This window comes from Paenibacillus pabuli NBRC 13638, from assembly GCF_001514495.1.
GTDB lineage: Bacteria > Bacillota > Bacilli > Paenibacillales > Paenibacillaceae > Paenibacillus > Paenibacillus pabuli.
In genome coordinates this window covers 173,014-215,135 of the sequence record NZ_BCNM01000014.1, presented here as the reverse complement: position 1 = coordinate 215,135, position 42,122 = coordinate 173,014, and the positions used below count along the sequence as shown (strand labels likewise).

The following is a 42,122-nucleotide window of genomic DNA, read 5'->3' as shown; positions in this document are numbered from 1 at the left end:
GATTACTTTTACAATGCTAAATCCGTAGCCATTATGTACCAAAGATGAAAGATAATAAATTCATGAAGCCCTATTCCTTAATTGGAAGGGGCTTATTTTCGTATAGAGAGGAGGAAAGGTCTTGGCAAAGATGACACATACACTCCAAGTTGAAATGGATTTGAATAAACCAGTTGAAGAGTTGACCCAAGTAATCTCTGCGGTTCTTAGCTCGCACCCACTTAATCAAAAAGAAATCCTGACAGCTTTAGATTTGGAGATCGGGAATGCATTGGCAGCAATTGAGATTCAAGTACAAAAAGAAACTACTGAAACAAGTGAATAGCTCAGGATAATTTTCCTTAGCAGAAATGAGGAGAACACATTGGATAAATGGAAAGCATTCTTTGCTTCATTAGGGGCGGTGATAGTGCCTGTGTTTGAATACTTATACGGTAGAGATGAGGCTGTAATTGGTTTTATGACGGCTGTTTTATTTTTTGTAGTTCTGGATTGGATGTCAGGGATTAGTGCAGCCAAGCAAGATAATTCATACGGAAGTCGTTATGGACTGGAAGGGATCTGGCGTACATTTTTTATACTGTTGCTCCCTGCTGGAGGTCATTTATTAGATGTGGTGTTTAAAATGCCTGGTCTGATCTTTGGAGCCTTATCACTTGGTACACTCTATCACGTCATTCAAAGTATGGTAGCTAACTCCATTAGAGCAGGATGGGGGCAGTGGGTTCCGTTGCCGGTCTTTAACTGGCTTATCAATTGGGTTAAGTCAGAGTTGGATAAAAAGATGGAACGGGCCGAGTCTCGCAAAGGAGCTGATCAGCCGTGATCACCAAGGGGAATTTTTTATTGATGGAGCCATCCGAATTTAAAGTGTGGCTCGACAAGCAGAACATCACCAGAAAAATAGACAAGCTTCAGGTACACCATACAGCATCACCTAACTACTCTACACGTCAGATGATCAACGGAATAGCTAAACAAGATGTATGGAAGTGTCTTGAAGGCATGAGGTCGTACCATTTATCACAGGGATGGTCTGGTACAGGGCAGAACATAACTGTACTTGAAGATGGACGTATCGCCATCAGTTTAGATCGGGATCTCAATAAAACGCCTGCTGGAATCAAGGGAGCAAATACAGGAGCTTTGTGTATAGAAATTATCGGAAACTTTGATCAAGGTGGAGACACGATGACAGCAATTCAGAAACAAACTGTAGTCCACCTATACGCCTGTCTCGCGCTCAAGCTAAACATACCTATGATACTTCACATATCGTGTATCACGCTTGGTATACGTCATCTGGAGCATGGTTAGGTGACTATGAACGAGGCGAGTCCAGCAAGACATGTCCAGGAACCAAATTCTTTGGTGACGGGAATACAAAATCTGCTGCTGAGCGTGGATTTATTCCGGCTATCAAAACAGAACTCAAGCGAATTAAGAAAGGGGATGGAGATCCAATGACATCAGAAGAAAAGAAACAAATGGAGGAACTGAAGGCTACTGTTGAATCTCAGGCCAAGTGGATCGCGGCTCAGAAGGCCAAGGAGAACATGAAATGTCCTAAGTGGGCAGAAGAAGCTTACGAGCATTACAAGGACTATATTTCAGGAGATATAGGGAGTTATGACTTCTGGCGAAATTTAGTCGTTTCCTATCGGAAAGATTTAGGTATTAAAGTCTAATGCGATGAAGTTTTCTAGAAGTAATTTAACTTATTTCAACTAAAAAACATTCGAAATATCTACCCATTTTCTTCTTTATAGCGCCGCTGATAATTTATCTATAAGCCAAAATGTAAATATGGCGACTTTGGCGGAGAGTCGTCATATTTTTGCGTTCATTTATATACATATTATTTTGGAGGGGATAAGATGAGTGAACTTGAAAAGCTATTAGTACCTTATGCAGTACCAAACATAACCATAGTCAGTAAATTGAATGGAGAAGAATTTTTGCTATATGCAGTAGACTCAGATGGTGAAAGTGTTCTTATAAGCAATATAAAAAGAAATGCTTCTAAAGATTGGTTCAAAACCTGTGAACTTGTCACAAAAAAAATGCTTCTCGAAAAATATAGACTTCGTAAATAATTTAGTGTGTGTGATATAATAACTGAAGGAAAGGGGAGGATTTAGTGAAGATTGATTCAATTGAAATTGAAAATATTAATGGGATCAAGAAGTTGAATATAGATATGAATAGCCATATAAATATCATATGCGGTATGAACGGAGTAGGGAAAAGTACTATACTGGATGTTATTACGCAGGTGTTCAGTTGGAATGTAATTTCAAAGTTAAAGCGGAATGTTAGAGCAGATAGAGGATTCGCTAGCGTTATTGTTGATGGACATAAAGGTTTTTTTGATACAAATTCCTTTTCGCCTAATGATAATCAAAGGATTAAAACTGATGTTGTAGGAGAAGCTTTAAAATTTATATACATAAAAGAACACAGAATGATTGATCATCAGTCTTTGGGTGGAATTACACCAGATGAGTTGAGAGAGGAAAGATATCATAAAAATGAAATCATTAATGGGGTCAGGCCACATACTATAAAAACATGGCTGGCAAATAGGGTTCTATTTGAGCCGCAAGGAAGGTTTAGTGAAGCAGAATTATTTAATCTTGATATTGCCAAGCGAACATTCTCTATTATTGATAAGAGTGTTGAGTTCTCTTTTATAGAACACACTTCGCTCGACATTATGGTTAATACTTCAAGAGGAGAAATTTATTTTGAATACCTTTCGACAGGATATAAGTCTCTACTCTTTATATTACTTGGGATTATTAAAGAGATCGAGTTTAACTTTAATCCCAAAATAAAAGTCACTGAATTTGATGGAATTATATTAATAGACGAAGCTGATGCCCACATACATCCTTACTGGCAAGCTCCACTAATAGAGGCGTTAAGAACTATCTTCTCAAGTGCTCAAATAATTATTACAACTCACAGTCCTCATATGATACAAGCAGCAGAAAGTGATGAATTAATTGCATTAGGCCTAAACGAGGATGAGGAAGTTGTAAGACTCGAAACAATTAAATCAGAATACGGATTTAAGGGATGGACTGTAGAGGAAATACTCGAAGATGTAATGGGGCTTAGTGAGACCAGGTCTAATGATTATATCAGTGTTAGAAAAGATTTCGAAGATGCATTAGAAGACGAGGATCATGAAAAGGCAGCTCAATCATACGAAATTTTGAATAAGATGCTCCACCCTCGAAGCCCAATGAGAAAGATACTTGAAATCCAATTAGGATCATTGGGTGAATAGGAATGATAAAAATAACAAGAACAACGCCTCCACATCAATTAAGCCCAGAAATAGTGAAGCAGCTAACTGAAGATTATTTAAGCACTAAAAGAAACGTTTGGAATGTTGGATATATAAAAAATGCACTGTTAGATATGTCTAACAGTAAATGCATCTTTTGTGAATGCAAACTAGGTGAAGAAAGTAAATATATTGAAGTCGAACATTTTCATCCGAAGTCTCTGTACCCCGGAGAAGTTATGTTGTGGACAAACTTATTACCTATTTGTAAAAGATGCAACGGTTTAAAGAGGGATCATGATACCAAGTTAAACCCAATTATTAACCCCACAGTTGATGATCCTAAAAATTATCTGTTTATTAAAGACTATCGATACAGAGCGATTGATGATTTAGGTAAGAGGACAATAAAAGTTCTTCAACTTAATGATTCTGATCGTCTCGTATTGCCAAGATTCAAGATTGGAGATGCTATAGCTGCAGCAATTGAGTCTTTGGTTAAAGTCAAGGATAAAATAGATGCGGACACGAAAATTGAAGATGAAAATGAGCTGATAAGTAAGCTTAGAAACTTGCTTGTTTCTTGCCAGCCTGATTCAGAATATAGCACAGTATGTTCCTATTCACTGCTAACAGATGATAATTATTTTGAAGTTAAAGATTATCTAGTAAGTGAAGGTCTTTGGGACTCCGATTTAGAGCGACTTGAGACAGTAAGTTTTAAGCACTCTTTAATTAGAGATAAAGAACACTCAAAATAAAATATTTTTTTGTTTTATGGTATTTGAGTATTTTTTGCATAAAGAACTTAAAACAAATAAGACTCTCCCAACATATCTTCGGGAGAGTCTTATTTGTTTTATCGTGGTAATTCGCCTGAACCTATATATTTATTTTTTGTACTGCTCCAAGTATAAGTAGCTATGGCTAATTTCCAGCCACCTTCAGGATAGAAATTTTTCCAGTATTGACTTATGACCCCTTTGTTTGAAATCTTCACACCTTGATCGCCCATAATAGAGAGTTTTCTCTGTAAGGTTCCATCTTTATATTTGTAAGCATCAAGTTGTGTGTTAGAAGGGAAATAATTATAAGTTACTGCTACGTGCTTTTCTTTTTTAGATACTTGGTAAATATGTATCGCTGGGAAGTCCAATTCATCGTCGCTAATAACATTTTTACTGATAAGTACTATGACACTTTTAGAGTTGATTAGATAAAAGTTTCCTGAGTCAGTTATCAGTAAGTGTTCCTTCTTGTTGTCTCCATTTAAGTCTACTGACTTGCTAACTGTTACGCGTTCTCTAGGGTATTTTTTCTCTAATAATGCCTTAGGGTTTACTGAAGCTGAATTCACTGTAGGTGCAACTAAACAAAATAAAATTGATAACGTACATAATAAAGAAGTAACTTTACGCAATGCAATTCCTCCTGATATAGTAATAATTAACAACATGAATAGTCTATCAGGACTAGGTATATTTTGCTATGAAAAATGCATGGTATGAAGCGATGAATTATTTTAAAAGATTAAAATGAAAAAGACTCCCTGCATGAAGCTGGAGAGCCTTTTTTTTGAATTTAGACTATAATATTGATTAGTTGTATTTTGTAAATTGAATATTATAAGGTTGGTTGTAGTTGTTAATGCCGTTATCCATGATTCTAAAGTAAACCTTCTCCCCAGGTTTAGCACTCATACCAATTGCCTCGGCGTATCCAGGCCCATTCCAGTTATCCGTTTTAATGAACTCTATTCCACCGCTTGCATTCATTTTATAAACAATCATAACAATATCGAAATTAGGTGGAGGGGTAGCAATAACGCCAAATGTGATTACAGAAGATCCATTTGTATTGTCTACAAGATAATAATCATTATCACTCATGCTGTCTAAATACTGTGTAGCGCTGAATCCAGAAGTTGGACTAATACTTGTATACATTACTTCCGCGGTTTCAGGAGTATCTGCCCAACCCGTTGCTGCAAAAGCAGAACTTGACCCGAAAGCCATCAAACATGCCGTTGCCATAACAGAAATAGAGAATTTTCTTAATCTTTTCATATTCAAACCTCCCAAATATACTAGAACCAATAAAGTAAGATTCTGTTTTAAGTTGTTATTTGAAATTAAAGATATTGAAGAGCTCTCACATAATTAGGTTGGCCAACCATGGATAAATATACCATATTAAATCGACATTTGTAAATGATAATATTGTAAAATGTTGGCTGTATGAATATTATTTTGGAATGTACTGTTTGTAGAAATGTTGGAAATGAGTTATTTGTGCAGGAAAAACATACCTTTAGTCGAATTGATAGATTGGTGATGAGATGAATTATACATATAAGATTATCCACAGATTTAGACTTCCTCGTAGCGGCATTAACCCAGGTCCTTCTGGCATGTTCTGGGGGAGATCGTGAGCACATCATTGACTATGGCGGCCCGGTAGAGAAGTATAGCCCAGTATCCATTGAGGTCATGGGGAAGAGATACTTTCGTGGTACATTTGATTTTAGGGTACAAAAATAGGAGCCTTAGTTAATGGCTCCTTTGTAGCTGAAAACTAGATAACTGATCTTTTAATAAGTCTAACAAATAAAATAAAAGTCGATTCCTCCAGCAAGAGATACAACTCCAGCAAAAAAGTTGGCAAATATAGAGGTAGAGAAGAATTGATTTGTCCGAAAGTTTGACCACAATAAGGACAAAAAACAGCTTCTTTAGATATTTTATGACCACATGAACGACAAGATTCCAAGCTAGGGTTATTACCTTTAATTACGGCGAATATATTTCCGAACATTCTACCAAAGAAACGAGTAGCCATATAAACATTGTTAGAATGGAAACAGATTGTAATGTTGTTCCAACTATAATACCTATTTTCTCTTCCAGGTATCCCCTCCAACTTTTAATCAATCCAGAATAGTCTTGTTTATCTATTTACTGTTTAAAACTAAAGGTTTCAAATGTCTCAAGAAATTCTGACAAGGCGTAAAATCCAAACCCGATACAAACAAACCCTGCAATAAAGCAACCAATGATAAAATTGGCAAATCCACTGGATTGTCCGTAATGTTCTCCACAATTGAGGCAAATAATGGCAGCTAGAAATTGAAGATCTCACTGACATTATGAATCATTACTAACCTCCAACTATGTCAATCGGCAAATGATTCTTTGTTTGCATTTATGCCAAAAACACCTATAATTAACAAAGGGTGTGATTCAGACCCTTTTTACTCTAATGTCAACAGATGGGGAAAATTTATATTATGAATTCTCTGGAATTACTAATTATTTATGTATTGACAGTAATCTGCCAATACACCGCTCAGGAGCAATTAGTATTACGTTGGTTCAAACATCAGGGGATTCAAATCACCGGGTGGAAGTAATTACCAATTAGCGACAAAAGACGATACAAAAAAATCTTCTGTAATCCAGGTTTCTGGAAACCTAACTGATAAAATACTAAAATTAATTTTACAAATGTTCCGAAAGGAACTGCAAGCAATCCAGTGTTCCTACTTATAACGAATGTTACTCAAACCTCAGGTAGTTTATTTAAAATTAGAGGTAACGGGATGACAAGCTAAAATATTCTATTCATAGAAAGGAAGATGATTATGCGGAAAAAAATTTTAACTTCGATATTGGCTGCAACGGTGATCGGTGCAACTGCAATTGCTGGGACATCTTTGATTCAAGCATCTGGAGATAATGTTACTGATTCAAAATACACTTCCAACGACACTCTTCCAGCTAATTTAAAGTATGATTCTGACCACCCTGATGAAATTTATGTAAAGGACCATGGTGTCTTTGTAAAAGTTGATTCAAATAAAATTGATTACAACAAAAAAGAAGTTGTTTATGACGTACAAAAAGTTACTGATAACACCAGTGTAATTGTTGCGTATGATGAAACTTATCTAAAAAAAAGTGACTGGAAATAACTGCAACATTAACGTTTATTTCGGAAGCGTAAGGAGAAGAGATCTCCTTACGCTTTTTTATGTTTTTATCCCCATTGAAAAACTAACATATATTCCATATAATATAAAAAAAGGAAACGTACGTTCTATTTATTAGAGGGATAAACATGCCAGTGAAATACTTAGTTGTTTGGTCGAGATTATTTATGAGGATCAAAGCGGCAAGATCACAAAGCGACGTATCCAGGTCAAGAGTATTCGGTCTGGATGATTAATGCTGATGATCTATTGTTGGGGCAGCCACGGACATTTCACGAATCTGGTTTACTGGCATGCCGTCCTATAAGAACGACTATAGGGGGACTAAAAATGTTGACGGATTTTCAACACAAGGTACTGAGGATCTTGTACAACTCCAAAGGAGGGCCCTGGAAACAACCAGCCCTTGTTCGTGAAGTTTAGCATTGATCTTTCAGGTACATATGTTTTTCGAAATTTTTGGAACACACCTATAATGGCTGTGGTGATATATCTTCGAGTAACTCTTCTTGGGGCTTTATAGTAAAATGTACTTCTATGGAATTGCAGGACGTCACACATTGCTGATTACCGAGTAATTATCTTGGTTATTCTGGATGACAGCTACTTTCGTTCCCTGATCAGCGCGGCTTACCTAAAATATCGTCTTCCATTTTGAGGCGTTTTAATTCTTGGTGTAGTGCGATAAGCTCGTTTTCTTCGAGTCCATAAATCCACTCTGAATGATGAAACATTGTATAAAATATTGTATTAAGGGGAGTTTAGAGAGAAAAAGGTGGTAGAGAAATGTACCGTTTATTCATTATCGTACCCTGTTTTCTTATGTTGCTTGGAACAACTTGTAGTGCCAGAGGATCAGAAATTTCCGGATCTTCTCTTATAAATGATCTTCAAAAAGGTGGGTACATACTATATATCCGTCATGGAGACGCAACTGTAGGGGAAGATCAACAAGATTTTAGTCTGACAGATTGCACTACACAGAGGAATCTAAGTGCTACGGGAAAGGAACAGGCTGAGAAGTATGGCAATGCTATTCGAAAACTAAATATTCCTATTAATAAACCCGTAGAAGCAAGCCCTTTATGTAGAACCCTCCAGACGGCTCAGACTTCTTTTGGTTCACAAAATGTAAAAGTAAATAATTTCTGGTTAAACATATATAAACTCAGTCAAAACCCGAGCACTGAAACTATAGACAGTACACTTAAAGCATTTACAAATGAAGTTGAACAGGCGCTTCCAATTCATTTTAACAGGCTAATTGTAGCTCACTCTTTTCCTCCCGGGGTGGGACTAGGAGAACTATCGAGTATGGAGACAGTTATTATTAAACCGCTGGGAGATCAAAAAGGGTATAAGGTTATTGGAAAACAGACATTAGAAGAAGTTTTACAGCAAGCCGGAATGTAAATTATTTAAAATTTTCTATGCACGGTGTATAGCTTTAATGATGGATTTAACCAAGAAGAGCAGCTTTAGGTTTCTAAAGCTGCTCTTCTTTAATTTCTCACTGAATTTATCGTATTTCTTCATCGTGCCAAATTATAAATTATCAAATTGTTGTATTTATTTTTGTTCATCAAGAATGATCCCCCCAGAGGGTATCCTTGTAGATGTTCCTTGATAAAGTTAATAGCCTCAACGGTCGAGGTGAAACATACAGGTGCAAAAGTGTATCCGATCCAATGCTTCCTATGTAAAAGACCTTAATGAAAAAATGAATTTTACAATTCGGCAGAAGACACTATTTAGAACATATGAACAATATAGTGAAGTTGAGAAGAGTACAGGTGTTGATCATACATAAGATTATTAATCCCGAATGCAGTTCTTGTTTTTTGATGGAATAAGCGGTCAGGAAGTACAGAAACTCTTCAAACTATGTAATCAATTCAGAATAGTGCAGTAAACTGATGTTGATTTCTGTATTTTTTCCTAATTACCGTTAGGGTGTCCCTTCAGATGAAGAAGGCCGGGTAGCGACTCTGATCACGAATACTACCTTACCTGATGCACTTTTTTGATGGCTAGATACTAACAGTAATTACTGGGGTGCTAAGGTGATTTGAGATATGCCGTCAGTCAGATCAATGTTCTTGTATGAAGAAGAATTGGGTCTCGCTCATTTTGCGGGATCGGATATAGAAAATATAGTAGTAAAATATTTACATTTCGATTGATGTAATTAAAGTGAGAATAAAGATTTAAAAGGAGAAATAGGATTAATGGTGTTAATAACGGTGATCAGGCCAGTTTGCTCAGACGCTTTTAGATTCGCTCGACTTGATTTTGTCATCCTTCCGGAAAGAATGAGCTAAAACATAACGTAACAGATGGTGGAGATGGTATAAATAGTGACCATGCCGATTGGGTAAACGCCCGTCTTGTCAAATAATGTTGTAAGGTTAAAGCGCACACCTCTTCCAGCAATATACAAAACAAGCCGGATTCCGTACAGAATTCCGAGCTTGTTTTTTTGCTTAGTGTTCGTTTTATGCATTTTGTTGGCGGCTCCCTTCTGGTAGTTTATTTTCCTATTCCGATTGAAAGAGATAAAATTTCCCACCGAAAGCCCTGTAAAATTTTAATATTGTAAATGAGGACATTTTGGAATGAGAAGTTTGTTGGTTTATATGTTGATAGTTTCATATAGATGCGTTATAATACATTTATGTTTTTAGTAATTAAATTTTGAACAATTAATTGGAGATGTTAATGTGGAATTAGAAAAGAAACTCGTTGCACAACAGCGCACATTCTTTAATACAGGTCAAACCAAATCAATGGAGTACCGTATTCGTGCCCTCCAGCAATTAAGACAGGGAATTGAGAAATATCAGCAACGTATTCTCGACGCACTTCATGCGGATCTGAATAAATCCGAAGCAGAGGCTTATGGATCTGAGATTCGTATTGTGTTGGGCGAGCTGGACTTTTCTTTGGATCACATAGAGAAATGGGCTGCACCAAGACTAGTGCCAACGAACTCTGCTATACCTGATGGCGTAAGCACAATTTATCCTGAACCTTACGGTGTTGCTCTTATAATCGCACCTTGGAATTATCCATTCCAACTGGCCTTTGGTCCGCTGATTGGAGCCATAGCTGCGGGTAACTGTGCGATTATCAAGCCGTCTGAATTAACGCCAGCTGTATCGCGACTGACTTATAATCTGGTTCATGAGATATTTCCTGAGGAGTACATCGCTGTTATGGAAGGGGAAGTTGAGACAAGTACAGCGCTATTAAAGGAAAAGTTTGATTATATTTTCTTTACAGGCAGTACAGGTGTGGGCCGTATTGTTATGAAGGCAGCAGCAGAGCATCTGACCCCGGTTACATTGGAATTAGGTGGGAAGAGTCCGGTTATTGTTAATAAAGATGCAGATCTGAATCTGGCAGCTCAGCGCATTGTGCGCGGTAAATTCCTGAATGCTGGGCAAACCTGTGTTGCTCCGGACTACCTGCTTGTGCACGAGAATGTACATGACAAATTGCTGGAATTAATCCGTGCAGAGATTGGGGACAAATATGGTGCTGATGTGTTGCAGAACAATGATTTTCCGCATATTGTCAATGCTCGCAACTTTGATCGTTTATCCGCGTTACTCCAAGATGGCAAAACATTGATCGGTGGGCGCTCTGAACGCGATCATCTGCTCATTGAACCAACGGTACTGGGTGAAGTGGATTGGAAGTCACCTGTGATGCAAGAAGAGATCTTTGGTCCAATTCTTCCTGTGTTTAAATATGGTGATCTTAACCCGATGCTAGATGAGATTGTTCGTCGTCCAAAACCACTGGCATTATATCTCTTCACTGAGGATGAGGATCTCCAAAATCAGGTTCTGAACCAAGTATCTTTCGGTGGTGTTTGTATTAATGATACGTTGTCTCATATGACATCACATTATCTTCCGTTTGGCGGAGTAGGAGAAAGTGGAATGGGTTCTTACCACGGTCAGCAGAGTTTCGATGTGTTCTCGCATCATAAGAGCGTGCTCAAACGCAGCAAATAAATAATAATACGCAGACAAAGAGGTTGTCCTGATGAACAGGGCAACCTCTTTGTGTGGTTCATAATGATACGAACCAACTTTAATCCTATTAATGAATATCACGGAAAAGGCCAATGACTTTACCCAGAATACTGACGTGTTTCAAACGCAAAGGCTCAAAGGTCGCATTCTCTGGTTGAAGACGAATATGATCTTTCTCCTTGTAGAACGTCTTCACCGTAGCTTCATCGTCTTCAGTCATGGCTACAACGATATCACCATTATCCGCAGTTTGCTGCTGACGTACGATAACATAGTCTCCGTTAACAATACCTGCTTCAACCATACTGTCTCCCACGACCGAAAGCATAAATACTTTTTGCTCGCCTACATAATGCGTAGGAAGGGGGAAGTAATCTTCAATGTTCTCTGTTGCTGTAATTGGAACCCCTGCAGTAACTTTACCAACGACTGGAATGCGAGCGACACTGTGAGCAAACTGATGTGAATGCTCTGACTCTTCCTGACTTAGAAGTTCAATGGCTCTTGGCTTGGTCGGGTCCCGTCTTATCAGGCCTTTCTTCTCCAAACGATCCAGATGTCCATGTACTGTAGAGCTGGAAGCCAATCCAACAGCTTCACCAATTTCTCGTACGGAAGGAGGATACCCCTTCAACCGGACTTCATTGCGTATAAACTCCAGAATAGCCTGTTGCCTGCTGGATATCTTCGACATACCGTATCAACCCCATTTTAGTAACGTTTGGGAAAATTATAACATAGAACCTCCGTTCGTACAAACATAAGTTCTAAGTATTAGGGCATAAAATCAATGTTTTTTTGCATATGAACATAAAATTATTCTGTTTATCCAATCAAATACTGCAAATGAAAGCTTTCATACTATAGAAGAAAGAAATTAGGGGATTAGATACAAATAAAAAAAGAGCGAACAATTGTTCTAAAAAGGTGTTGAACAAAACAAATGTTCGTGTTATATTGATTTCAACAGATAGGAACAAACGTTTGGAGGTTAATGATGATGAGATATTCAACTTATCAAAGCATTTACGAACCGGTTAATACAGAATTGGTTAAAACAAACATAGGGAACTTCAAGAAGGTTTTTGCAAAAGGCAAAACTCCAACCTGGATGCTAAAATTAGTCATTGTATCTTTAATCATATTTGTTGGATGCAGCACAGTATTAACTGTATTTGCAGGCAATGAGAATGATCTGTTACCTGGAGGGAAGATGGCTGTTTCGCAAGGCGACACGCTTTGGAGCATATCATTGGATCACAAACCGGAAAGTATGGATACACGTATATATATAGAAGCAATTAAGAAAGTAAATCAACTTCAGTCGACTTCAATACAGGTAGGGCAAGTCTTAGTACTGCCTCAATTCACGGAATAAACTGCATATCTATACGCATAAATGCGTGTCAACTTGACAAGCCGTCCTTATCATGTCAAAGTTAATATGACTTTGTATTTTTGGAGGGGACAAGCTTGGATATAGATAGTCTGGTAGCACGTATTAATGAATTGGCCCGTAAGCAAAAATCCACTGGATTGACAGAGGAAGAACTCGCTGAACGTGCTAAACTTAGAGAAATCTATTTGAATAACATTCGCAGCAATTTCAGACAGCAACTGGATTCGATTGAAATTGTAGACGATGAGAATGATCAAGGCCACCAAGGCAAACTCAAACACTAAGGAAACCTAATGATATCATTATGATATTTAGGTTTCTTCCTGTTATTTAGAGATTGCAAATTATAGGGGGAAATATTGGTTTGCAAACATGTAAGCCGATACAAAGAACATCTAAGGGGGATTCTCATGTCGCGTTCGTTCGAGAGAACGGTTCGGAAAAATTCAAAGCAGTTGAATCAGCAGCGTAAAAAGAACGGTCAGCCGATTTCCGGTACACCAGGTGAGGATGTATTTAAAGGACGCAGCCTTCTGTTTCCTATTTTTCTGATCGGACTAGCATTCCTGTATCTCTTTATGAGTACATTTCTTGTAAAAGCTCCGATGACAACATGGGACTGGGTGACCATGCTGCTGTATGTATTTTTAGCAGTCATCTTCATGCTTCGTCGACCTTATGTCAAGATAGGAAGTAACCGAATCTTGACGACAAAAGGAAACCGTGAGCGTTCAATTGGAGTCGATGATATTGTGAAATTCAGAATTGAGCCCGGCACGGTTGTTATTGAGCATAATGCACGAGGTAAGAGATGGGTATTTACCAAACTACTCAATCGTTATGATACCGATGCAATCACTGAACGTCTTCTGAAATTCGCCAAAGCACATCAGATCACTGTGGAAACATACGAGAAAAAGTAATTATTGCATAAAGGGGAAGATGACCGAAATGGCGTTAAAAGCGATTTTGTTCGACCTAGATGATACTTTGCTGTGGGATGAGCGCAGTGTTCGTGAGGCATTTCATGAAACTTGCCTGATCGCTGCGCAAGAGACAGGGGTTAAACCTGAAGACCTTGAAGAAGCAGTTCGTAATGAGGCACGTAATCTGTATGAATCCTATGAAACTTTTTCGTTCACCAAAATGATTGGAATCAATCCGTTTGAAGGTCTTTGGGCTAACTTTACGGGTGGGGATCAGCCGGAGTTTCGCCAATTGGAGCAACTTGCACCTGCATATCGTAAAGAGTCATGGCGTCGTGGATTGTTAAAGCTTGGTATTGATCGTGAAGATTTGGCGGAACGACTGGCCTCACAATTCGGGGCAGAGCGGAGATCGAGACCCCATGTCTATGAAGAAACGATGGAGACGTTAAGTCATCTACAAGGAAAGTTCAAGCTTTTGCTTTTAACCAACGGTTGTCCTGCATTACAACAGGAGAAGCTCGATGGCGTCCCTGAATTAGCGCCCTTTTTTGATGAAATTATTATCTCGGGTACTTTTGGTAAAGGAAAACCAGACCCTTCGATCTTTGAGCATGCTTTGAGCAGGCTGGGAGTGAAACCGGAGGAAAGTGTGATGGTCGGAGATAAGCTGACGACGGATATCCGTGGAGCGTTGTCCGCCGGCATTAAGTCTGTATGGATTAACCGTGAGAATAAAGTGAATACCGAATCGTATGTGCCTGACCATGAAATCAAGCATTTATCCGAATTGGAACGCATCATTACTGAATTCTCAATTAGTGCGTCATAAATTATAATTTATGTGTATTTCTCGAACATTGTTGAGTTTCATGAGTGGTGTATGCCAATCATGGAATCAACAATGTTTTTTTGTTGGGTACACCCAAGAACGATGCCTTATTAACGTAATATAAATTTTTTAGTAAAAGTTATTGAAATTATAGAAGAGCTGATTTAGAATATAACTAACATACTAGTATGACTAGTATTTGGAAGTGTGTAGCGAATTTCTTTTGACTTACTCGAATGAAGTGGAAGCCGAAGTTATTCGCTATTGTTTTTATATGTGTTGTAAGCGCTTTACATAATGAAAGGGAACCCTATAATTCTGGAAATGCAAAAGGTATTGGTTAGTACCAAAATGACGGTATGTATTTTAACCGATCTGAATCTCTGGTGATTGCATAATTGATATCGCTTACATTACTTGTTTTGTTTATTCCGTCGTGGGGGTGAAATTCATCAAGGCTGTCTTCTACAAAGGACAAAGATCAAAGAGAAGGAATTGAAATCGAAAACGCTTTTATTTTATCAAGCCAAGGAACGGAGAGTGAAATAATATATGGAGTCGGAAACCGCTAAGACCACGCTAACGATGACATCTGTACGTAAAGAAAGCAGGTTAAGAACTGTTACTGCTCTGCTTCGCAAAGATTGGCAGCTGTACTCCCTGTTAATTCTTCCAATTATCTATCTTATTATTTTTAAATACGGTCCAATGCTCGGTAACGTTATCGCTTTTAGACGATTTGTACCCGGAGGCAGTATTTTCGGAGAGACATGGGTTGGACTCAGGTATTTTCAGATGTTCATCCAGGACCCTACCTTTTGGAAGGTATTTGGAAATACGCTTATACTTGGTGGACTCGCGTTACTTTTTACTTTCCCCGTTCCGATCATTTTTGCATTGCTGCTGAATGAGGTGAAAAGTAAACGATTCAAAAAGTTTGTGCAGACCGCATCTTATCTTCCGCACTTCTTGTCCATCGTCATCGTTGCCGGAATGGTTCTGCAATTAACAGCAGTGAATGGATCGATTAATGGATTGGTTTCATTTTTTACCGGAGACAGTATCCCTTTCATGCAGCGCGCAGAATGGTTTAGAACCATTTATATTACATCTGAGGTCTGGCAGGGTATGGGTTGGGGAGCAATTCTATACTTGGCTGCGTTGACGACCATTGATGATTCATTATATGAAGCCGCACGAATCGATGGTGCGAATCGTTGGAAGCAAACGATCCATGTTACTATACCGGGCATTTTGCCTACCATTGTTACATTGCTGATCTTGAACATGGGTAATTTTCTTGCGGTTGGATTTGAGAAAATCTTGCTCCTTTACAATCCACTGATCTACGAAACATCTGACGTGATTTCGACTTATCTGTACCGGGTAGGTTTGCAATCCAGCAACTTCAGCTATGCAACCGCCATTGGTTTGTTTGAATCCATTATTGGACTGATCCTGGTATTCTCGGTTAATGCAATTTCACGCAGATTGACACAACGAAGCTTGTGGTAAAGGAGGAGCAATATGCTGGAATCAAAATCATACAAAGTATTTAAAGTATTCAATGCTATCTTTTTGCTGCTAGTGGTATTTATCACACTCTATCCATTTCTGAATGTTGTGGCCCAATCCTTTAGTAGCGAGGCTTATATCAATTCAGGCAAGGTAAGCATTATTCCCAGAGGCTTTAATGTAGAAACCTACAAGACGATCTCTCGTGACAGCATGTTCTGGACCAACTATAAAAATACAATTATTTATACTGTGGTAGGTACTTTGATTTCTATGTTCATGACAACTATTTTCGCTTATGCCTTATCCAAAAAAAGATTAATGGGACGCAAGTTTCTGACTATGTTCGCGGTGTTTACGATGTTTTTCAGTGGTGGTCTGATTCCAAACTATGTCCTGATTAACTCTCTGGGTTTCAATAATACGATGTGGGCGCTGGTCGTTCCTGGTGCAATCAGTATTTATAACATGCTAATAATGAAATCCTTCTTCGAAAACATGCCTGAAGAGCTTGAGGAAGCAGCAGCTATCGATGGTTTGAATACGTATGGTATTTTGTTACGGATCATTCTACCGCTAAGTAAAGCTGTGATGGCAACGATGGTTCTCTTTTACGCTGTGGGGCACTGGAATTCCTGGTTTCCAGCCTTCCTGTATCTCGACAAAAAGGAACTGTTCCCGGTTACGATCTACCTGCGCAATATGATTGCAGGTGCGACTGGTGGTGCTTCGGCTGGTGCTTCCGCGGACAATTTGACTCAGATCGCTGCGAATATCAAATCAGTCACGATGGTACTTACTATACTTCCAATTCTTACGATTTATCCATTTGTTCAACGGTACTTTGTAACCGGTATCATGTTGGGGTCTGTTAAGCAGTAATCCTAACCCGATATAGTTCAACATCTTGAAGGTAAGGCCAACTTTAACCACACGCAGGGGGAGAATTGAATGAAACTGAGACCACGTAAGCTGGTAGGCAAGATGGTATTGGCAACAATGATGAGTGTCGTTCTGGCAGCATGCAGCAGCGGCATGGGTGGAGGAGAGAAAGTTGAGCCTGAATCCAAAGGGGCAATGGAATCCTTCAATGTAGGAGACAAGTTCAAAGCAACAGAGCCGTTCAATCTTTCCATCCTATACAGTGACCAGCCTTCATATCCGTATAAAAAGGATTGGATGCTATTTCAAAAAATCACCGAAATGACTGGCGTAACGTTAGATCCTACGATTGTACCAATGAGTGACTATCCCCAGAAAAGATCTCTTCTGATCAGCTCTGGAGATGCTCCAATGGTTATTCCCAAAACCTATCCGGGAGAAGAATCAGCATTTGTATCTTCAGGAGCGGTTTTGCCAGTGAGCGATTATGTGGATTTGATGCCGAATTTCAAAGATAAGATAGAGAAGTGGGGCCTTCAGGACGAACTGGAGGGACTGCGACAAGAAGACGGGAAGTATTACGTGCTTCCAGGCTTGCATGAAGAAGTATGGCCTGATTATACCCTGATCGTTAGAACAGATGTTTTCGAAAAAAATAATATCGCTATTCCTAAGACATGGGATGAATTGTATGCTGCAGCCAAAAAACTGAAGGAAATTTATCCGGATTCCATCCCGTTCTCGGATCGGTTCGAGTTCAACAGTACATTGAATATTGCTGCAACCAGTTTTGGCACAAAAGCTGGATGGGGATTTGGTAATGGTTTAACATATAAAAAAGACCAGGATGAATTTGTTTACACATCGACTACGCCTGAATACAAGGAAATGCTAACTTACTTTAACAAACTGGTATCCGAAGGACTTCTGGATAAGGAAAGCTTCACTCAAGACGATGATCAGGCTACTCAAAAATTCGTTTCAGGTAAATCCTTTATGATTAACGGCAATTCGCAAACCCTTGTGATGCACCGTAATGACATGAACAAAACGTTGGGAGAAGGGAACTTCTCCATCGCCAAAATCACGGTCCCTGGAGGTCCAAAAGGCCAACTGATGTCTGGCTCCAGACTTGAAAACGGTGTCATGCTTTCCGGCAAAATTAAAGATAGCGAAAACTTCAAAGCAACATTGCAGTTTATTGACTGGTTATATTACAGTGATGAAGGTCAGGAATTTGCCAAATGGGGTGTTGAAGGAGAAACCTTCACCAAACAGGATGGTGTTCGCAAACTGGCGGAAGATGTGAATTATAACGGATTGAATCCGAAGGGCACAAAAGATTTGCGTATTGATTACGGTTTCTCGGGCGGTGTATTCGCTTATGGAGGCACGACCGATTTGTTGCATTCCATGTTTAGTGAGGAAGAACTGAAATTCCAGCAAGACATGAAAGATACAAAAGAAGTGGTTCCTGCTGAGCCACCAATTCCATACTCTGATATTGATCGTGAACAAGTAACGCTGCTCAGCACACCGCTTAAGGATTTTTCAGACCAAAATACGCTTAAATTTATTCTAGGAGAACGCAGTCTTACAGAGTTTGATGCATTTGTGAAGGAATTGGAGAGCCAAGGATTAACCCAATATATCCAGCTTGCCAATGATACGTACAAGAAGTACAAAGAAAACAAGCAGGAGTAGTTGTAAACTGAAATTTGCTCAATTGCCGTTTCACTGAGGGGATTTTAGTGAAGCGGCAAATTGTGCTAAGATGGATGAATACGGCTGAGAGAAAGAGGTTAAGGAATGTCACTTAATCAAAAGATTAGAGGTTCGACCCGGGCTTATTCATACAATCTGATAAAGGAACGAATTTTGCACCTTGAACTTGAGCCGGGCACAAAGATTTCCGAGAAGGAAATTGCGGATGAACTGCAAGTAAGCAGAACGCCAGTACGTGAAGCATTCATGAAGCTTGCCGAAGAAGAATTACTGGATATCATTCCTCAGAGTGGAACGATTGTCTCCCATATTAATTTGGAGCATGTTGAAGAAGGCCGGTTTATGAGAGAGAAGATGGAGAAGGAAATTGTCACTCTGGCTTGCGCCTCTTTTCCAGAAGAATTCATATTCAGACTCGAAACCAATATTGCCATGCAGGAAGTATGTATAGGGAAAAATAATTTCTATCGTCTTTTTGAATTGGATGAAGAGTTTCATCAGATATTGTTTCAGGGAACGGGTAAAATGAGGACGTGGAAAATGCTGCAGCAATTGAATATTCCCTTTAATCGGCTTCGTTTATTACGGTTGTCTGAAGATTCCGATGCCGAGGTGATTATTTCACAGCATAAAGAGATATATCGGCTCATCACGGAACGTGAGACTGACCAAGCTGTTCAGGTGATGGAAGCCCATCTTAGACTTGTTGTAGTAGAACAAGAGAAGATGAAAGCAAAATATCCGCATTATTTTATATAGAACATCAGATGTTGTATACTCCATATGCAGAAACCCCTGTTCGAAATGAACAGGGGTTTGTTGAATAAATAATTAGTTCACTGCATTAAGCTTGTTTAATAAAAGTAGGGTCCGGGTATGGATCAGCGATCCAGCCATCTTTCTCGATAAACAGACGAACGGCAATGATTTGTTTGTTCTCCATTAATGTGAAGAAGTGCGGTGTATTCTCAGGTACCGAAATAACGTCTCCAGGAGACAACTCTACATTAAAGTAACCTACATCATCTGTAGCTTTGATGACAAAAATTCCTTTGCCGGCTACAATTGCACGGATTTCATCCTCAGCATGAGTATGAATTTCTTCAAATTTGGCAAGCTTCTCTTCAATGTCTGGAGTTTGTTCAGACAGCGTAATGACATCCCATATTTGGTACCCGCGGCGTGCGGCCAAGTCTCTGATTTCATAGTCATATGTTTGGAGCACTTCATTTTTTTGTTCATCGGTGAGCCCAAAATTATTTTGGAGTTCTGTGTTTAATTTGGAGGCGTCCCACTTCTCATATAATACTTCATATTTGTTTAAGAAATTTCGAACATTTTCGTCTCCAGTGATACGTTCGTTCGTATTTCGGATTACAATTTCAGCCATGTTCTTCCCCTCTTTTCCACTTGGTTTAATTGCTATTATATCGGAATGTTCTGTTTTTGTCGATTCGCAAAATCGTCTCACATTTCTAAAAACCCGCCACGGGACAGACCAAAACCGATCTTTCACATTAAGTTAGTTTCTGTTAAACTAAGATTTAACGTTTTGCGGGGGTGAAGATATTGGATAAGCTTAGCCTACATGATGCATTAAAACAACGAATATTAATCCTCGACGGTGCAATGGGGACCATGATTCAACAGATTGATCTCACAGGCGCAGATTTTGGCGGAGAAGACCTGGACGGATGTAATGAAATGCTTGTACTTACGCGTCCAGAGCTGATCCAGCGCATTCATGAAGAATATCTGGAGGCCGGTGCAGATTTAATTGAGACGAATACGTTTGGTGCAACGTCTGTTGTACTTGCTGAATACGACATTCAAGATCGCGCGCGTGAAATCAATCTCGAAGCAGCCAGAATTGCAAAAGCAGCTGTGGATCGATTCTCAACGCCGGAGTCTCCGCGTTACGTTGTGGGTGCCATGGGACCTACAACCAAAACGCTGTCTGTAACAGGCGGAGTAACGTTTCAGGAGCTCATCGACAGTTATTTCGAGCAAGCGCTTGCTTTAATTGAGGGAGGCGTTGATGCGCTGCTGCTTGAAACCTCTCAAGATACTCTTAATGTAAAAGCAGGAAGCATTGGAATTCAACAAGCATTTGAGCAAAGTGGTATCAAGCTTCCTTTGATGATATCAGGAACAATCGAACCGATGGGTACAACCCTCGCTGGTCAGAATATTGAGTCCTTTTATATATCCCTAGAACACCTTAACCCAATTTCAGTGGGACTAAACTGCGCTACAGGTCCGGAGTTCATGCGCGACCATATTCGCTCGCTTTCCGGGATGGCTTCTGTTGCGGTAAGTTGTTATCCCAATGCAGGTCTTCCGGATGAGAACGGTAATTACCATGAATCCCCTGATTCGCTAGCTCAGAAGATTGGTGCTTTTGCCGAGCAGGGTTGGTTGAACATCGCGGGTGGCTGTTGTGGAACAACACCTGCACATATTCGGGCAATGCGGGATACCCTTGCCAAGTACCCTCCAAGAGAAATGAACGGAACTCATCCACCAGCATTGTCGGGAATTGATCCGGTATACGTTGAACAGGACAATCGCCCATATATGGTTGGGGAACGTACGAATGTGCTTGGATCAAGGAAATTCAAGCGTCTTATTGTTGAAGGGAAATATGAAGAAGCTTCGGAAATTGCTCGGGCTCAGGTGAAAAATGGGGCACATGTTGTCGACGTTTGCGTTCAGGACCCGGACCGTGAGGAAGCCGAAGACATGGAGAAGTTCCTTGAACTGGTTGTCAAAAAAGTAAAGGTGCCACTCATGATCGATACGACAGATGCAGCCGTCATCGACCTGGCACTGCAATACTCTCAAGGTAAAGCGATAATTAACTCCATTAACCTTGAGGACGGCGAGGAAAAGTTCGAGCTGGTCACTCCGTTGCTTCATAAATACGGCGGTGCCGTTGTTGTCGGAACGATTGATGAACGCGGTCAGGCCATTAGTCGTGAGGACAAGCTGGAGGTAGCCAAGCGATCTTACGATTTGCTGGTGAACAAATTTGGACTAAAAGCAGAAGACCTGATCTTTGATACCTTGGTGTTTCCGGTGGGTACGGGCGATGAACAATATATCGGTTCGGCCAAAGAAACGATTGAAGGTATTCGGGTTATAAAAGAAGCAATGCCCGAATGTCATACGATACTGGGGATTAGTAACATTTCATTTGGTTTGCCTGAAGCAGGGCGTGAAGTGCTGAACTCTGTATTTTTGTATGAGTGTACCAAAGCGGGTCTCGATTATGCCATCGTTAACACAGAGAAGCTGGAGCGCTATGCTTCCATTCCGGAGGAAGAGCGCAGACTCTCGGAAGAGCTGTTATACAATACGAATGACGAAACACTGGCTGCTTTCGTAGCGGCGTTCCGTAACAAAAAGGTTGAGAAAAAAGAAAAGATTTCGAACCTGTCGTTGGAAGAACGTCTCGCATCGTATGTTGTAGAAGGGAGCAAAGAAGGTTTGCTGCCCGATCTGGAGCAGGCACTCGCCAAATATACTGCCCTTGAAGTAATCAACGGTCCGCTGATGCGGGGGATGGAAGAAGTAGGGCGGCTGTTTAACAATAATGAGCTGATCGTAGCAGAAGTGCTTCAGAGCGCTGAAGTCATGAAGGCTTCGGTAGCTTATTTGGAGCAGTTCATGGAGAAAAACGAGACGTCAGTGAAAGGTAAGATCATCTTAGCGACAGTGAAGGGCGATGTACATGACATCGGCAAAAACCTGGTAGAGATCATCCTGTCCAATAACGGTTACCGGATCATAAATTTGGGTATAAAAGTACCACCAGAGCGTATTATCGAGGCGTACAGAGAAGAAAAAGTCGATGCGATCGGATTGTCAGGTCTATTGGTTAAATCGGCGCAGCAGATGATTCTTACAGCTCAGGATTTGCGAACAGCAGGTATTGATGTACCCATTATGGTTGGTGGTGCGGCATTGACACGTAAATTCACCAAAAACCGAATACGGCCTGAATATAATGGAATGGTTGTATATGCAAAAGATGCGATGGACGGCCTGGATTTGGCCAACAAGCTGATGAATCCAAGCACGCGTGAAATGATGCAGCTTGAGATGGATGCTGAGAAAGAGGCTGACGCCTCGGGTGCAGAAAATGTACAACCCCTTCCCGAGCTTACTCGGGTAGAGCGTTCGGATATCGCAATCGACAATCCGGTTCTCATTCCGCCAGATCTGGAGCGACATGTCATGCGGAACTATCCGCTGTCACACATCTTACCGTATGTGAACATGCAGATGCTGCTCGGGCATCATCTTGGTTTGCGCGGCTCGGTAGAGCAGCTGCTTGCTTCGGGTGATCAGAAAGCTACTGATCTGAAGGCAGTAGTGGATGATATTATGCAGGAGGCGGTACGTGACGGAATTATTCAGGCTCATGCAATGTATCGATTCTTCCCTGCTCAGTCCAGCGGTAATAGTGTCATCGTTTATGACCCTGAGGATACCAGCAATATCTTGCATACATTCACGTTCCCGCGCCAAAAAGTTGAACCATTCCTGTGCCTGTCTGATTTCCTGAAGCCGGTGGAATCCGGACAAATGGATTACGTTGGTTTCATGGTTGTAACAGCCGGACACGGTGTACGAGAATTATCAACGGCTTGGAAAGAGCAAGGCGATTATCTTCGTTCACATGCTCTGCAATCCGTAGCGCTTGAAGTAGCAGAGGGATTAGCCGAGCGTGTTCATCATATGATGAGAGATATCTGGGGCTTCCCTGATCCAGCCCAGATGACCATGAAGCAACGTCATGGAGCACGCTATCAGGGAATCAGGGTATCATTCGGATATCCGGCATGTCCCGATTTGGAAGATCAAGGGCCGCTGTTCAAGTTGTTACAGCCTGAGGATATTGGTGTGGAACTGACGGAAGGTTTCATGATGGAACCTGAAGCATCTGTATCGGCGATGGTATTCAGCCATCCGCAAGCGAAGTACTTTAACGTGGATAAGGCATAAAAGTAAAAGGTCAGGCAAAGCCCTCCGCATTGTCGGAGGCTTTTTGCTGGCAGCAGAAAGAGGTGCGATCCAGAGTGGAACTATATTTCCTGGGAACTAACGCTGGTGTGCCTACGCTTCAGCGGAATGTAACTTCCATAGGGCTGCGCATGTTGGATGAGCGCAGAGCATTGTGGTTGTTTGACTGCGGGGAAGGAACCCAGCATCAGATTTTAAGTTCTCCGCTTAAGTTGAGCAAATTGGAGAAAATATTTATAACCCATTTACATGGAGATCATGTATTTGGACTTCCAGGTCTGCTATCCAGCAGAGCCTATCAGGGTGGCACTACACCATTAACAGTGTATGGACCGCCAGGCACAGAACGAATGATCATGACTACGATGGAACTAAGCCAGTCACGTCTAAACTACGATCTAAGCATTATAGAACATACAGGCGGAGTGCTTTTTGAAGATGAGACTTTTATCGTGGAATCAGCGTTGCTGGAACACCGTATCGACAGTTATGGGTATCGAATTACCGAAAAGGATCGTCCAGGCAGTCTGGACCCTGCAAAACTGGCTGAGTATGGCTTGAAGCCTGGGCCGTTATTCGGTCGTTTGAAACGTGGAGAAACCATTACTCTAGACAACGGTGACTCGCTTCGCCCAGAAGATGTTTTGGGAGCGCCCAAGCGTGGAATGATCGTTACCATTTTGGGGGATACACGCCCATGTGGCAACGTACAGCCACTAGCTCATCAGGCAGATGTCCTTGTACACGAAGCTACGTTCCTGCATGATTTGGCTGATACGGCTCATGAATACTATCATAGTACTTCGAAGCAAGCGGCAGAGGCGGCGAGAGCAGCAGATGCAGGACAGCTGATCATGACCCATTTTAGCTCCCGCTATAAAGATGAGGATCAGCTGCAGCCACTTCTGAAAGAAGCGCAGTCGATATTTCCGAATACGAAGCTTGCGATTGAACACGAGCTTATTCCAGTGGTTCATCGTAAAAGTAAATCCTAGTTGTGGGTGTGCCCAGCTTCACAGCCAAACATGAGGTGGGAAGTGTCGGTAATTGCACGGGACTGAGGGGGGAAGTTACACCCGCGGTCCCTTTTGCAATTGGACGAGAAAGCGTGTAGGATGGGCAATATAAACAGGGAAATGATTCAAATTATTTTCCGGGAAAGCGCAGGAAATGACAAGCTTGTACAGAAGACGCGCGAGTCCAGGCCTCGGTGTTCGATTCATTTCGACGTGTTGCGTGCAGATGCGAGTAAGCCATTTTTTTGTACTGTATACATAGGTTGGCTTTGACGTTCGATGCTAATGGTTAAGGGCATGAAATGTTAATGGAATAAAGAAAGGAAGTGCTGTATATGATTAAGGCCTATCTGATCGATCTGGATGGTACACTCTATCATGGCAGACATCGTATCGAAGGTGCCGATGAGCTTATTCGGACATTAAATGAACAAGGCATGCCTTATTTGTTTGTGACTAATAATTCTTCGCGTACCCCCCAGGGTGTGGCAGATCACTTGAACGGGATGGGTATCCCGGCCGAAGCATCTCAAGTTTGTACATCTGCGGTGGCAGCTGCGGAATATGTAGCTGAAGAGGCTCCTGGTGCGAAAGTGGCCTGTATCGGAGAGGAAGGCCTGTTGCAAGCGCTAGAAGCAGCAGGGCTTGAACTTACGGATGATAAACCGGAGTACGTTATACAAGGAATTGATCGCGAATTTTCCTACAGTAAACTGACCAAGGCACTTCGTTGGATCAATGGCGGCTCCAAATTTATTATGACCAACCCTGACCTACAGCTTCCTTCTGATGATGGCCTTACGCCAGGAGCAGGGACGATTGGGGCAGCGATAGAAGCAGCCACTGGAATTCACCCTACCGTCATAGGCAAACCATCAAGTATTATTATGAAGTCTGCCATTAGTCGATTGAACTTAAAGTCTGGTGAAGTTGCTGTAATCGGAGACAATATGCGTACAGATATTGCAGCAGGAGCAGCAGCGGGTTGTGAGACCATTCTGGTCCTTACCGGAATAACGACACGCGAGAATATGGACAGCCACATCCAGGCAACCAAGGTTCGTCCTGATCATGTCTTTGAAGATTTGCATAAACTGATTGAGTGGCTGTCGCAGACGACAGGCCAAGCATCCAAGAAGGGGTAGATGAACGATGCCGGAATTGCCGGAAATGGAAAACTACCGGACCTTGCTGTCCGAGAACATACTGGATTTACCCATTACAGGTGTGGTGGTTAATCGCGAGAAATCGATTAATACCGAGCCGGATATGTTTATCCGTGAATTGACAGGTAATCGTATCATATTTGTAGAGCGCCGGGCCAAACATCTGATCTTTCATCTGGCTAATGGTAAGCGGCTTGTGCTTCATCTCATGCTGGGCGGAATGATTTTCTGGGGCACGGAAGCTGAACGGCCGGATCGTTCCACTCAAGTGGAGATTCAGTTTGGAGAATATACTTTATTCTTTATTGGGCTCCGTTTGGGCTATCTGCATCTGCTGACGTCGAAAGAAACAGAAGAGGCTATGTCGGACCTTGGTCCTGAACCTTTGGATCGGCGCATGAATACAGAACGGTTTGCTGCCCTCTTGAAAGGACGTCGGGGCACGCTCAAAACGACATTGGTCAACCAGCATATTATTGCAGGCATCGGAAATTGTTATTCGGATGAGATTGCATTTGCAGCAGGCTTGAGACCAAGCTCAAAGACACAAAATATTGCTGCTTCGCCTGAACTTACAGCACGTTTGTACCATTCTGTGCAATCCGTATTGCGAGAAGCTGCATCGGAAGGCGGTTATATGGAAATGCCGTTGATGCAGGGAGATACTAAGACGGGAAGTTATAATGAGCAGTGCCGGGTGTATGATCGTGAAGGGGAAACTTGCCCTCGCTGTGGGGGAACGATAGCACGCGTGGAAATTACGGGCAAGAAGGCTTTCTTCTGTCCGGATTGCCAGCATGAGGCCTAACAGCGGAATCGGGGCACATGTCAGCACCAGAGGTGGATTTCTTCAGGCAGCCAAGCGGGCATATGAGATGGGGGCTACCGCATTTCAATATTTTCCGAAGAACCCTCGGAGCCTTGGCTTGAAAGAACTGGACCTCAAAGATGCTGATCAGTGTCGGGATTGGTGTGAGAAGCAGGGACTTGCTTCGATTGCCCACTCACCCTATCCCACGAATCCGGCTTTGGGCAAAACCCGAGGAGAGGCGGGTTTTCATGCCACCATCGCATCGATACGAAATGATCTGCATATTGCAGACGCCTGCGGTTCAGTAGGGACTGTAGTTCACTTTGGACATCTCAAGAGCAATGAACCACTCGAAGGATACCAAAATCTCATATCCTGTCTGGATACCGCATTAGCGGAGTGGGATGGACAGGCAAAGGTTTTGCTTGAAAATCAGGCTGGAGATCATGGTCCCATGGGTACGACAATGGAAGAATTGATACAAATTCGCAAGCTAAGCCGGTATCCCGAGCATATTGCTTTTTGCTTTGACACGTGTCATGCTTTTGCTTCAGGCATGTGGACAACAGGCAATGAGGCATCGATGCTGGAGAAAGGCAGACTGCTCGGATACTGGGATGCTCTGGCGGCTGTTCACTTTAATGATTCGAAATATCCATCCGGTTCATGCAAGGACAGACATGCACGGATCGGACAGGGTTATATAGGAGAAGAAGCGATGCAGGAACTGTTATGTGCGCCTGAGTTTCAGCAAGCGGTAGTTGTGCTGGAGACTGAATCAGGGGAAGATGGAACACACCGCGGTGACATTAAGCTCATGCGTTCCTGGCTTTAAATGGGAGAGGAGCGATTGTAATGCATGTTTTTTTGGATGATTACCGGGCTTGTCCGAAAGGGTTTGTTTTAGCTACCAATGCAGAAGAATGCCTAATCCTGCTTAGGGAAGGTAACGTGGACATTTTATCCCTGGATTATGAACTGGGTCCGGATTCACCGAATGGCGGTGAAGTTGCTGCTTCCATCGTCAGGGAAGGTTTATTCCCGCGTCAGATCTATTTGCACACGTCCAGTATGTATGGCAAACGTCAGATGTACGAATTGTTATACAGCAATAAACCAGACTCTGTCACGGTTCATAATGGTCCAATGTCTGGGGAGGTTATGCTTCGTGTTGCTTCGGAAGAGGAAAGCAGATGAGGCCGATTACGACTAAAATGTTAATGCGTGGCGTATGGGAAGGCATGCCTCAGGCAGTATTTATCTATACCCCGCTCTGCGGAACTTGCGCAGCTGCACGTCGTATGCTGGAAATTGCCGAGCATTTGCTGCCTGAGGGGATTTTGACGGAGATGAATATTCATGATATCCCTGAACTGGTTCAGCAGTATCAGATTTCGAGCGTCCCTGCGGTTATGTTGTTTGATGGTGAACATGATGTGCCCAAAATGGTCTATCGTATGAACTCTGTCGAGCATCTGTTAGGGGAAATCCGAAAGGCGGTGCTAAAATGAGTATTATCTCGATGGAGCATGTATCTCTTAGACGGGAAGATAATCAGATTCTGGATGACGTTCATCTGAATATCAAGGAAGGCGAGCACTGGGCCATTCTCGGACGCAATGGGTCGGGCAAAACAACACTGCTTGAAATGATGAATGGATATATGTTTCCAAGTCAGGGGCGCATTGAAGTATTGGGCAACCTCTATGGACAATGCGATGTTCGGGAGGTTCGTAAAGACATTGGTTATATCAGTCAGACCTTGATTGAAAAACTGACGCTGCGAGATCCGGTATGGGAAGTGGTTGCAACAGGAGCTTATGCTTTTTTGCGTTTCTATCAAACGATCCCGGATGATGTGAAGGATAAAGCCATGAACCTGCTTGATGAGATGGGTTTTGCAAAGCTGGCTAACCATCCGCTCGGAACACTTTCTCAAGGGGAGCGCAAAAAAGTAATGCTTGCCCGTTCACTGATGGCAAATCCCAAATTGCTGATTCTGGACGAGCCTTGTGCCGGCCTTGATTTGTATGAACGCGAGAACATGCTGGCCGAAATTGATCGGCTGCGTAAGCGTAGTATCACTGTCGTATATGTCACTCATCACGTCGAAGAGATCGTACCGTTGTTTACACATGTGGCCTTGATCCGCGATGGACGTATTGCTGCGGCAGGTCCCAAACATGAAGTTTTAACACAAGAAACAATTAAGCATACGTACGATGTTCCAGTCGATATCCAATGGGATAATGGACGTCCCTGGATTCGCGTACGTTCTGGAGGGTAACACAATTTGAGTACACAGTCATCTTGGGGAGAAGGAGACTTCTCCCGTTTTATTTGCACGGCCAATCATGGTTTTGCACCCTACGCTCAGGAGGAATTGCGCCGTACGTTTGGTGCAGTCAAGAGCACGGTACTCGTACCTGGTGAAATACTGCTTGCCGGTCTTCCGATTGCCAAAGAAGAGGTATCGATTAAGCTTTTAGAGGTTAATCCTACGTTTTTACGGCATATTCAGCCTGTTCAATTTCAGGAAAACACCGAAGATTCAGCACAAGCGATGGAAAAGTTAATTTCATTTGTCCTAAACCATACCGAGTTAACAGGAACAAATGTTACATTACAAGTTCGTAAAACTGAAGGGGCCTTCTGGCAGGAAAATGCTGCTTCTTTAAAACAACTGTTGACCGAGAAGCTGAATGATCTTGGCTGTGAGTGGGTTGTTCGTGATGCGGAATATGTGATATCTGTCTTTGTTGCGAATGATATGTTATACGCGGGAGTATCCCGGCCTGAACAAAATTTGTCTGACTGGAGCGGCGGAGCTGTTCGTTTCCAGAAGGAGGAGGGACAGATCTCCCGAGCCAAATTCAAATTGCTTGAGGCGGAGCAAACATTTGGCATCGACTTTACTTCTTTCCACAAAGCATTGGATATTGGTGCTGCACCGGGCGGATGGACTTCTTTTCTGCTTGAGCGCGGGCTTGAGGTTACAGCGGTTGATCCGGCGAAGATGGATGCGTCCCTGCTGCAATCGCCCAAATTAACCTTTTTGAAAAAAAACGCAGGCGATGTACGCTTTCGCGAAGGTGAATTCGATCTGCTCGTATGTGATATGAGTTGGAGTCCGAAGCTGATGAGCCGCCTTGTGTCAGACCTGTTATACAGCCTTCAATCGGGAGGAACAGCAGTTGTTACGGTGAAGTTGCTGCATAAGAAGCCGCTCGCGTTGATTAAGGAAGTCATCGATACATTTGAGCGCTCAAGAATGCAAATTCAACGCTCCAAGCAGTTGTTCCACAACAGGGAAGAGATCACGCTGTATATGATTAAGTATTAAGTTATTAAAGGCATTAAACTTTATGCTTTACAACACCTTATTGCTTATACTATAATGATACCAATATTAACCATAACAAGTTGAGGGAAAGCATCCCGAAGGTGAACACGTCCGGTTATCCGGTCTGTTCCGCTTCGGTGGAGCTTTCCCTTTTTTGTTATGTAACCAAGGAGGAGTCCATATGAGACATCCGGCTAGGCTCGAGCACGGAAGCCTGCTGGGAGGAAGATATCGTATCGTGTCCATTCTGGGTTCGGGTGGAATGAGTCATGTATATGAAGCAGAGGATTTGAAGCTGCCAGGCAAAACCTGGGCGATCAAAGAAAGTGTGACGGCTATGCCATATGAAGGCAGTATGGAGTCAGAAGCTGCTCTCCTGACATCTCTGCGACATCCCAGATTGCCGCAAATTGTAGATTTTTTTGTTCCGGATGAGCACGGGTATACCTATCTTGTCATGGAATACATTGAGGGATTAACGCTAAGTGATTATTTCAAGCAATGTCGTGGAAAGATCCCGCTTGAACATATGATAGAGTTTGTACTTCAGCTGCTGGATGTATTGAGTTATTTGCATAGTCAGGACCCACCTGTCATCTATCGGGATTTGAAACCATCTAACATTATGATTACACCAGAACATGAAGTGAGACTGATTGATTTTGGAATAGCGAGGAGCTACAAAGCACAAAAAGTCGATGATACGGTTAAATTGGGAACGGCTGGTTTCGCTGCACCTGAACAATATGGCTCAGGACAGACGGATGCTCGTTCAGACCTTTACGGGCTCGGGGCATTGCTGCTCTATCTTATGACTTGTGGAGCTTATACGGAATGGATTCAAGGTGTGGAGAGCTCCATTCGCAGTGATGTCCCACGTACCTATGTCCCAGTTGTGCGAAGGTTGCTGCGCGTGAATCCGAATGAGCGTTTTCAATCTGCAGATGAAGTGCGCAAGGAACTGCTGCGCAGACCGGGTATAGCACCTGAGGGTTCAGAAACCACGTTGACCCTAAGCGGAGGAACCAGAGTGATCGCTCTGACGGGCGCCTCATCAGGTGTGGGAGTTACGCATACGGCTATAGCCATTAGTCACTACCTAGAACGGCAAAACTTCAAAGTGGCCGTAATCGAGATGTCTCCCCGGTCTCAATCGTTTGCTCGTATTCAACAAGTGGCTTATATGGGTAAACCTGTGCCAGCTGGCAGACAGTTTGCTGTGGATGGCGTGCATTATTGGAAACAATCAGGGCGAGCAGACATTCTGTCCTTACTTGGAGGCAGCTATCAGTTCATTGTAATGGATCTTGGCAGTGGTCAGGACCAGAGCCGGCTTGAAGAGTTTCTCAGAGCAGACCTCCCCATTGTGATAGGTTCAGGTGCGGAATGGAGACAGGCCGAGATCGGGGCTTTTGTTCGTTCACACAACCGGTATCCGCGAGAAAAATGGATCTACTGCCTGCCGCTTGCAGCTGCTGACGCGGTTCAGCGCATGCGCAAGACGTTGGACTCTTCCAATGTATATGGTCTGCCATTACATATCGATCCCTTTGATCGGGAACCACAGATGGATAAGGTTTTTGCTCATATTTTGACTCATATGATTGGGCAGCTTCCCAAGAAGCGTTCATTTTTTGCAAGAAAAAGAGTGCATGATTAGAAGAGTTTGCGAAAGGAGAGCCTCTTTTGTCTAAATTAAGAAAACAAAGCCGTCAACTGATTTATGCCGGGCTGACGGGAGCAGGAGCGATTGGCCTGCTGTTCGGGGCATATGTCATTTATAATGTCAAAACCATGAGTGATACGAGGTCTGAAGTGGAGGCTCGTTATTCATCAGCCTATGAACAAAAAGAGGCTGAATTGATGCAACAATGGAATTCGGGAGCACAGGGATGGGTGACTATACGGGATGTTGAAGCGGGGGAGCCTATATTGCCAGAGGACATCAAACTCATTGCGGTTCCGGATGCACAGGCGCCAAGGAATCTGTGGTCCAGCTCCAAACAGATGGATGGTCAGGTGGCGAAAATAGAATTAAAAAAAGGAACAGCGATCACAACAGAAATGGTGTATGAGGATACTCCGGCGCCGCCGGATTTAAGAAACCGTGAACTACAGGTTGTTTTGCTACCATCTTCACTCGTGAAGGGTGATATCATTGATATTCGCATTCAGTTTCCAACGGGGCAAGACTATATTCTCCTGTCCAAAAAGAAAGTCGAAAGATTAAATGCAGCTACACTATGGATTACGATGACGGAGGAGGAGATTCTTTCTCTTTCAAGTGCAATTGTAGATGCTTATTTACATAAAGCTTCAATCTATGCCTTGACCTATGTAGAACCACAGTTCCAGACCCCAGCGATTCCGACGTATCCTGCCAATAATGAAGTTCTAAAATTGCTGGAGAGTGATCCGAATCTTGTGCGACGGGCTGAAGTGGAGTTAGCACGACAGGTGCGAAGTTCACTGGAAAGCTCACTTGCTGCCTCTTTGTCAGCACCGTCCCAAGGTGTGGAGCAGGATGTTGCGCAGTCCTCCGTTTCATACAATAATCGTCCCGGAGCGAATAACTCTTCATCTACCGATGGAGTCATCTGGAATGACGGGTCAGGTACGGGGGGAACAACAGGGACGGGGAGCGATGATTCTTCAGTGTCAGCTTCAAGTACGGATGAGCAGAGAGGCTTGCTGACAGGCGGAGAGTAAAATGTAAAAAAATCAATCTATTATTCGTGTAACAACGCAAAAAAAAAATCGAAAGGAGCTTTGATGACTATGCAAACATGGATTTTTGCCGGGTTATGCGAGAAGAATGACCTGATGCTGTATCTTTGCAAAATACTAGCCACCTCCGGTAAACGTGTAATGCTGGTTGATGGAACATTACAACAGAAATACGGATATGGCGTCGGAGAAAGTCAACAATCTTTGCGGATTACTGAGTTTGAAGGCTTTGATATAGCCTGTCAGTTTGTAACCTCAACTGCTGTTGAAAGTCACCTTGAAGCGAGTGGTGAGCAATTGGAAGCATATGATTACGTTCTTTACGACATGGAAACATCACACTTTGCATCACGTGACCTGTGGCTCACGGCAGATATCCGTGTCTGGGTCAGTGACTATGAACGTTACAACCTGGAACGGGGCCAAGGCTGGCTAAGGCGATTGCTTGAAGAACAATCTCTGCCAGCAGAACTACCCTTTCAACGGATTTTGATTAATGCCGTTGATTGCAAATTGGAGGCGCGATATCTCTGGGCGTATCTGGAAGGCAGTCCATTTGTATGGACGGGGGAATCGTTGATGCTTCCATGGGATGAGTTGACTGCAGCAGTCAAGCTGGAAAACGAGCATCACCGTCGAATTCATCTGGCGCCATTATCAAGAAACTATAAAAAATCGCTGTGCAGATTGGTGGAACAGTTGACGGGCTGGGAAAATGTCCAGAGTCGTCGGGCCATTAAAGAAGCAGAAAGGATGAAGGCATGAGCACCATTTCGTTTTGGAGCCCTTTCGCAGGGACGGGCAGCACGTCAAGCGTATTAATCGCCGCGTATGCGATGGCACTTCACTATAGAACGAGAGTTCTGCTTGTAAATACAGGTCCGGTTGGGAGTAGTACAGAGGCTGCCCTGCCACTCCGTGAAATAGGAGTAACAGGGTCAGATTTTACTTTTGAAGAGGGAGGCTGGGATGCAATTGAACGACTCCATATCAGTGGGAGTCTGAATAAGCATAATTTGAGGGATTATACGAAGCCGCTTCTCAAAGATCGTCTAGACTTGTTGACCGGCAGAATTAACAGGATGGAGCGTTCCCCACAGGAGCATGTAGAGACTTTAAAAAGACTGTTGGACGTAGCGAATGAATATTATGATCTGGTTCTTCTGGACGCAGACCGGGCAGGCGCGAGTGCTCAAATGCTGTTGGATCAGGCTGATTATGTCGTTGTAAACCTGAATCAAAATATGAGGGATTTGGAGAGATTTTTTGAAGAAATCCGACCCGAGAGCATGAATAATCGGAACATGCATGTCGTATTGAACAAGTATGACCCCCATTCTCGCGCAAGCATTACCAACATTCGGCGGCGCTTTCGATATAAGGGATCGATATCGGTATTGCCATATACAACCGGATTCCTGGATGCGTTCAATCGTCGAGATGCGGCGGCGTACTTGCAATTGGAAGGCTTGAGTGACCATAAGGACATTCGTAAAGGGAGCTTTGCTGCAAGTATGGCTGAACTCGCTCGCTTCATTATGGACGGTGCTGGTATGCGTACCGTTCTGAAGAGGCTGGAAAGGGGCGCCTGAACCTCTCATGCTTTGGAATACCCTGTGGTTAATGTTAATTTTGCTGTTATGTCTTGCTTATGTCTGGTTCAAATATAGAGCTTCTAATCGTCAAAAGATTAACCGTTCCCCTGAACGAGACTCTTTCACGATTGAAGTATTGACAGAGAAAGTGAAACATTCACTCCATGAGCTCAGTCACAGCCAACTTGCTGATGCTGGACTGCATGAGGAAGAATATCGACGGAGAATCAATCAGCGCGCGGAAATGCGGAAGGCTCTTAAAGGCTGTGTATCCGGCAGCATCAGTGACAAAACATATGTCAAAAATCTGATAGGAGATCTGCTGACTCGCAGTATAGGCTTGAACAAGTCCAATATAGATGAAGTCATTTATTTTGAAGAAACCGAGTTGCTGACGATTCAGGATCAGTTTGAGATTGTATTTTATCTATACCGCCAGCAATTCGGTGTCGATGCTTTGTCGCGCATGATTGACACGTATGACCTTGGCAGATTGAGGCTGGATGAACGTGCTGATGACGGAGGGAGTTACTATATCTCGGAAGAGGACATCCGGTATGTGTTTGAGTGTGAATATAGACAACTGGGATTCAGAGAAAAAACGGATATTATCGTTCAACGTATCTACCAGCATTATAAAGGCTTTTCAGTAGTTGATGAAATAAGGGACCAACGTATTGATGGTGTTAGCGGTGGTGTTAGCGGCATGCTGGATGCTGTTCAGGATATGGGGCTGCGACAGCCGGCTTCGTGGAACGATCTGCTAGCGGACGGACTCGAAGATGCTCCCCTTGAAGAACGGCTTAGTGGGATGGAAAGTGTCTGGATTTTCTATAAGGGAAAATCTATTCATCTGTCTTTCCTGTCTTTTGGGAGTATCCGTGAACTGAAAAGAGTATGTCAAAATATTTATAAATACAACTATCCAGGGCAGCTTTCGGAGGCGAATGGGTACAAGGTGAATGAGATGAAGGACGGCTCACGTGTCGTTGTTGTGCGTCCTCCCTTTGCTGAATCATGGGCTTTCTTTGTCCGGAAATTTGATATTCCTAATGCTTCATTGGAACAGCTGATTACCGGAAATAATGCAGATCTGCCAATCACTTTGCTGCGATATCTGATGAAAGGTAGTCGGATAACAGCTGTAACAGGAGCACAAGGGTCTGGTAAAACGACGCTGCTTATGGCGATGGTGAAGCATATTTATGCCTCGTATACCCTGCGGGTACAGGAGATGGCTTTCGAATTACAGCTGCGGCGTATATACAGTCGGCGTAATATTCTAAGCTTCCGGGAGACCGAGCACATTTCAGGTCAGCAGGGGCTGGACCTACAGAAAAAGACGGATGGTACTGTGAATATTCTCGGTGAGGTCGCAAGTGACGAAGTAGCAGCTTGGATGATTCAGATGTCCCAGGTTGCCAGTCTGTTCACTCTGTTCACTCATCATGCCAAAACGTTTCGCGATCTGGTCTTCTCTCTCCGCAACTCATTGCTCAAAACAGGCATGTTCCAACATGAACATATTGCTGAGGAGCAGGTAGTTAGTGTCATTAATTTCGATGTACATATGAAGAAGGATGCGGAAGGACGAAGGTATATTGAACGGATCACGGAATGTCTGCCGCGAGCAAATAAAGGGGACAGCGTTGAAGAGCGGGCGGGTTTTACGTTTCGTAACGTGATCGAGTACAGGGATGGTGATTACGTCGCCATCGCTCCGATCTCCACCGGGAGTATCTCGGATATGCGGGATCAGATGACACTGCAGGACGCAGCGCTGTTCGAACAGTTCATCAAGCAACATTGGGGTGATACCTATGACCGTTAAGCTGATTCTTCTTTTGATGTTAGGGATATGCGCAGGTGGTCTGATGATTACGCTGCTTGTGCTGAATCTGTTACGTCATAGAGGAGGTGACACTGCAAATAGATCCATAGAGATGGATACGCTGAACAGAAATCGGACGCTGCGATGGGGAACGTTCCTGTTACAGTGCTATCGATGGGGTGCGAAAGTGCCGCTGCTTTCTGCTTATATTTTACAAGTGCAGAAGCGAGTCTCATTCCGGCATGTTGGCGACGAACCAGCTTTAAGGCGAATGACCATGAATGTGGTTGTGATTATCCTCGGAGGATACGGAAGCATCAGTGTGATCCTTTTCCTTATGCAGCCGGGTATCGCCTTTGTCATACTGTCTGTACTCTGTGCTGTAGTTCTGAACAGTCTTGTACTCGATATGTGTCTGAATCGTATGGAAAAGCGATTGTTGATGCAGATGCTGGATCTGTTTGCCGACGTGAGACATCGGTATCATCAGCATGGGATGGTTGAGGAAGCGTTGTATGAAGCAGCTGAAGCGGGCAAAGGAGAAGCTTCAGAGCAAGTACTACTGATTTATGAGGCATTGACTTCACCAGATCCTAACGAAGCTTTAGAAAGATACTATGAAATTGCTCCTAATCGTTTTCTTAAAGGTTTCGCAGGGATTTCATATATGGTGATGGAGTTTGGGGACAAAGACAGAGCACAGGGTTCAATCTACTTGAAAGGTCTCGGGAATCTGACACAGGAAATTCACCTGGAAATTTTACGGCGGGACAAACTGGATTATCTTTTAAAAGGATTGAACATTATTGCCCTAGCCCCTGTTCTCTTCACAGCACCTATTGAACGTTGGGCCAGAGGAAGTTTTCCCACAATGGATGAATTCTACCGAAGTAAGATCGGGTTTGTAACCAAAATATCGATCTACGTCATTATTATCCTTGCTTACATGCTCCTGCAAAGACTTCAGCAATATGATGAAACGCGGTATCGAACAGGGCGCAGACACTCCAGGCTCGATCAGTTTCTGTACAGGCAGACATTCCTTCGGAAAGTTGCGATGATGTTCGCGGCCAAACCTGGCAGCACCAACTACAGTCAAACGATAAGACTGATGCGTGAAAGTAGCTCGGAGCTAAAATACGAATGTCTGGCTTTACGAAGGTTGATGTTATTTGCAAGTTGTTTTGTCCTGACTATCGGCTGTATCTTGCTGCTGCATCAGGTAGAACGAAATCACATATTACATGATCCTGTGAGAGACGACCGAATGTTTGGCGCAATGGGAGATTCGGAATTGAAGCAGGCTACGGAAAAGACAAGTCTTGATCAAGCCGTACTGGAGAGCATCAAAATGAAGCGGGGAGCAACTTATGATGAAATATCCAATGCTTTGCAAGCCCTGAATCCCATACAGATGGATCATGATTCACAGACTGAGACCATCGCACGCATTATGCAGAAGCTGGAGGTGTACAACAAACAATATCTCCACTGGTGGGAGCTGATGATAGCAGTCATGACAGGTTTAGCAGGTTATCACATGCCGATCTGGCTCATGATGTTCCAGCGCAAAATGCGCAGTATGGACATTAGGCATGAAATCTATCAGTTTCAGACCGTTATATCGATCTTGCGGGAAATGGACCGTATGTCTGTCGAGGAGATCTTGGAATGGCTAAATCGATTTGCAGTTATATTCAAAAGACCCCTGCAGAAATGCCTGCTGCACTTTGAGCATGGGCCGGAGCATGCCCTCGAGCAACTAAAAGAAGATGCAGGTCTGCCTGAATTTCAGCGACTGGTTGATAAACTGCAACTCGCCCTTGGGAAAATTTCAATTCGGGAAGCTTTTGATGATTTAGACAGCATGATGGCCTTTTACTTCGAACAACGGAAGCAGGAATATACAAAGATGATTGATGTGAAAGCTTCATGGGGAAGGATGATCGGATTTACACCGATGTATGCCCTGATCTTTCTCTACCTGGTCATTCCGCTGGTTGGCATGAGTTTCTTGCAAATGAACATCTATTATGAACAGATTCAGAAACTGTAATTTCCACTTGTGTAATAGTCTGAAACATATTAAAAACTAATCATTTTAGGAGGATTTATCATGAACAATGCATCAAGCGCTCTAAAGGTGGCAGCAGGAATTTTTCTGACCATCGCCCTTATTACGATTGTGGTCCTGTTATTTATTTCGGCTCAGGAGGCAACCAAAACGGCGCAAAACAATTTTGCTGATATCCAAACCGAGTTGTCCCAGGCTGCTTTTACGGTGTATGACGGAACAACCATTAGTGGATCACAGGTAACCAACGCATTGCGTAAATATGCGGACAAGGATCAGTTTGGAATTCAGGTTATTACAGGTAAAAATAAGGGAGGTCAATGGTATGGTAATCAGTTGAATATCTCCCAGGATCTCAATAATGCAGATTATGGTTCTGTCATTTCTCCAGATGATAAAGTGGGTGTTATTAATCAAACCATGAGTGAAAAAGACAACCAATATGTCAATCCAAGTGGTAAATTCAAAGCGGTTATCGTAAAAGACAGATCCAATGTGGTAAGAGGGCTTATTTTCCAGCAATCCTGATAGGAGTTGGTTAATGATGTCCCAGAATACGCAGCAGTTCATGTTGTTCTGTACGGCGGTTGTCCTGTTTGTGACAGCCTGCCTGTACGGGCAGCAAAATGTCAAGGTTTTATCAGAGGCATTGAACCACATGATGCAGACCACTGCAAACATGGAAGGACGACTAAATACAACTTTGCACATAAGCCAGCCTGAACGTTACAGTGGCGCTGAAGTAATACATACGGTAAGACAGATGACAGGGACAACGATCAGCGTGGAGGTAGATGGGAAAGCCTATATCATTGATCCCCTTTTAAATAGAACAGTGACTATCCCTGTCCAACTTGCTGCATCGTACAGACCTGAGTTCATTAGAAATGAGACTGGCGAAGTGCTGAAGATTGCGTTTTGGAAGGAGGCCAGTATACCTTGATTAATGCCGCATCCAAGCTGCTTGCCGTTCTTCTGGCAGTCGTATTGCTGTATGTATATCCCGCAGCAGAGACAGCTGATCGGCAGGATGACATGGCTCGAATGACCGTTGTACAGAATGTTACACGTTTTGTTGATGCAGTCAGAACAAAGGGATACATTTCCCCTGGCATGTATGCAGAGTTCGAAGAACAGATGGCTAGGACTGGTAATTCATATGAAGTTTCCATGGAACATTTACATAAAAAGTATGTACCTCATTATTCTGATCCGCTGGATCACAGTACATTTTCTGGAACTTATGAGATCGTACAGGATGGCTATTATTCAGCTCAGATTAAAGCAAAGCTATTTCCATCGTCAGGTGTGCTGGCTTCTGATGATCCCGGGCGCAGATATACACTTGTGATGGGGGATTTCTTCACGGTGACCGTTAAAAATACAAATCGTACACCTGCCATGCTGATTCGTGAGTGGTTGAATGGGTCTGCCCAGGCAGCAGCCGTCTTTACCACATATGGAGGTATGGTTCTCAATGAAGATTACTGAACTTTCCATTGTGTTTGTGCTTATCTTTTTACCTATTTTCTGGGTTATATCTCACCATACCGATAGTGCCCGAGAGGCTCAATATTTAAGCGATCGATACAGGGCGGCACTTCAGACGGCAGTCATGGATGCAGGAGCGGTGATGCATCAAAATGAGAAACAAAACGATGAAGCGGGGTATGATTCAACCAAATTTGTAAAAGCGGACAAAGAGCTTGCATTACTTACGTTTACCCAAACAATGGCGCTAAATATGGGGATTCAGGATGATCCTGCCGCGACAAAGGCCATGTTTAATTACATACCTGCGATAGTTGTACTGGATTATGACGGTTATTATATTTTGGCAAACGAAACAGAATTGACGGGAAAGCTTGAAGAGTCATTCCGGCACGTTTGGAGCCCCAAGAAACCTTATACATATTCTGATTCAAATGGCAGCAGTATGAACTTCACGCTCGATGGGTATGTGTATGCCTATGATGCAGGCTTGGGCAAATGGGTGGAAGGCTTCCAGAAAGAATTGGCCTCCAGCACGCAAATCCCTCTGCTTCAGAATGCCGAGCTCTTTGAACAGGTCAGACGAACCCGGATCGTAACAAGTGTACAGGAAGATTTGGCAGAGGTTATCAACAGGCATAATGAGTTTGCAAGACGAAACGGCGTGTCCTACACCTTTACCATGCCTTTGATTTCTCAAGAAGATTGGTACAATTCAATTGATGATACGGGGCTTATGGCCTTTATTCAGGGGATACCTGTAGGGAACGAAAAGATTAATAATTATGCCATTGGAGGTGGTAGACTGGTCAAGAAAACAGCGATCATTGGCGGAGTTGATCCGGTAAGTGGAATCAAATATTATTATCCCTCCACATGTGACAATAGTTACAGGGCCGAAGAAGTGTTTACAGATGCGAAACAAGCGGCGAGGCAAGGTTATTTTGAGTATAACTGTTCCATAAATTAGGGCAGGTTGTTTGTAATATGAAAGCGAGGTTGCATGAGATGTTTACATTACTTTCAGAAAAGGCGACACCTGTGCTAAAATAGGGTTTCGGAACGATAGTAATGTCCAATAGATAGGAGCAACCTCATCTTATGAGTTTATTGTCAGTAGAGAATGTGAGTCACAATTTTGGAGATCGCACATTATTTAAAAATGTATCTTTTCGTTTACTCGCCGGAGAGCGTGTAGGCCTTGTTGGTGCAAATGGTGTGGGCAAGTCCACACTGATGAACATCCTTACCGGAAAATTGCTGAAGGACGAAGGGAAGGTTGAATGGACCCCCAAAGTTCGATATGGATATCTGGATCAGCATACCAAGCTCACGCCTGGAAAAACGATTCGTGACGTGTTGAAAGACGCGTTCCTGCCTTTGCTTGAGTTGGAAAAAGAAATGATGTCCATTACAGATCAGATGGCAGACGCCGACCCGGACAAGCTCGAATCGTTGCTGGAAGAAATGGGTGATATTCAGGAACAGTTGGAGCAAGGTGACTTTTATCTGATTGATGTGAAAGTGGAAGAGATGGCTAATGGACTCGGATTGTCGGCGATCGGTCTGGATCGTGACGTGGCCGCGCTTAGTGGTGGTCAACGTACGAAGGTATTGCTGGCCAAGCTTTTGCTGGAGAAGCCGACTGCACTTCTGCTGGATGAGCCCACGAACTATCTCGATGTGGAACACATTGAATGGTTGACGCGTTACCTGAAGGATTACCCGTATGCATTTATTCTGATTTCGCATGATACGGATTTTATGAATGAAGTCGTTAACGTTATTTATCATTTGGAATTTGCCAAATTGACGCGTTATGCAGCCAATTATAACAAATTTCTTGAAATGGCCGATATGAATAAAGCTCAGCATATTGATGCTTATGAGAAACAGCAGGAATTTATCAAGAAACAGGAAGATTTTATTCAGCGGAACAAGGCGCGTGCTTCCACCTCTGGTCGTGCCAAGAGCCGTGAGAAGCAGCTTGGCAAGATTGAACGGATTGACCGTCCTGATGAGGCTGCCAAACCTACCTTCAAATTCAAGGATGCTCGGGCGAGCAGCAAAACTGTCTTTGAGGGTATTGATTTTGAGATTGGATATTCGTATCCATTACTGCCCAAGATGACGATGACGATTGAGCGTGGCGAGAAAATTGCCATTGTCGGATGTAACGGTGTAGGTAAATCAACACTGCTGAAGACCATCCTAGGGAAAGTCCCGCCGATTAGTGGAAAGACATTTTTAGGTGATTATCTGGAAACAGCCTATTTCGAACAGGAAGTACGTGCCGGAAATATTACCCCAATTGAAGATGTATGGAATGAATTTTCCCATCTGACACAGAATGAAGTCCGGGGACATCTCGCACGTTGTGGACTGAAAAATGAGCATATCACCCGTCCCCTTAACGCGCTTAGTGGTGGAGAACA

General features: G+C 42.9%; 43 protein-coding genes and 1 pseudogene (1 of these 44 running past the window's edge). 39 read left to right on the top strand and 5 right to left on the bottom strand.

The genetic code is table 11. The features are described from left to right. The first annotated feature begins 130 nt into the window (after positions 1-130). The 7 genes from PPA03S_RS19845 (at position 131) to PPA03S_RS19820 (ending at position 4,056) form a co-directional block, all read left to right on the top strand. A complete protein-coding gene (locus tag PPA03S_RS19845; RefSeq protein ID WP_245683675.1) occupies positions 131-325 on the top strand; it encodes a hypothetical protein in 195 nt (64 codons plus the stop codon). A 39-nt stretch (positions 326-364) separates the two neighbouring features. Further along, positions 365-826: a phage holin family protein gene (locus PPA03S_RS19840; RefSeq protein ID WP_062325473.1), complete on the top strand. Its 462-nt coding sequence runs from the start codon at positions 365-367 to the stop codon at positions 824-826. Continuing rightward, positions 823-1,317, top strand: coding sequence for a peptidoglycan recognition protein family protein (locus PPA03S_RS34000; protein WP_245683673.1), 495 nt, complete (start codon positions 823-825; stop codon positions 1,315-1,317). The genes PPA03S_RS19840 and PPA03S_RS34000 overlap by 4 nt, the downstream gene beginning before the upstream one ends. 146 nt (positions 1,318-1,463) lie before the next feature. After that, on the top strand, positions 1,464-1,688 hold the full coding sequence (locus PPA03S_RS33995; protein WP_245683672.1) for a hypothetical protein: 225 nt from the start codon (positions 1,464-1,466) through the stop codon (positions 1,686-1,688). Positions 1,689-1,877: 189 nt separating this feature from the next. Further along, a complete protein-coding gene (locus PPA03S_RS19830; RefSeq protein WP_062325472.1) occupies positions 1,878-2,096 on the top strand; it encodes a hypothetical protein in 219 nt (72 codons plus the stop codon). Positions 2,097-2,140: 44 nt separating this feature from the next. Next, the gene (locus PPA03S_RS19825) at positions 2,141-3,295 is read left to right on the top strand and encodes an AAA family ATPase (protein WP_062325470.1); all 1,155 of its coding nucleotides are present in this window, start codon (positions 2,141-2,143) and stop codon (positions 3,293-3,295) included. Positions 3,296-3,297: 2 nt separating this feature from the next. Then, the gene (locus PPA03S_RS19820; RefSeq protein WP_062325467.1) at positions 3,298-4,056 is read left to right on the top strand and encodes an HNH endonuclease family protein; all 759 of its coding nucleotides are present in this window, start codon (positions 3,298-3,300) and stop codon (positions 4,054-4,056) included. A gap of 98 nt (positions 4,057-4,154) precedes the next feature. On the opposite strand, the gene PPA03S_RS19815 is transcribed toward PPA03S_RS19820, so the two are convergent. The 3 genes from PPA03S_RS19815 to PPA03S_RS34405 all read right to left on the bottom strand — a co-directional run bounded on the left by PPA03S_RS19815 (position 4,155) and on the right by PPA03S_RS34405 (position 6,109). After that, positions 4,155-4,715, bottom strand: a complete 561-nt coding sequence (locus PPA03S_RS19815) for a hypothetical protein (protein ID WP_062325465.1) — start codon at positions 4,713-4,715, stop codon at positions 4,155-4,157. Between the two features lie 178 nt (positions 4,716-4,893). Continuing rightward, the gene (locus PPA03S_RS19810; RefSeq protein WP_062325463.1) at positions 4,894-5,361 is read right to left on the bottom strand and encodes a hypothetical protein; all 468 of its coding nucleotides are present in this window, start codon (positions 5,359-5,361) and stop codon (positions 4,894-4,896) included. Between the two features lie 508 nt (positions 5,362-5,869). Next, positions 5,870-6,109: a zinc ribbon domain-containing protein gene (locus PPA03S_RS34405; protein WP_369691089.1), complete on the bottom strand. Its 240-nt coding sequence runs from the start codon at positions 6,107-6,109 to the stop codon at positions 5,870-5,872. 820 nt (positions 6,110-6,929) lie between these two features. Here PPA03S_RS34405 and PPA03S_RS19805 point away from each other — a divergent pair. The 4 genes and pseudogenes from PPA03S_RS19805 to PPA03S_RS19790 all read left to right on the top strand — a co-directional run bounded on the left by PPA03S_RS19805 (position 6,930) and on the right by PPA03S_RS19790 (position 11,305). After that, on the top strand, positions 6,930-7,265 hold the full coding sequence (locus tag PPA03S_RS19805; protein ID WP_217998953.1) for a hypothetical protein: 336 nt from the start codon (positions 6,930-6,932) through the stop codon (positions 7,263-7,265). A gap of 804 nt (positions 7,266-8,069) precedes the next feature. Continuing rightward, positions 8,070-8,696, top strand: coding sequence for a histidine phosphatase family protein (locus PPA03S_RS19800; protein WP_245683671.1), 627 nt, complete (start codon positions 8,070-8,072; stop codon positions 8,694-8,696). 928 nt (positions 8,697-9,624) lie between these two features. Then, positions 9,625-9,681, top strand: a pseudogene (locus PPA03S_RS34400) (hypothetical protein); the annotation flags it as partial. 322 nt (positions 9,682-10,003) lie between these two features. Then, entirely contained in the window at positions 10,004-11,305 is a 1,302-nt protein-coding gene (locus PPA03S_RS19790) for an aldehyde dehydrogenase (protein ID WP_062325459.1), read from the top strand. Between the two features lie 88 nt (positions 11,306-11,393). On the opposite strand, the gene lexA is transcribed toward PPA03S_RS19790, so the two are convergent. After that, the gene (lexA, locus tag PPA03S_RS19785; protein ID WP_017688034.1) at positions 11,394-12,020 is read right to left on the bottom strand and encodes a transcriptional repressor LexA; all 627 of its coding nucleotides are present in this window, start codon (positions 12,018-12,020) and stop codon (positions 11,394-11,396) included. 300 nt (positions 12,021-12,320) lie between these two features. Here lexA and PPA03S_RS19780 point away from each other — a divergent pair, with 300 nt between their 5' ends. The 8 genes from PPA03S_RS19780 to PPA03S_RS19745 all read left to right on the top strand — a co-directional run bounded on the left by PPA03S_RS19780 (position 12,321) and on the right by PPA03S_RS19745 (position 19,364). Beyond that, entirely contained in the window at positions 12,321-12,704 is a 384-nt protein-coding gene (locus PPA03S_RS19780; protein WP_082704231.1) for a LysM peptidoglycan-binding domain-containing protein, read from the top strand. A gap of 95 nt (positions 12,705-12,799) precedes the next feature. Then, on the top strand, positions 12,800-13,009 hold the full coding sequence (locus PPA03S_RS19775; RefSeq protein WP_062325454.1) for a DUF896 domain-containing protein: 210 nt from the start codon (positions 12,800-12,802) through the stop codon (positions 13,007-13,009). Between the two features lie 126 nt (positions 13,010-13,135). After that, the gene (locus PPA03S_RS19770; protein WP_062325453.1) at positions 13,136-13,648 is read left to right on the top strand and encodes a hypothetical protein; all 513 of its coding nucleotides are present in this window, start codon (positions 13,136-13,138) and stop codon (positions 13,646-13,648) included. 28 nt (positions 13,649-13,676) lie between these two features. Further along, positions 13,677-14,483: an HAD family hydrolase gene (locus tag PPA03S_RS19765; protein WP_062325451.1), complete on the top strand. Its 807-nt coding sequence runs from the start codon at positions 13,677-13,679 to the stop codon at positions 14,481-14,483. A gap of 585 nt (positions 14,484-15,068) precedes the next feature. Next, complete coding sequence (locus PPA03S_RS19760; protein WP_326100246.1) at positions 15,069-15,998, top strand: ABC transporter permease; 930 nt, start codon at positions 15,069-15,071, stop codon at positions 15,996-15,998. 12 nt (positions 15,999-16,010) lie between these two features. Further along, positions 16,011-16,880: a carbohydrate ABC transporter permease gene (locus PPA03S_RS19755; protein WP_062325447.1), complete on the top strand. Its 870-nt coding sequence runs from the start codon at positions 16,011-16,013 to the stop codon at positions 16,878-16,880. A gap of 69 nt (positions 16,881-16,949) precedes the next feature. Then, the gene (locus tag PPA03S_RS19750; protein WP_062325445.1) at positions 16,950-18,584 is read left to right on the top strand and encodes an ABC transporter substrate-binding protein; all 1,635 of its coding nucleotides are present in this window, start codon (positions 16,950-16,952) and stop codon (positions 18,582-18,584) included. A 105-nt stretch (positions 18,585-18,689) separates the two neighbouring features. After that, the gene (locus PPA03S_RS19745; protein WP_062325444.1) at positions 18,690-19,364 is read left to right on the top strand and encodes a GntR family transcriptional regulator; all 675 of its coding nucleotides are present in this window, start codon (positions 18,690-18,692) and stop codon (positions 19,362-19,364) included. Between the two features lie 85 nt (positions 19,365-19,449). Here the strand turns inward: PPA03S_RS19745 and PPA03S_RS19740 are convergent, their stop codons facing one another. Continuing rightward, positions 19,450-19,995 (bottom strand): cupin domain-containing protein, encoded by a 546-nt coding sequence (locus PPA03S_RS19740; RefSeq protein ID WP_062325442.1) that lies wholly within the window; start codon positions 19,993-19,995, stop codon positions 19,450-19,452. 179 nt (positions 19,996-20,174) lie between these two features. Here PPA03S_RS19740 and metH point away from each other — a divergent pair, with 179 nt between their 5' ends. The 20 genes from metH to PPA03S_RS19640 all read left to right on the top strand — a co-directional run. Then, positions 20,175-23,615, top strand: a complete 3,441-nt coding sequence (metH, locus tag PPA03S_RS19735; protein ID WP_062325440.1) for a methionine synthase — start codon at positions 20,175-20,177, stop codon at positions 23,613-23,615. A gap of 74 nt (positions 23,616-23,689) precedes the next feature. Then, entirely contained in the window at positions 23,690-24,628 is a 939-nt protein-coding gene (gene rnz, locus PPA03S_RS19730) for a ribonuclease Z (protein WP_062325438.1), read from the top strand. 356 nt (positions 24,629-24,984) lie between these two features. After that, the gene (gene nucF, locus PPA03S_RS19725) at positions 24,985-25,794 is read left to right on the top strand and encodes a 5' nucleotidase NucF (RefSeq protein WP_062325436.1); all 810 of its coding nucleotides are present in this window, start codon (positions 24,985-24,987) and stop codon (positions 25,792-25,794) included. A 7-nt stretch (positions 25,795-25,801) separates the two neighbouring features. Next, positions 25,802-26,623, top strand: coding sequence for an Fpg/Nei family DNA glycosylase (locus PPA03S_RS19720; protein ID WP_062325434.1), 822 nt, complete (start codon positions 25,802-25,804; stop codon positions 26,621-26,623). After that, positions 26,613-27,461 carry a deoxyribonuclease IV gene (locus tag PPA03S_RS19715; RefSeq protein WP_062325432.1) on the top strand — a complete coding sequence of 283 codons (849 nt, stop codon included), beginning with the start codon at positions 26,613-26,615 and terminating at the stop codon, positions 27,459-27,461. The genes PPA03S_RS19720 and PPA03S_RS19715 overlap by 11 nt, the downstream gene beginning before the upstream one ends. A 20-nt stretch (positions 27,462-27,481) precedes the next feature. Beyond that, positions 27,482-27,823, top strand: a complete 342-nt coding sequence (locus PPA03S_RS19710; RefSeq protein ID WP_062325430.1) for a cyclic-phosphate processing receiver domain-containing protein — start codon at positions 27,482-27,484, stop codon at positions 27,821-27,823. Continuing rightward, positions 27,820-28,137, top strand: a complete 318-nt coding sequence (locus PPA03S_RS19705) for a thioredoxin family protein (RefSeq protein ID WP_062325428.1) — start codon at positions 27,820-27,822, stop codon at positions 28,135-28,137. The genes PPA03S_RS19710 and PPA03S_RS19705 overlap by 4 nt, the downstream gene beginning before the upstream one ends. Continuing rightward, positions 28,134-28,913 carry an ABC transporter ATP-binding protein gene (locus PPA03S_RS19700; protein WP_411835369.1) on the top strand — a complete coding sequence of 260 codons (780 nt, stop codon included), beginning with the start codon at positions 28,134-28,136 and terminating at the stop codon, positions 28,911-28,913. The genes PPA03S_RS19705 and PPA03S_RS19700 overlap by 4 nt, the downstream gene beginning before the upstream one ends. A 6-nt stretch (positions 28,914-28,919) precedes the next feature. After that, positions 28,920-29,969: an SAM-dependent methyltransferase gene (locus tag PPA03S_RS19695; RefSeq protein ID WP_062325426.1), complete on the top strand. Its 1,050-nt coding sequence runs from the start codon at positions 28,920-28,922 to the stop codon at positions 29,967-29,969. Between the two features lie 181 nt (positions 29,970-30,150). After that, the gene (locus PPA03S_RS19690) at positions 30,151-31,629 is read left to right on the top strand and encodes a serine/threonine protein kinase (protein WP_062325423.1); all 1,479 of its coding nucleotides are present in this window, start codon (positions 30,151-30,153) and stop codon (positions 31,627-31,629) included. Positions 31,630-31,655: 26 nt separating this feature from the next. Further along, positions 31,656-32,678, top strand: coding sequence for an SAF domain-containing protein (locus tag PPA03S_RS19685; protein WP_062325421.1), 1,023 nt, complete (start codon positions 31,656-31,658; stop codon positions 32,676-32,678). Positions 32,679-32,747: 69 nt separating this feature from the next. After that, positions 32,748-33,461 carry a hypothetical protein gene (locus PPA03S_RS19680; RefSeq protein ID WP_062325420.1) on the top strand — a complete coding sequence of 238 codons (714 nt, stop codon included), beginning with the start codon at positions 32,748-32,750 and terminating at the stop codon, positions 33,459-33,461. Further along, on the top strand, positions 33,458-34,288 hold the full coding sequence (locus PPA03S_RS19675) for a CpaE/TadZ family protein (protein WP_062325418.1): 831 nt from the start codon (positions 33,458-33,460) through the stop codon (positions 34,286-34,288). Before PPA03S_RS19680 ends, PPA03S_RS19675 begins: the two co-directional genes overlap by 4 nt. A gap of 7 nt (positions 34,289-34,295) precedes the next feature. Continuing rightward, entirely contained in the window at positions 34,296-36,122 is a 1,827-nt protein-coding gene (locus PPA03S_RS19670; protein ID WP_062325416.1) for an ATPase, T2SS/T4P/T4SS family, read from the top strand. Next, on the top strand, positions 36,112-38,178 hold the full coding sequence (locus PPA03S_RS19665; protein WP_062325414.1) for a hypothetical protein: 2,067 nt from the start codon (positions 36,112-36,114) through the stop codon (positions 38,176-38,178). The genes PPA03S_RS19670 and PPA03S_RS19665 overlap by 11 nt, the downstream gene beginning before the upstream one ends. A 60-nt stretch (positions 38,179-38,238) precedes the next feature. Continuing rightward, positions 38,239-38,724 carry a hypothetical protein gene (locus PPA03S_RS19660; protein WP_062325412.1) on the top strand — a complete coding sequence of 162 codons (486 nt, stop codon included), beginning with the start codon at positions 38,239-38,241 and terminating at the stop codon, positions 38,722-38,724. A gap of 13 nt (positions 38,725-38,737) precedes the next feature. Then, positions 38,738-39,139, top strand: a complete 402-nt coding sequence (locus PPA03S_RS19655; protein WP_062325410.1) for an ammonium transporter — start codon at positions 38,738-38,740, stop codon at positions 39,137-39,139. Then, the gene (locus PPA03S_RS19650) at positions 39,136-39,687 is read left to right on the top strand and encodes a hypothetical protein (protein ID WP_062325408.1); all 552 of its coding nucleotides are present in this window, start codon (positions 39,136-39,138) and stop codon (positions 39,685-39,687) included. The genes PPA03S_RS19655 and PPA03S_RS19650 overlap by 4 nt, the downstream gene beginning before the upstream one ends. Then, the gene (locus tag PPA03S_RS19645; protein ID WP_062325405.1) at positions 39,674-40,657 is read left to right on the top strand and encodes a hypothetical protein; all 984 of its coding nucleotides are present in this window, start codon (positions 39,674-39,676) and stop codon (positions 40,655-40,657) included. Before PPA03S_RS19650 ends, PPA03S_RS19645 begins: the two co-directional genes overlap by 14 nt. A 131-nt stretch (positions 40,658-40,788) precedes the next feature. After that, on the top strand, positions 40,789-42,122 hold the 5' portion of the coding sequence (locus PPA03S_RS19640) for an ABC-F family ATP-binding cassette domain-containing protein (RefSeq protein ID WP_062325403.1). Its footprint extends 217 nt past the window's final position; the window shows 1,334 of its 1,551 coding nt (coding positions 1-1,334); it begins with the start codon at positions 40,789-40,791; the stop codon falls past the right edge of the window.

Coding starts and splice junctions, on each gene's coding strand:
- PPA03S_RS19845 (WP_245683675.1), top strand. CDS start 131: ATGACACATACACTCCAAGTTGAAATGGATTTGAATAAACCAGTTGAA.
- PPA03S_RS33995 (WP_245683672.1), top strand. CDS start 1,464: ATGACATCAGAAGAAAAGAAACAAATGGAGGAACTGAAGGCTACTGTT.
- PPA03S_RS19830 (WP_062325472.1), top strand. CDS start 1,878: ATGAGTGAACTTGAAAAGCTATTAGTACCTTATGCAGTACCAAACATA.
- PPA03S_RS19820 (WP_062325467.1), top strand. CDS start 3,298: ATGATAAAAATAACAAGAACAACGCCTCCACATCAATTAAGCCCAGAA.
- PPA03S_RS19810 (WP_062325463.1), bottom strand. CDS start 5,361: ATGAAAAGATTAAGAAAATTCTCTATTTCTGTTATGGCAACGGCATGT.
- PPA03S_RS34405 (WP_369691089.1), bottom strand. CDS start 6,109: ATGTTCGGAAATATATTCGCCGTAATTAAAGGTAATAACCCTAGCTTG.
- PPA03S_RS19805 (WP_217998953.1), top strand. CDS start 6,930: ATGATTATGCGGAAAAAAATTTTAACTTCGATATTGGCTGCAACGGTG.
- PPA03S_RS19800 (WP_245683671.1), top strand. CDS start 8,070: ATGTACCGTTTATTCATTATCGTACCCTGTTTTCTTATGTTGCTTGGA.
- lexA (WP_017688034.1), bottom strand. CDS start 12,020: ATGTCGAAGATATCCAGCAGGCAACAGGCTATTCTGGAGTTTATACGC.
- PPA03S_RS19780 (WP_082704231.1), top strand. CDS start 12,321: ATGATGATGAGATATTCAACTTATCAAAGCATTTACGAACCGGTTAAT.
- PPA03S_RS19770 (WP_062325453.1), top strand. CDS start 13,136: ATGTCGCGTTCGTTCGAGAGAACGGTTCGGAAAAATTCAAAGCAGTTG.
- PPA03S_RS19765 (WP_062325451.1), top strand. CDS start 13,677: ATGGCGTTAAAAGCGATTTTGTTCGACCTAGATGATACTTTGCTGTGG.
- PPA03S_RS19760 (WP_326100246.1), top strand. CDS start 15,069: ATGACATCTGTACGTAAAGAAAGCAGGTTAAGAACTGTTACTGCTCTG.
- PPA03S_RS19755 (WP_062325447.1), top strand. CDS start 16,011: ATGCTGGAATCAAAATCATACAAAGTATTTAAAGTATTCAATGCTATC.
- PPA03S_RS19750 (WP_062325445.1), top strand. CDS start 16,950: ATGAAACTGAGACCACGTAAGCTGGTAGGCAAGATGGTATTGGCAACA.
- PPA03S_RS19745 (WP_062325444.1), top strand. CDS start 18,690: ATGTCACTTAATCAAAAGATTAGAGGTTCGACCCGGGCTTATTCATAC.
- PPA03S_RS19740 (WP_062325442.1), bottom strand. CDS start 19,995: ATGGCTGAAATTGTAATCCGAAATACGAACGAACGTATCACTGGAGAC.
- nucF (WP_062325436.1), top strand. CDS start 24,985: ATGATTAAGGCCTATCTGATCGATCTGGATGGTACACTCTATCATGGC.
- PPA03S_RS19720 (WP_062325434.1), top strand. CDS start 25,802: ATGCCGGAATTGCCGGAAATGGAAAACTACCGGACCTTGCTGTCCGAG.
- PPA03S_RS19715 (WP_062325432.1), top strand. CDS start 26,613: ATGAGGCCTAACAGCGGAATCGGGGCACATGTCAGCACCAGAGGTGGA.
- PPA03S_RS19710 (WP_062325430.1), top strand. CDS start 27,482: ATGCATGTTTTTTTGGATGATTACCGGGCTTGTCCGAAAGGGTTTGTT.
- PPA03S_RS19705 (WP_062325428.1), top strand. CDS start 27,820: ATGAGGCCGATTACGACTAAAATGTTAATGCGTGGCGTATGGGAAGGC.
- PPA03S_RS19700 (WP_411835369.1), top strand. CDS start 28,134: ATGAGTATTATCTCGATGGAGCATGTATCTCTTAGACGGGAAGATAAT.
- PPA03S_RS19690 (WP_062325423.1), top strand. CDS start 30,151: ATGAGACATCCGGCTAGGCTCGAGCACGGAAGCCTGCTGGGAGGAAGA.
- PPA03S_RS19680 (WP_062325420.1), top strand. CDS start 32,748: ATGCAAACATGGATTTTTGCCGGGTTATGCGAGAAGAATGACCTGATG.
- PPA03S_RS19675 (WP_062325418.1), top strand. CDS start 33,458: ATGAGCACCATTTCGTTTTGGAGCCCTTTCGCAGGGACGGGCAGCACG.
- PPA03S_RS19670 (WP_062325416.1), top strand. CDS start 34,296: ATGCTTTGGAATACCCTGTGGTTAATGTTAATTTTGCTGTTATGTCTT.
- PPA03S_RS19665 (WP_062325414.1), top strand. CDS start 36,112: ATGACCGTTAAGCTGATTCTTCTTTTGATGTTAGGGATATGCGCAGGT.
- PPA03S_RS19660 (WP_062325412.1), top strand. CDS start 38,239: ATGAACAATGCATCAAGCGCTCTAAAGGTGGCAGCAGGAATTTTTCTG.
- PPA03S_RS19655 (WP_062325410.1), top strand. CDS start 38,738: ATGATGTCCCAGAATACGCAGCAGTTCATGTTGTTCTGTACGGCGGTT.
- PPA03S_RS19645 (WP_062325405.1), top strand. CDS start 39,674: ATGAAGATTACTGAACTTTCCATTGTGTTTGTGCTTATCTTTTTACCT.